Source organism: Streptomyces sp. CNZ287 (assembly GCF_007827615.1).
The window spans coordinates 1-56,505 of the sequence record NZ_VISV01000001.1 but is presented as its reverse complement, the minus strand read 5'-3'; the positions used below and the strand labels follow the sequence as shown (position 1 = coordinate 56,505).

Here is a 56,505-nt window from a genome sequence, read left to right as displayed (position 1 = left end):
TCGCCCGGCTGCTGGGACGGTTCAACGAACTGCACGCGGGCGGAGGCGGCGGCGGGCGGTGGTAGGGGGCCTCTTCCCGCCTCGGCGCCGCGCCGTCCCGGGGTACAGCCTTAGGTGCGCTGTCGCGGGTCGCTTCGGCCATCCCGGGCGGCCTGGCGCTCCAGGCCCCCGTCAGCCGTGTGCCGCCAGGTTCGCCGACATCTTCCGCAGCAGCGCCTTCGCCTCCTCCTGCTCCTCCGCCGTCAGCCCCATCGCCTCGTCCAGCGACGGCACCACGACATTCGCCCTCCGGCGCAGCTCCGTGCCCTCCGGTGTGAGCGACACCTCCACCAGCCGCTCGTCGTCTGCGCGGCGCTCCCGCGTCACCAGGCCGTTCGCCTCCAGCCGCTTCAGCAGCGGGGTCAGCGTCCCGTAGTCCAGGTGCAGGGCGGCGCCGAGGCTCTTCACCAGCGACGGGCCGTTCTCGTAGAGCGCGACCAGCACCAGGTACTGCGGGTAGGTCACGCCGAGCTTGTCGAGTAGCGGGCGGTACGCGTTCATGACCGCGCGCTGCGCGGAGTACAGGGCGAAGCACAAGAACTCGTCCAGCTTGCGGAACTCGTCCTCGGTCCCCGGCGCCTCGGCCGCGGTGTCGGTGGTCGCCATACGGGCCCCTCTCTCTGCGCGTACCGTCATCGTACCCACCGGGGAGGCTCAAAGTTAATAAGGAGCGATTGGCTTGTGTACAAGGTAATCGTGCCCTAGTGTTATGGGGTATCGAGAGGTCCGACCCCCGGAGGAGCACCCGCCATGTCCGAGAACCGGAAGCCCGCCGCGTACACCCCCGCCGCTCCCGTCCTGGAGCCCGCCGCCGCGGCCTTCGCCGGGGCCACCGCCAACCCGCCCTACCTCTTCGACCTCGGCCCCGCCGAGGGCCGCAAGACCGTCGACGAGGTGCAGTCGGGCGAGATCGAGAAGCCCGAGGTCGCCGAGGAGTGGGTCACCGTGCAGGGCGGTCCGACCGGTTCCGTGCGGACCCGGATCGTCCGGCCCGCGGACGCCGCGGGGGCGTTGCCCGTGATCCTCTACCTGCACGGCGCCGGCTGGGTCTTCGGCAACGCCCACACCCACGACCGGCTCGTGCGCGAGCTGGCGGTGGGCGCGCGGGCCGCCGTGGTCTTCCCCGAGTACGACCTGTCGCCCGAGGCCCGCTACCCCGTCGCCATCGAGCAGAACTACGCGGTCGCCCGCTGGATCGTCACCGACGGCGCCGCCAGCGGCCTCGACCCCGCGCGGATCGCCGTCGCGGGCGACTCGGTCGGCGGCAACATGTCGGCCGCCCTGACGCTCCAGGCCAAGGAGCGCGGGGACGTACCGCTGGTGCAGCAGGTGCTGTTCTACCCGGTCACGGACGCGAGTTTCGACACCGGTTCGTACCGCCGGTTCGCCGAGGGCTACTTCCTGCGGCGCGACGCGATGCAGTGGTTCTGGGACCAGTACACGACCGACGAGGCGCAGCGCGCCGAGATCACCGCCTCGCCGCTGCGGGCGAGCACCGAGCAGCTCGCGGGCCTGCCGCCGGCGCTCGTGATCACCGCGGAGGCCGACGTCCTGCGGGACGAGGGCGAGGCGTACGCGAACAAGCTCCGCCAGGCCGGGGTGCCGGTCACCGCCGCCCGCTACCAGGGCGTGATCCACGACTTCGTGATGCTCAACGCCCTGCGCGAGACCCACGCCGCGGACGCCGCCATCGGGCAGGCCGTCGCCGTCCTGCGCCGGGCGTTCGGCACCGACTGAGTCCGTACCGCCCCTCCCCGCCGCTCCGTTCGGCCCGGGCAACTCCCCCAGCCGCCCGGGCCGCGGGCCGTCCGAACTCCCCCGCAATCTGGCATCTGTCGTCATCTGTCATCTGTCAGTCGGCGCTCGTCACTCGTCACTCATCGCTCGTCACAGCTCCACCAGCACCGCCGACGCGTCATCGTGCACCTTCCCCCTGCGGTACCGGCTGCGGTCCGCGTCCGCCGCCTCCGCCGCCCGTACCTCCGCCACCACGCCCCGCGGCCCCGCTTTCCGCACCCGCTGGAGCAGCGCCGTCCAGTCGCCGAAGCCGAACACCTCGGTCCAGCGCGTCACCCCGTCCGTCAGCGCCGTCAGCGCCGCCACCTCCGTACGCGGCACGCTGCCCACCACCGCCCGCGCGGCGACCTCCGGGTCGGCGGCGGCGGTGAAGAAGCCGCCCTCGACGTTGCGCATCTCCTCCGCGGGACGGCTGCGCGGCACCTGCGACAGCCGCAGGTCGAGCACCGGCCGCACCGCCCCGTCCGGCCCCTCCAGCAGCAGCGCCGCGTCGCACAGCACCAGGTGCTCCACCCTCTCACCGTCCCACCGCGCCGCCGCCACCGTGGCCTGCGGCGTCCGCCGGTGGGTGAGGTCGCAGGCCGGGCCGTGCGCCGCAGCGGTGCGGCGGATGGCCGCCGCCAGGCAGTCCGTGAGCGGAGTCTCCCGGGTGCCGGCCAGCTCCAGGAACGCGCCGCCGAGCCGCGCCACGAACCACGGCACGCCGTGGACGCAGCCGGTGTCCCCGTCCCGCGGCGGCGTCACACCGTCCAGCACCACCACCGCCCCGCCCGTGCCGGACGCGGGCAGGGCCACGGCGGCGTAGTCCTCGTTCGGGGCGGGGGGTGCGGCGGGGTCGCTGGCCAGTTCGATGCGCATGATCCCAGTCTGCCCGTACGGACCGCACGGCCCGTGACGCCCGGCGGAAGGACCGGCGGCACCCCGGCAACACATGTTCGCTCGTTCGAGTGAGCGCCGGGGCAAAGTCCGCCTGCATAGGACACCTGCTGCCAAGGTCGACCCGCGGGCCGAGGCGCAACCGGACTCAGCCACCAACAGTCCGAAATGCAAGGACATGGCGCCGCGGGACAAAGAGTCGAAGGAGAGCCATTGCGGACCCCCGTGCAGCCGGATCGGCAGGAGGGCAGGGGCGCCGGACGCCGTCGCGGTGCGCACCCCGCGCCGCGCACCTCGCCGCGCGCCAAGGCGGCGTACCTCGTCGTCGGCGCCGCGGTGCTCGCGGCGGGCGCGCCCGGCCTGGTCGGCGCGCTCCGCGGCGTCAGCGGCGCGGACCCAGAGGAGCGGGCGCAGGCGGCGAGCGCGCTGCAAGTGCACGGTGCGCTGCTGGCGTTGTGCGCGGTGCTGGCGGTGGGCGTCGTCGTGTACGCGGCCCGCGGCATGCAGGCAGCCGACGGCGCCGACACCGAGGACGCCGCGGAGAAGGCGGCGGAACTCGCCGCTGTACGCGCGGAGCTGGCGGCCGCAAGGGAGAACCACGTCGTCGAGCGCGACTCGCTGCTGCGCGAGCGGGCGGCGCTCGCGGAGCGCATCGGCGGGCTCCAGGCCAGCGTCCAGGGCACGTTCGTCGGGCTGTCGCGCCGCACGCTGGGGCTGGTCGAGCGCCAACTGTCGTTCATCGACGAGCTGGAGGCGCACGAGCAGGAGCCCGGCACGCTGGAGACCCTCTTCCGGCTCGACCACCTCGCGGCCTGCATGCGCAGGCACAGCGAGAACCTGCTGGTGCTCGCGGGCGCCGACCACCGCGGCACGCGGCGCGCGAACGTCCCGCTGATCGACGTGCTGCGCGCGGCGGTCGGCGAGATCGAGTCGTACCAGCGGGTGGTGCTCTCCCCGGACGTGCCGCAGGTGCACGTCACGGGCTTCGCCTCCGGCGACGCGAGCCACCTGCTGGCGGAGCTGCTGGAGAACGCCACGTCGTGCTCCCCGCCGGAGTCCGAAGTGCTGCTGACCGGGCGGCTGCTGGGGACGGGCGATCTGCTGCTCGTCGTACGGGACGAGGGCATCGGCATCAGCCCGGCGGCCCGGGTCGACGACCTCAACGCCCGGCTCGCCGACACCGATCCGGGCCCGGCGCCGCGGGAGGCGCTGGGGCTGGGGCTGTACGTGGTCGCGCGGCTGGCGGCGCGGCACGGGGTGGGCGTGGAGCTGCGGCTGCGGGACCGGGGGGTGGACGCGGAGGTCCGGCTGCCGGGGCGGCTGCTGGTGGGCGGCGCGGCGGACGGTACGGACGATGACGCGGGGCTCGCGGGAGCCTCCGCCGCGGTCGGCGGCGACGCCGCGGGATTCGCGGGAGCGGGAGCGGCGGGCGGCGGTGCCGGGCCGGGCGGTGGTGCCGCGGGGCTCGCGGGAGTCGGCGCGGCCGGCGGCGGCGCCGGGTTCGCCGGCAGCGCGGCCGGGGCGGTGGGCGTTGCCGGCAGTGTTGGTGCGGGTGGCGTTGCCGGTGGCGGGGGTGCCGCGGCGGCCGGTGGTGCGGGGCGTGCCGTGCCGGTGCCCGCGGCCCGCGGCGCCCGGCCGGAGCCGGGTCCGCGCACGGACGCCGAGAGCCGGGGCGTACGGGACGGGGGTGCGGCGCCCGTACGGGTCGGTCCGCAGCGCTCCGGCCCGCCGCCCGACGGCGGCGTACGTCCGGCGCCGCCGCCGTTCGCGTCGGCCCGGCCCGCCGCCGCACCGCGGACCGGCGGATGGGTGCGCGCCGAGGCGGGGATGCTGCCGCGGCGCCGGCCCGGCGGCACGGTCTCCGGGGGCGCGGTGGCGCCGCCGCGGCACGGTACGGCGACGGGCACCCCCGTGCCCGCCGGCGCCGGGGCGGCCGCCGGTGCGGCGGTGCCCGGTGAGGCACCCGCCCGCGCGGTCCCCGCCCGACCCGCGCCCGCCCGCGAGGCGCCCGCCCACGCGGCGGCAGGTCAACCGGCGCCCGTCACCGCGTCCGCAGGCCACCCGCCCGCCGAGCACCTGGCGACCGGCCAAGCCGCGCCCGGCCACCCGGCGTTCGAGCACCCCGCCCCCGGCCACCCCGCCCCCGGCCACCCCGCCCCCGGCCACCCAGCAACCGGCCCTGCGGCGCTCAGCCCCGTACCGGCCGGGCGGGCCGCCGCCCCCGGTCCTGCCGCCGGTGCCCCGCCCGCCCGTGCCGTCGCCCCGCAGCGCGGCGCCGAGTCGCCCGGCGGGTGGCCCGCGGCACCGGTGCGGGCCGTGGTCGCCGTGCCCGCGCAGGCCGCGCGGCGGGGTGCGGACGCGCGGGAGGTGCGCCGGTTGCTCGGGGGGTTGCAGCAGGGGTCTCGGGACGGGCGGCGGGCCGCCGCCGCGGAGGCCGCGACATGGGACGCGAAGGAGCAGGGAGCCAGTACGTGAACAGCACACAGGAACACCGGGACACCATCAGCAGCCTGCGGTGGATGCTCGACAACTTCACCGCGGAGGTGCCCGGCGTACGGTCCGTGGTCGTCGTCTCGGTCGACGGGCTGCCCCTCCTCGCCGCCCCGCCGCAGTCCGCGTCGGCCGGGGAGCAACTGGCCACCGTGGTCTCCGGCATCGGCGGGCTCACCAACGGGGCCGCGGACGTCATGGACGGCGGCAGGGTGAAGCAGACGATGGTGGCGATGGAGGACGGCTGCCTGGTGGTGATGGAGGCGGGGGACGGCTCGCTGCTCGGCGTGCTGACCGAGCCGGACTGCGACCTGAGCGTGGCCGCGTACCACATGGAGCTGTTCGTCGGCCGCGTCGGCCACGTCCTCACCCCGGGGCTGCGCGGCGAGCTGACCGGCTGAGCGCGCCGCCGTCAGCCGGGGCGCACGGCGCCGCGCAGGGGGCGGATGGTGACGGGGACGACCCGTACCCGCTGGCCCGTGCGCGGTGCCTCCACCACCCGGCCGTGCCCCAGGTAGAGCGCGACGTGCGAGGCGTCGCGGTGGTACACCACGATGTCCCCCGGCCGCATCGCGGTGAGCGGCACCCGGCGCAGCTCCCGCCACTGCCCCCGCGCGGTACGGGGGATGCGGACGCCCGCCTCGCGCCAGGCCCGCTGCGTGAGCCCGGAGGAGTCGTAGGCCCGCGGCCCGCCGGCGCCCGCGCGGTACGGCTTGCCGGCCTGGTCGAGGGCGTACGAGACGGCCCGCCGGCCGGCGCGCGACGGCTCCCGCTCAGCGGCGCCCCACGTACCCGGCCGCCGCGTCCGGTCCGTACCGCCGGAAGCTTCCGGGCGGGCCCCGCCCGGCTTGCCGTCCACCGCCGCGTCCGGGCCGCCGCCGTCCGCCCCGTCCGGGGCCATCAGCTCCCGCCGGTCCTCCTCCGCTCCCCGTACCTCCAGCCGGTCGAGAGCCGCCAGCTTCGCGGGTGTCAGCTCCGCGAGTGCGTCGGCCACCTCCGTCAGCCGGTCGTCCACGCGGTCCCGGCGCCGCTTGCGTTCGCCCGTCAGCTCCCGCTGCCGGTCGAGCGCCTTCCGCGAGGAGGCGGTCAGCGCACCGAGCCGCTTGGCGCCGGACTCCAGCCGGGTCACGACGGCGGCCTGGTTGCCGATGGCGCGGCTGATGACCTGCTTGCGGTCGAGCGCGGTCTCGGTGTCGCGGGCGACGAGGAGTTGCAGGTACGGGGCGAGCCCGGGGCCCCGGTACTGCGCGCGGGCGAGGAGTCCGGCGCGGCGGCGTGCGGTGGCCAGGTCGGCGCGGGTGTCGGCGAGGTCGCCGGTGAGCCTGGCGGTCTCGGCGCGGGCGTCCTTCAGGTCCTCGGCGGTCGCGTGGTACGCCTCGGTGGCGCGCTCGGCCTGCCCGTGGAGGGTCTGGAGCCGGGTGAGCAGTTCGCCGGGCGGGGCGTCGGCGGCCGGTTCACCGCCGTCCGCCGCCGGTGCCGCGGGATCCGAGGCGGGGCCGGCGGGGCCGGCGGCGTCGGCTGCATCTGCCGCTTTCGGTACGTCCAGTACGTCCGGTACGTCCGGCACGGGCGCCGCGTCGGCGGGCAGGGCCAGCACGGCGGCGAGGAGGACGGCGGAGGCGGCGGTGAGGGCGGGGCGGGGGGTGCGCGACATGTAGGCAAGGCTTCCCCCGCGACCGCCGCGTTCCCGTCGGCACTGGGCGAAACCGCGTAATACCATCACCCGTGAGGGTTGACGGCCCGTCAGCGCGCCCAGGGCCACTTGCGCCGCTCGGGCACGCCCTCCGGGTCGTACGTGTACACCCATCCCCGCGGCAGCTTCAGCCGCGGGCTGAGGTTCGCCGGCTCCAGCCGGTAGACGTGCACGGCCGGGGGGCCGCCCCCGGGGTCGGGCACCGGCACCTCGTACACCTTCGGCGGCCGGCCCGTCGCGCCGACGTGCACGGCGAGCGTGCGGCCGTCCAGCGGGCCGCCGACGAACGCGGTGTCCTCCGTGCGCACGGCGGTCAGTCCTCGCCGAGCAGGTGGCCGGCGTCGGGCAGGAACGGCGCGATGCGGCGGACGAGGTCGCCCGCGGGTCCTTCCGCGGTCTCCAGCTCCAGCGCCCGGCGCAGCACCCGGCCGCACTCCTCGTCACCCGCGGCGGTGGCGACCAGCAGCGCGATGAAGTGGTCCACGAGCCAGCCGCGCAGCTCGGGCAGCGGCGGCTGCTTCCCCTCGTCCAGCCAGATCAGCGAGGCGCCCTCGACCGCCGTGATCCACGTGCGGATCATGGTCAGCAGCCGGTGTCCCGGCTCGGGCACGCCGATGTGCAGCAGGATCTGCTCGGCGGCGGAGCGGCGTACCTCGTCCACGATGGCGGTGGTGCGGCTGGTCTGGACGACGCTGCCGCCCTGGAGGAGGGCCTTGAAGCCGGCGTCGTGCTCGTCGACGAAGCCGAGGTAGCTGTCGAGGGCGCGGGTGAGGCGGCGGGTGAGCGGGCCCTGCTGGGGCTGGCGGAAGCACAGCTCCAGTTCGTCGGCGGCGCTGCGCAGGGCGGCTTCGTAGAGCTGCTGCTTGCCGCCGGGAAAGTAGCGGTAGACCAGCGGGCGGGAGACCTCGGCGGCGGCGGCGACGTCGTCGAGCGAGACGTCCTCGGGGGCGCGGTGGGCGAAGAGGCCGAGCGCGGCGGCGAGCAACTGGCTGCGGCGCTGGGAGACGCTCAGCCTGCGGTACGCGACCGCCGGCGGGGGCGCGGCGGGGCGGGCTCCCCGGTCGGACGCAGTGCTCATGTCCGGCAGCGTAGCCCGCCGGGCCGGAATCGGCGGGCCCGGCCCGTTCAGGCCAGCAGGCCGGAGCTGCGCCACAGCCTGCGTCCGACGCCCCGGAGCACTCCGATGTCGTCGAGGAAGTCCGTCAGCCGCTTCGCGCCCGTCTGCATCACCTCGCGCCGGTGCGGGCTGGCCTTCACCTGCGCGACCGCCTCGGCCCGGTTCAGGCCCGCGTCCGTGTAGACCTGCGGGTTGACGAAGGAGACGGAGAAGACCCGGGCCGCCTCACCGGAGGTGAGCCGGGTGACGTTCCGTTCCCAGCGGGGCGCGGTGAGCATCTGCCGGCGCAGCTCCTCGCGCGCGTACCGGACGTGCCGTGCCTCCTCCACGACGTGGATCCGGGTCACGCCGCGCACCAGCGTCTGGACCCGCTCGTCGGGGAAGACCAGCCGCTGCATCCAGTCGAGGATCTCCTCGCCGAGGAGGGTGGCGGTGAAGGAACCGGGGGTGGTGGAGACGGTCTTGAGGACGCGCGCGAGGTTGTGGTGGAAGCGGCTGACGGGGTAGGGCTCCGCGCCGCCCTTGGTGATCATCCGGGCGAACATCATGGAGTGCCGGCACTCGTCGGCTATCTCGGTGAGGGCGTAGCGCACGTGGTTGCTGGTGACAGGCTTGTCGTAGATGTGCCGGACGAGCAACTGCATGAGGATGATCTCGAACCAGATGCCCAGCGAGGCCAGCGACGCCGCCTCCAGCCGGGCCAGCTCCCTCCGCTGCTCCTCGGACATCCGCCGCCACATGGGGGTGTCGTAGAGGGAGACCAGTTCGGGCGGCCAGAACCACTTGCCCTCTTCGACCGGGGCGTCCCAGTCCAGTTCCCTGTCCGGGTCGAAGGAGTGCTTCTCCGACGCCGCGAGGAGCCGTTCCGCGACCTTCTCGCGGTCCTTGAGCGGGCCGAGCGCGTCCGTCAGCGCGAGGTGCCCCGTCGTCGTGGTCATCGCGTCTCCTGGGAGAGTTACCGGCGGTCACCTCTTATGAGACAGCTTGTCAGCAAGCCCGTCAATGCCCCCGACGCGTCCGGTTGACGCGTGAGTAAGGTGCCCACGGGCGGGCGGCGGGCGTCACTCGACGGTGACGATGCACGTGACCCGGCCGTTCGAGCGCTCGGCCTGCTGCTCGCACTCCTCCCGGTTCTCCTCGCTGCCGGAGGCCAGGAGCCAGAAGACGGCGCCGCCGGCGATGAGGAGGATCAGGCCGATGACGATGCCGATCAGGATGTCCTTCACGGCGTCGATCGTAGAAGCCGCGTCCGGGGAGCCCTCCCGGCTGCGCGACGGCAGAAGAGCCCCGCCGCGCCGAGGGGTTCAGCGCAGCGCCGCCCGCATCACCCCGCGCGCGACCGGCGCCGCGCTGCCGCCGCCGTTGATGTCCGCGCGGTCCGCCTCCGCGTCCTCCACGACCACCGCCACCGCCACCCCCGGCACCGCCGTCCCCGGCCGCTGCGCCCAGGAGAGGAACCAGGCGTACGGGTTCTCGGAGTTGTCCACCCCGTGCTGCGCCGTGCCCGTCTTGCCGCCGACCGTCAGCCCGTCGATCGCCGCCGGCCCGCCGGTGCCGTCGCTGACCGCGTCGATCATCATCTGCCGCAGCAGCGCCGCCGTCCCCGGGGTCATCACCGTCTCCTCGTGCGCGGGACGGGTCCGCGCCACCGTCTCGCCGCCGGCGTCCGCGAGCCGGTCCACCAGGTACGGGCGCATCGACCGGCCGCCGTTGGCGACCGTCGCCGCGACCCTCGCCATCTGCAGCGGCGTCGCCCTGGTGTCGTACTGGCCGATGGCCGAGAGCGCGACCTGCGCCGGGTCCATCCGCGTGTCGACGTGGCTCGGCAGCACGGGCGAGGGGAGGGAGAGGCCGCCGTCGTTGAAGCCGAACGCCTCCGCGGTCTCCACGATCCGCCGGGTGCCGACCGTCGCGCCGAGCTTCGCGAACACCGTGTTGCACGACTCCGCGAACGCCTCCCGCAGCGGCGCGTCGGCGCAGCCGCTCGCCTCGTTGCGCAGGAGCGTGGTGCTGCCGATGAGGCGGTACGGGTTCGGGGTGCGGGTCGGCGCGTCGATGTCGGTGACGCTGCCGGACTCCAGCGCCGCCACCGCTGTGATCACCTTGAACGTGGAGCCGGGCGGATACGTCTGCCGGATCGCCCGGTTGAGGAGCGGCTGGTCGGGGTCGCCGGTGAGCCGGTCCCAGGCCAGCGCGGTGGCGGGGGAGTTGCCGGAGAGCAGCGCGGGGTCGTAGCCGGGGCTGCTGACGAGGGCGAGGACGCGGCCGGTGGCGGGTTCGAGGGCGACGACGGCGCCCTTGCGGCCGCGCAGCCCGCGGAACGCGGCCTTCTGTACGGCCGGTACGACGGTGGTGTGCACCTGGCCGCCGGGCCGGCGGCTGCGGGTGAGGTCGCCCCAGAGCGGCAGCGGGGCGAGCCGGCCGTCGGTGCCGGCGAGGACGCCGTCCTCGGTGTCTTCGAGGAGGGTGGCGCCGTAGAGCTGGGAGGCGAAGCCGGTGACGGGGGCGTAGAGGCGGCCGTCGGTGTACGAGCGCTCGTAGCGCAGGCCCTGGCGGGTGTCCTCGGAGCCGGTGAGGCGGCGGCCCGCGGCGTAGATGTCGCCGCGGGGCTGGGCGTAGCGCTCCAGGGCGTGCCGGCGGTTGGCCGGGTTGGCGTCGTACTCGGGGGCGTTGAGCACCTGGACGCGGGCGGCGCCGACGAGGAGGCCGAGGAAGAGCAGCAGGCTGCAGGCGGCGGCGATGCGGGTGTTGCGGATCACCGGGTGCCGTCCGCGGGGCGCGCCTCGTCGATGACGGGGACGACGAGGGGGACGGTGGCGGGGGCCGTCGCGGCGGCGGGTTCCGGTTCCGGCCGCGCGGGTGCGGCCTCCGGCGCGGGGCGCTCCTCCGGCGGCGTACGGGCCTCGTCGCTGAGCCGTACGAGCAGCGCGACGATCACCCAGTTCGTCACCACGGAGGACCCGCCCTGCGCCAGGAACGGCGTGACCATCCCGGTGAGCGGGACCAGCCCCAACACCCCGCCGGCGATCACCACCACCTGCAGCGTGATGATCGCGGCCAGGCCCGCGGCGAGCAGCGCGCCGAACGGCTCGCCGATGGCGATGGCCGTGCGGTAGCCGCGGGCGACGAAGAGGGCGTAGAGCAGGAAGAGCGCGGTCAGTCCCGCGATCCCCAGTTCCTCGCCCGCGGTGGCCAGGATGAAGTCCGACTTGCCGGCGAAGCCGATCAGCAGCGAGTGGCCCTGCCCGAGCCCCGCGCCCAGCGCGCCGCCCGCCGCGAACGCGAACAGCGACTGCGCCAACTGCCCGGGCCCGTGCCCCTCCTCGATGGCGCGGAACGGCGACAGCCAGTCTTCCACCCGTGTGTGCACGTGCGGCTCCAGCGCGCCGACGGCCGCCGCCCCCGCCGCGGCCAGCAGCAGCCCGACGGCCAGCCAGCCGAGCCGCCCGGTGGCCACGTACAGCATCGCCACGAAGAGGCTGAAGAACAGCAGCGAGGCGCCGATGTCCCGCTCCAGGATCAGCAGCACCAGGCTGATGCCCCAGACCGCGACGATCGGACCGAGCACGCGCCGCGGCGGCAGCAGCAGGCGGCGGATGCGCGGGCCGCTGGTGAAGGTGAGGGCGTGGCGGTTGGCGGCGAGGTAGGAGGCGAAGAAGACCGCGAGCAGCACCTTGGCGAACTCGCTGGGCTGGAGGGAGAGACCGCCGATCCGGATCCAGATCCTGGCGCCGTTGACGGCGGGGAAGAGGATCGGCGCGGCCATCAGGCACAGGGCGGTGAACGCGTACTTCGCGGCGCGGGGGCGCAGGTCGCGGTGGTCGCGGAGGACGAGGAGGACGCCGGCGAAGAGGGCGACGCCCACGGCGGACCAGAGGAGTTGGGTGGGCGCGGCGCGGTCGCCGGGGGTGTCCTGGTCGAGGCGGTGGATGAGGACCAGGCCGAGACCGTTGAGCAGCAGCGCCACCGGCAGCAGCACGGGGTCCGCGCGGGGGGCGCGGAAGCGGACGACGAGGTGGGCGGCGAGGGCGAGCCCGGCGAGGCCGCCGAGGTGGGTGGCCAGGCCGGCGGGGAGCGCGCCGGAGGTGGCGTAGCCGACGTTGGCGTAGCCGTAGGCGATGACGCCGACGGCGCAGACCAGGAGCCCGAGTTCGGCGCCGCGGCGGCGGGGGCGGGGCACGGGGGGCGGCGGCGTGGCCAGCCGCCGGGCACGGCCCGGCGGGCGGAGGGCCTGGGCCGGGTCGGTGGCGGTGGTCATGCGGGCAACGTAACAAGCGGTGGCCGATTTGCCGGGTATGCCGGGGGCGGGGTGGGTCGCGCGGACGGCGGGCCCCGGGCGCGGGTGCCCTCTCCGGCTGTACGGGGCGGGCGCCGGACCGCCGCGGGTCAGCCCTCGGCCCGTACCGCCTGCGCGAAGCGGTGCGCGACCTGCTGCCAGACCTGCGCCGACTCCCGCTCGTCGCGGTCCGCCCCGGTGCGCAGCCGGACCGGGTCGAAGCCGCGGGCGCGGATGGACTCGTCGCTCCATGCGTGCACGCGGTCGGCGCCGGCCTCCGGGTGGAACTGCACGCCCCACGCCCGGGCGCCGTAGCGGAACGCCTGGTGCGGGCAGCGCTCGCTCTCCGCCAGCCACACCGCGCCCGCGGGCAGCTCCGTGATGGCGTCGACGTGCCGCTGGACGGCGGTCACCCGCGGCGGGAGCCCGGCGAAGAGCGCGTCCTCCGCGGCCTCCGGGCGCAGCGTGATCGGCGTGCTGCCCAGCTCCGGCTCGCCGTGCGAGGCGGTGACCCGGCCGCCGGCGACGTGGGCGAGGAGCTGGCCGCCCTGGCAGACGCCGAAGACCGGGACGTCCCGCTCCAGCGCCTCGGCGACCAGCTCGCGCACCGCCGCCAGCCACGGCATCGCCACGTCGTCGTCGGGCATGGGGCTGCCGCCGAGCGGCAGGATCGCGGCGTGGTCGAGGCGGCGGGGGAGGGGCGCGCCCGCGTAGGCGTGCACGACGTCGAGGGTGACGCCTTCCTGCTCCAGCCACGCGCCGAAGCGGCGGGGGCCGCCGCCGCGGCCGTTCTGCACCACGAGAACCTTCGTCATGCGTGCGATTCTCGGTCAGCTACGCGCGCGGGGCATCGGCGGGGGTGGGGGCGGCCTGCGGCGGGACCGCGTCGGCCGGCTCGGCGTCGGCGGGCTCCGCGTCGTTGGGCTCCGCGTCGTTGGGCTCCGCGCCGGCCGGTACGGCATCGGAAGGCACCGCGTCCGCCGGCTCCTCCGCCGGCTTCGCCGCCTCCCCGAGGGCGATGACGACCTTGCCCGACGTGAGGTCTATCGGCCCGCGGTGCGGATCGCCCGAGCCCACGTCGTCCACGACGAGCTCCATCCGCTCGCGCGCCCGCCGGGCGTGGGCATGGCTGGGCGCGAACAGCTCCGCAACGATGTTCATCCCCGCGCCTCCCGCGACTCGGCTCGTCCGAAGAACGCCGCGGCCCGCGGAACCGTTCCCGCCGCGCCGCCTCAGGCCGTCAGCCAGCCGCCCGAGACGTCCACGTCCGTGCCCACGACCGGCGCCGCCGCGGACGAGCCCAGCCACATCATCACCGCGGCCATCTCCTCGGCCCGCACGATGCGCCGGATCGGGTAGTCCCGCGCGATCTCCTCGTACGTCAGGTCGAACGCCTCCGCCGCCCGCCGCAGCATCGGGGTGTCCACCGCCCCCGGGGCGAACGCCGTCACGCGCACGCCCTCCGGCGCGTACTCCAGCGCGGCGACCTTGGTGAGCGAGGCCACCGCGTGCTTGCTGGCGTTGTACGGGGAGATGGTCGCGAAGCCGACCTCGGCCGAGATCGACGCCGTGTTGACGACGACCCCGCCGCCCTGCTCCAGCATCTGCGGGATCTCGTACTTCATGCAGAGGAACGTCCCGGCGGCGTTGGTGCGCCACACGTCCTCCATGTCCGCGAGCGTCTGCTCGTGCAGCCGCACCGCGCGCGGGCTCTCGACGCCCGCGTTGTTGTACGCGACGTCGACGCGCCCGTACCGCCGCACGCAGCCGTGCACGAAGTCCCGTACCTGGCCCTCGTGGCGCACGTCCGCGCGCATGTACGTGGCCTCGCCGCCCGCGCGGCGGATGTCCGCCTCGATCTCGCGGCCGAGCCGGGCCCGCCGGCCGCAGAAGAACACCTTCGCGCCGCGGCCCGCCAGCGCGCGGGCGGCGGCCTCGCCCATGCCGGACGTGGCGCCGGTGACGAGCACCACCTTGCCGTCGAACTCACCGCCCCCGGCGCTCTTCGCCCCGGCGGCGGCCGGGGCGGCGGCCCGCGCGGTGCCGGTCCCGGCGGCGCCCGCAGCCAGCCCCGCGGTCAGGCCGGCGGCGCCGGTCCTGAGCAGGGCGCGTCTGGACGCGGGTATGCCGGCGGCGCGTTCGGAAGTGGGGCGTTCGGAGGCGGGGCGTTCGGAGGCGGGGTGTGAAGCCGCGGGCCGGGCGTCGCCGGTCTCGTGTGCGGGCATGGGCGGGCTCCTCTCCGCGGTACGGGCGGGGCCGTGCGGCCCTGCCCGTACCGGTTCGTGTCCGGGTCGGGACCACCGAAACACCGGAGTTCCGTGCCGGTCCAATGCCTGCACCCATACGCTTCCGGCATGGATGAGCAGCCGGCCGCCGAGGTTCCCGCGGCGGACGTCGACACGCGCGTGCTGCGCTACTTCCTCGCCGTGGCCGCGCGGTTGAGTTTCACGGAAGCCGCGCGCGAGCTGTACGTCACCCAGCCCTCGCTGAGCCGGCAGATCCGCCGGCTGGAGGCCGACCTGGGCGCCGAGCTGTTCGAACGCGCCGGGCGCGAGGTGCGGTTGACGGCGGCCGGCGAGGCGCTGGTGCCCGCGGCCCGCCGGGTCACCGGCGAGTGGGCGGCGGCGGTACGCGAGGTCCGTACCGCCGCGGCGGCGGCCCGCGACGTGCTGCGGCTCGGCTTCGTCGCCACCGGCGCGGGGCCGCTGGGGCTGCGGGCGCGGGCGGCGTTCGCCGCGCGGCGGCCCGGCACGGTGCTGGAACCCAAGCGGTTCGACTGGGGCGGCGAGGCCGAGGGCCTGCGCCGCGGCCTGGCCGACGTGGCGTTCGTCTGGCTGCCCGCCGACCTGACGGGGCTGCACGCGCGCACCGTCGCCACCGAGCGCCGCTGGGTCGCCCTCCCGCGCGCGCACGCGCTCGCCGCGCGGCCGGACGTGGGCATCGCGGACCTCGGCGACCAGCAACTGATGTGGACGCGCAGGGCGCCGAAGGCGTGGGTCGACTGGTGGGCGGTCAACCCGCGCCCCGACGGCTCCGAGCCGCTGTGGGGGCCGGAGAACGACAACGTCGAGGAGATGCTGGAACAGGTGGCGGCGGGCGGGGCGGTGTGCTTCGCCGCGGAGTCGATGACCACGTACTACACGCACCCCGAGCTGGTCTGGCGGCCGGTGCGCGACATCGAGCCGCTGCGGATCGCGGTGGCCTGGCCGCGGGAGCGGACGAGCCCGCAGGTCGCGGACTTCCTGGCGGCGGTACGGGAGTGCGTCCGCGACCCCGAAGCCCACGCGTGAGCCCTCAGCCCTCCGGCGCCGCCGCCCCCGGCTCCTGCTTCTCGTAGCGCTCGCGGGCCGCGTGCACCTCCTCGATGTGCTCCTCCGCCCAGTCCTTCACGGCGGTGAGGAGCCCGGCGAGGCTGCGGCCGAGCGGCGTCAGCTCGTAGTCGACGCGGACCGGGACGGAGGGCGTGACGGCGCGGGTGAGGATGCCGTCGCGCTCCAGGGTGCGCAGGGTCTGGGTGAGCATCTTCGGGCTGACGCCGGCGATCTTCCGGCGCAGGTCGCTGTAGCGCCGCGGGCCGCCGGAGAGGGCGGCGACGACGAGGCCGACCCACTTGTCGCTGAGGCGGCCGAGGAGCTGGTTGGTGGGGCAGTCGCGCATGAACGCGTCGTACGCGAAGCGCTCCTGCTCGCGCCGCTGGGCCGCCGTCATGGTCGCCATGGCTCTCCTCCGGGTGGCCTAGGCACTCTCAGGTAACTACTTACTGAAAGATACCAGCTATTCCTAGGGTTGCGGCAGCGGAACCGATACCGATCAGGGAGAGACAGGTCATGCGTGCTGCAGTGGTAACGGAGTTCGGCGGCCCCGAGGCCGTCACGATCGCCGACGTGGAGGTGGTCGAGCCGGGCGCGGGGCAGGTGCGGATCAAGGTGGCCGCGGCGGCGGTCAACCCCGTGGACGCCGGCACGCGCGCCGGTGTCTTCGGCGCCGCGCCGGGCGGGGCGTACACGGGACTCGGCTGGGACGTCGCGGGGACGGTGGACGTGGCGGGCGCCGGATTCGCCGCGGGCGAGGCGGTCGTCGCGCTCGTGCACGGGGTGGCGAAGCCGCTGGGCTCGCACGCCGAGTACGTGGTCGTGGACGGCGCCGCGGCGGCCCCGGCACCGGCGACGGCGGACGCCGTGCACGCCGCGACGCTGCCGCTCAACGCGCTCGCCGCCGACCAGGCGCTGGGCCTGCTGGACCTCACGCCGGGCACTTCGCTGCTGGTCACGGGTGCGGCCGGGGCGCTCGGCGGGTACGCGATCCAGCTCGCCGCCGCCCGCGGCGTCGCGGTGACGGGGCTGGCCCGGGAGACGGACGAGGAGCTGGTCCGCGGCCTCGGCGCGGCGTTCACGACGGCCCCGGCCGCCGCCGGCTACGACGCCGTGCTCGACGCGGCGGTGCTCGGCGGCGAGCGGGCCCTGCCCTGGACCCGCGACGGCGGCGCGTTCGCCGCGGTCATCCCGAACACCGCACCGCCCCCGGTCCGCGGCATCCGCACCGCGGCCCTCGACGTCCGCGCCGACGGCCCGCGGCTGGCGGAGCTGGCCCGGCTCGTCGACGACGGCGTGCTGACACTCCGGGTCGCCGGGACGTACGACCTGGCCGACGCCCCGAAGGCGCACGCCCGGCTCGCGGAGGGCGGGATACGGGGGCGGCTGGTGCTGGTGCCGTAAGAAGGGCGCGCTGCCGTAAGGGGCAGGGCACCAGGAACGAGCCCCTTACCCCACATGCGTTGCCCGCCCCCGGCGGGACCCCGGCGCCCCCGCTCAGCCCGCGGCCCCGAGCCGCACGGTGATGCCGTCGCGGAGCGCCGCCGTCCGCTGATCGCCGTAGCCGGCGAGCAGGACGAGCGCCGTCTCCCAGTGGCCGCGCGCCCCGGCCGGATCGTCGGACCGCACCGCCGCGGCGAGGCCGTCGAGCGCGACGGCCTCGTGCCAGGGGTCGCCCAGCTCGTGAAAGCGGGCGGCGGCCCGGCGGTGGCAGGCGGCGGCCTCGTCGGCGCGGGCGAGCGCCCGGCAGGTCTCACCGGTCCCGTGCCAGGCGAGCGCCTCCCGGCCGCCGTCACCGATGCGGCGGTGCAGGGCGGCCGCCCGGTCGTACGTGGCAAGGGCCTCGTCGAACAGCCCGTTGGCCTGCTGCGCCGTTCCGGACATCTCGGAGCGGGTGGCGCCCGAGAGGTCGCCCTGACCCTCCGCCGGGCGCGTCACGGCAGGGCGAGGACGCAGAACTCGTGGTCCTCCGGATCGGTCAGGCAGGTCCACGGGGCGTCGCCCTGGCCGACGTCGAGGTCGCGGGCGCCGAGGGCGCGCAGCCGGGCCACCTCCGCCTCCTTGTCGTCGCCGGGGTACGGCAGCAGGTCGAGGTGGACCCGGTCGGGGGCGGTCTTCGGGTTCGGGACGCGGAGGAGTTCGAGGTACGGGCCCGTGCCCGCGGCGGCGCGGAGCACCCCGTGCTCGTCGCTCACCTCGTGCACCTTCCAGTCCGTCGCCCCGCCCCAGAAGCGGGCCATGGCCCGCGGGTCCGCGCAGTCGACGACCACCGCGGCGACCGGCCCGGTGTCCCGGTAGACGTCCCGCGGCTCCAGCACGCAGAACTCGTTGCCCTCCGGGTCGGCGAGCACCGTCCAGGGCACCTCCGCCTGGCCCACGTCCACGGGGGCCGCGCCGAGCGCACGGAGGCGTTCGACTAACTCCTCCTGGTGGGCCGCCGAGAGGGTGGCGAGATCGAGGTGCACGCGGTTCTTCGCCGCCGTCTTGGGTTCCGGTACGGGCACGACGTCGATGCCGAGGACGGCCGGGTGCGGCCACCGGAGGCCGCCTGCGGGGGCGACGTAGGTGGTGGCGCCGGACGCCTGCACCTCCCAGCCGAGCGCCTCCGCCCAGAACCGGCCGACCGCCGGGTGGTCGACGGCCTTGATGTTCACCTGGACGGGTCGCAGAGGCATACCGGCGATCCTATGCACCCGTGTCGTGTGTGGCGGCTCGCTTCTGAAAATCGAACACACGTATGATAGTGAGTCGTGAGCGACTACGAGTTTCCGGAGGAGTTGCTGCGGGCGAAGCGGGAGTGGTTCGCCGTCGCGCAGCGGTTGGAGGAGTTTCCGCTGCGCCCGTACACGGACAGCGCGGGCGTCGAGCACCGGGCCGGCAGCAGATGGACGCCCGAGCTCGACCGGCAGGAGACGGTGCTGCGGAAGAGGTTCCGCGACCTGTCCATCGAGATATCCATCCACCCGTTCTGGGAGACGCTGAACGGGGGTACGGTCGCGGCGCGGATGGCGCTGCGCGAGGCGGCCCGGCCGCCGATCGGCTGAGGCCCGGGGCGGCGGGCCGGCCCCGGACAGCCGTCCGGGGCGGGCGGGAAGTCCGCCCGCCCCGGAGGTGGTGGGGCGGGGTGCGGGTTTGCGGGCGACGCGGACGGCCGCGCTCAGCCGCGTACCGGCTCCGGGGCGGGCGCCGTGCCGTCGCCGGTGGCGTCCGGTCCGGCGACGTCCGGCGCCTCGCCGTCCTGTGCCGGCTCCTGCGGCGCCGTGCCCGTGGGCGGGACGTGGTTCAGGAGGCGTACGGCCAGGACCGCCACCCCCGCGAGCAGCACCGCCGCGATGACCGCCGCCACGTGCATCCCGCTCACGTACGCCTCCCGCGCCGGCGCCAGCAGCGCCTCCGCCGTCCGCGCCGGCAGGTCCGCCGCCGCGGTGGCCGCGCCGGTGATGCCCTCCCGGGCGGCGTCCGCCGCCGGACCCGGGGTGCCGGCCGGCACGCCGTCCTCCATCTGCCCGCGGTAGACGATCGTGCCGATGCTGCCCAGGGTCGCGATGCCCAGCGCGTAGCCGAACTCGCCGCTGGTCTCGTTCATCGCCGCCGCCGAACCCGCCTTCTCCGGCGGCGCGGAGCTGACGACCAGGTCGGTGCCGAGGGTCACCAGCGGCCCCGCCCCCAGGTTGATGAGCGCGAACCCCGTGACGACGTACGGCAGTCCGCCGGACACGTCAGCCATGACGAGCAGCAGCAGGCCCACGACCGAGACGCAGAGCCCGCCGCCGATGAGCCGGGCGGGGCGGACGTAGCGGGCCGCGACGGGGGCGAGGCCGAAGCTGAACCCGGAGGCCGCCACCGCGGGCAGCATCCACAGGCCCGCCTTCAGCGGCGTGAGCCCCTGCACCATCTGCAGGTACTGCGTGATGAACAGCATCAGCGCGCCCATCAGGAACGTGCCGGCGAACATCCCGCCGAGGGCGGTGCAGAAGGCCCGGTTGCGGAAGAGCCGCAGGTCCATCAGCGGGTGCTCCAGCCGCTGCTGGCGGCGGACGAAGACGGTCCCGAACGCCCCGCCCGCCGCGAGGGCCGCCAGCGGCACCGGCGCCCAGCCGTCCTTCGCCAGCTCCTTCACCGCGTACACCAGCGGCAGCACCGCCGCCAGGGACAGCGCCACGCTCGCCAGGTCCAGCCGGCCCGCCCTGGTGTCGCGGTACTCGGGCAGCACGATCGGGCCCAGGACCAGCAGCAGCACCATCGCGGGCACCCCGAGCAGGAACGCCGAGCCCCACCAGAAGTGCTCCAGCATCGCCCCGCCGACCAGCGGGCCGATCGCCGCGCCGCCCATGAAGCACATGAACCAGACGCCGATGGCGGCCGACCGCTGCCGGGGGTCCTGGAACATGTTGGTGATCAGCGCCAGCGTCGACGGCGCCAGCGTCGCCCCCGCGATGCCGAGCAGCGCGCGGGAGGCGATCAGCATCTCCGGGCCGGTGGAGTACGCGGCGACGACGGAGGCGACGCTGAACGCCGCCGCGCCGGTGAGCAGCAGGCGGCGGCGCCCGATGCGGTCGCCGAGGGTGCCCATCGTGACGAGGAAGCCGGAGAGCATGAACCCGTAGATGTCCATGATCCAGAGCTGCTCGGTGCTGCTCGCCCCGAGATCGGCGCTGAGGTGGGGCAGGGCGAGCAGCAGGACGAAGACGTCGAGGGAGATGAGCAGGACGGGCAGCGCGAGCACCGCGAGCCCGATCCACTCCCGCCGCCCGGCCCGGTTCGCGATGTCGGTGGCCATGAGGTGTGCTCCTTGTCGGAAACGACCGTCCGGCGCCCCCTTCGGGCGCCTCTCACCCGTGCGTCGAGCGAGCGGGACGGATTTCGACAGCGGAGCGGCGGAAATCCCGAATGTGAGGTGGATCACATGGCGTGCCTCAGAGGCGGACCGCCGCGCCCGTCACGTGCACCCGCGGATCGCCCGCGCGCAGCTCCACCTCCAGCAGCGAAGGGCTGCCCATGTCGTGGCCCTGGTGGAGGGCGAGCCGGTCCTGCCCGGCGGCGAGGCCGAGTTCGCGGAGGTACGCGCCGAAGGCGGCCGCCGCCGCGCCGGTGGCCGCGTCCTCCACGACGCCGCCGACGGGGAACGGGTCGCGGACGTGGAAGACGGCGGGGGACTCGCGCCAGACGAGCTGGACGGTGGTCAGGTCCAGCTTCTCCATCAGGGTGCGCAGCCGGCCGAAGTCGTAGTCGAGGTCGGCGAGGCGGGCCCGGGTGGCGGCGGCGAGGACGAGGTGGTGCGCCCCGGCGAAGGCGATGCGCGGGGGCAGCGCGGGGTCCAGCTCGGCGGCGGACCAGCGCAGCGCCGCCAGCGCCTCGGCGACGTCGGCGGCCGGGGCCTCCCGTACGTGCGGCTCGACGCTGCTGAGCGTCGCCTTCAGCACCCCGTCCGCCTCGGTCACCGCCACCGGGACCCGGCCGGGCCGGGTGTGCAGCGCGAAGTCGCCGGCGCCCAGCCGCTCGGCGAGCGCGACGGCGGTCGCGACGGTGGCGTGGCCGCAGAAGGGGACCTCGGCGGCGGGGCTGAAGTAGCGGGCGGTGAACGACCGGCCGGCACCGGCCTCGTCCGCGGGGCCCGGGGTGAGGAAGGCGGTTTCCGAGTAGCCCACGTCGGCCGCGATGGCGGCCATCCGCTCGTCGGAGAGGCCGGCGGCGTCGAGGACGACGCCGGCCCGGTTGCCGCCGGCGGGGTCGGTGCTGAAGGCGGTGTAACGCAGTACGTCGGTCATGAAGGGGCAACCCGCGGCGGTGCGCCCGGTGTTCCCGCAGGTACGCGGCGGTGCGGGGCGGACGCCGGGGGCGGCCGGGGCGGCGGGATCCGGGTCACCAGCTCGCGAGCACCGGCGGGCCCGGTTCGTACCGCCGCCAGGCTTCGTTGAGGCGGCCCAGCCGGGCCGGGTCGGCGATGCCGCGCACCAGCGCGATCCTTCCCCCGGCGAGGTCGAACGTCACGGCGCCGAAGACCTTGCCGCCGACCACGAAGAGGATGGCCGGGCCGCCGTTCACGTGCGCGGAGTGGACGGCGGGTATCCCGCCGGCGAAGCGCCGCTTCGTGGGCGAGGCCGCGAAGCCGGCCCGGGCGATGGCGGCGATCCGCTGCGGGGTGTCGTACTGCAGCATCGTCCCGGTCAGGCCGGCGCCGTCGGAGATCGCCGTCGCGTCGTCGGTGAGCAGCTCCACCAGCCGTTCCGTACGGCCCGAGGCGGCGGCGGTGAAGAACTCCTCGGCGATCCGCAGGGCGGCCGCCCGGTCGGCCTCGCCGCCGCGGTGGCGCGTGGCGGTGACGCGGCGGCGGGCCCGGTGCAGGTGCTGCTGGCTGGCGGACTCGGAGATGCCGAGGATCCCGGCGATCTCGGCGTGGCCGTAGGAGAAGGTCACGTGCAGCAGGTAGACGGCCCGCTGCACGGGTGACAGGCGTTCCATGAGGGTGAGCACGGCGAGCGACACCGACTCGCGCTGCTCGAAGGTGTCGGCGGGGCCGAGTACCGGGTCGCCGTCGAGGACCGGTTCGGGCAGCCAGGCGCCGACGCTGCGTTCGCGGCGGGCGCGGGCCGAACGGAGCCGGTCGATGCAGAGGTTGGTGAGCACCTTGGTCAGCCACGCCTCCGGCACCTCGATCCGCCGCCGGTCGGCGGCCTGCCAGCGCAGGTACGCGTCCTGCACGGCGTCCTCGGCGTCGGCGACGGACCCCAGCATCCGGTAGGCCAGCGACACCAGCCGGGCCCGGCCGTCCTCGAACCGCCCGGTGTCGAAGCGGTCGGTCGCGGTGCCGTCCATGCGCTCCACCCTAGATCCTCCCTCTCCCGTGGCCGGTGCCGCGCTCGCGGCCGGCGGCCCGCCGGCCGGACGCCGCGGCCCTCCGGCCGCTCTTGACCTCATGCCGGCATGAAGTCGCAGCATGGCGTCCATGTCCACGAACCAGGAAGCGGTGGCACTGCACCGCGACACCGAAAACCTGCTGGCCGTCATCGACGCCGCGGACCGGATGCCGGGCGCGACCCGGCTGCGGGACCGCTCCTACGAACTGCTCTCCCCCGTCCCGGGCTCGACCGTCGTCGACGTCGGCTGCGGCGCCGGCCGGGCCGTCGCCGAGCTGACCGACCGCGGCGTCCACGCGGTGGGGGTGGACCCCAGCACGCGGATGCTCGCCGCGGCGCGGGAGCGGTGGCCGGAGGCCGAGTTCCGGGCGGCCGGGGCGGAGGAGCTGCCGTTCGCCGACGGAAGCGTCCACGGTTACCGCGCCGACAAGGTCTTCCACGTCCTCCGGGAGCCGGCGCGGGCGGTGGCGGAGGCGCGGCGGGTCCTCCGCCCGGGCGGCCGGATCGTCCTCGTCGGGCAGGACTGGGACGCCCTCATGATCGACTCGGACGACGCCGCGCTCACCCGCACGATCGTGCACGCCCGCGCCGACCTCCTGGGCGCGCCCCGCGCCGGCCGCCAGTACCGCGGCCTGCTCCTGGCCGGGGGCTTCGCCGACGTCACGGTCGAGGTGCACACCAGCGTCTTCACCGACCCCGCGATGCTGCCCCTGCTCGCGAGGCTCGCGGGTCCTGCCTGCGAGAGCGGCGCCGTCGCCCGGGACCGGGCGGACGCGTGGCTCGCGGAACAGCGCAGGCGGGCCGAGGCCGGCCGGTTCCTCGTCGCCGTGCCCGTCTTCGTGGCCGCCGCTTCCGCCTGAGTTGCCGCCCGGCCGCCCGGATCCCGGGCCGTGCGGGATCCGCGCGGAACCGGCGGCCGCCGTACGCCCCATCTAGGCGGCCACGGAGGGGATCTCGCCGGTCGCGTCCCACGAGGGGTCCGGCGCGGTCTCGGTGGCGGTCCCCGCCGCGGCGGCAAGGCGGCGCCGCCGCTTGGGCAGGCCGTACGTCGGGTGCAGGGTGCCCCACAGCGAGCCGCGGACGATGGCCGCCTTGACCCGCGCGGCCGTCCGCCCGGCCACGTACCCCGGCCTGGCCTCCGCCGCGTCGTCGACGGGCTGCAGGATCCCGTCCCGCCGCCCGAGGCTGATGTGGTTGAACGTGTGGACCAGCTTCGTGTACGCGACCTCGCGCCCGGTGAGGTGGCCCACGATCGCGCCGATCGCCTGCCTGCCGGTGTAGCCGGCGGAACCGCAGGACATCGGCAGCGGCCGGCCGTTGTCGCCGACGGCGCAGACGCTGTCGCCGACGCCGTAGACGTCGGGGTGCGAGACCGACCGCATGGTGCGGTCGACGGCCAACTGCCCGGTGCCCGTGACCTCGAGACCGGCGGCGGCTGCCAGCGGGTCGACCGCGAACCCCCCGGTCCACACCGTGGCGTCGGACGCCACGGCGGTGCCGTCCGCGCACCGCACCCCCGCCGCCTCCACGGACTCGACCCGGGTGTGCTCACGGACGGCGATGCCCAGCCGGTCGCAGGCCCGGCGCAGGTGGGCGCGGGCACCGGGGGAGAGCCGGGCGCCCAGCTCGCCGCGGGCGACGAGGGTCACCGACAGTCCCGGCCTGGCCTCGGCGATCTCGGTGGCGGTCTCGATGCCGGTCAGCCCGTCGCCGACGAGCAGTACGGCGCCGCCCTCGCCCTTCCTGTCCAAACCGTCCAGCCGGTCGCGCAGGCGCAGCGCCGCGGGCCTGGCGGTGACGTGGAAGGCGTGCTCGGCCACCCCGGGCACGCCGCGGTGGGCGACGCGGCTGCCCAGGGCGTAGACGAGCGTGTCGTAGTGCAGCAGGCCGCCGCCGTCGGCGTCGGCCACGGCGACGATCCGGCTCTCCGGGGCGAGGGCGGTGACGCGGGCCACCCGCAGCCGTATCCCCGTGCCCGCGAAGACGTCGGCCAGCCGCGGCGCCGCGATCTCCCCGCCGGCTGCGAGCCGGTGCAGCCGCAGCCGCTGGACGAACTCCGGCACCGCGTTGACCACGGTGATCCCGGTGTCCGCGGGAGACAGCCGGCGGGCCAGGTTCCCGGCGGTGTAGGCGCCGGCGTAGCCGGCGCCGAGGACGACGATGCGGTGCTTCATGTGCGGCTCCCTCTCGGTCGCTTGCTCCGTGACCTGAGCGGGGCAGCGCCGCGATTCCTGACAGGTACGGCACGTGACGTGGATCACAGCGCTACGGGAGCGGTGCGCGCCCGGGTCCGCAGCCGGGTGATCTTCAGTTCGTATCGCTGACGTGTGCGCGTCACTTCCCTCTCATCTCGCCGCCTGAGACTCTCCCCACGTCGCACCCCCCGAACGGAGAGGTGTCCCATGCCCGAGCTCCCCTTCACCCGCCGCCGCGCCCTCGGCACCGCGGCCGCCGCCCTCGCCCCGACCGTCGCCGGGTTCACCGAGGCGCGGGCCGACAGCCGCGCGAGCGGCGACGGCGAGGACGAACTGCACGTCATGAGCTTCAACCTCCGCTACGCCTCCGCCACCCCGCCCAACTCCTGGCCCGAGCGCCGCCCCGTGATGCGCGCGCTGCTGCGCGCCGAGGAACCGCACCTCGTCGGCACCCAGGAAGGGCTGTACCCGCAACTGCTCGACATCGCCGCCGATCTCGGCCGCCACCACGCCTGGATCGGCACCGGCCGGAAGGGCGGCAGCAAGGACGAGTTCATGGCGGTGTTCTACGACATCCGCCGACTGGCCCCGGTCGCGTTCGACCACTACTGGCTCTCCGACGAGCCCTACCTGATCGGCTCCAACACCTGGGGCAACGCCGTGCTGCGGATGGTCACCTGGATCCGCTTCCGCGACCTGGTCACGGGCGGCGAGTTCTACCACGTCAACACCCACCTCGACCACGTCAACCAGCAGGCGCGCGAGCTCTCCGCCGACCTCATCACCAGCCGCTTCGCGGAGTTCGACGCCTCGCTGCCGCGGGTCGTCACCGGCGACTTCAACGTCCCCGCCCACCGCAACCCCGTCTACGACGCGATGCTCGTGGGCGGCGGCCTGGTGGACACCTGGGACGCGGCGGAGCGGCGCAGCGACGCGTACGCCACGTTCCACGGCTACCGGCCGCTGGTGCCGGACGGCGACCGCATCGACTGGATCCTCGTCACGCCGGGCGTGCGGACGAGATACGCCAAGATCAACACGTACGAGCGCGGCGGCCAGTTCCCCAGCGACCACCTGCCGGTGCAGGCGTTCCTGCGCTTCTGACGCCCCGGGCGCCGGCGGCCCGCACGGCCGCCGGCGCCCCCGCCTCCCGGTCGGACGGGCCCGGCAGCGGTCCGGTTCGGTGAGGTGACCGGGCGGGGCCGGGGTCACCGCTGCGCGCACGTGGGCGGTACCCCCGGGTCGCCGGACCGGCCCTAGCCCTCGGCGCCGTCCCGTTCCGCGCGGCCGCGGAGGCGTTCCAGTTCGCGGCGGTCCCGCTTCGTCGGCCGGCCCGTGCCGCGGTCGCGGCGGGCGACCGGGGCGGCCATCTCGCGCGGCGGCGGGGGCGGGCTGTGGTCCGCGTAGCACTCGACGGCCACCGGGGCGCCGACGCGCTTGCGCAGCAGCCGCTTGACCACGACGATCCGCTCCCGCCCGGCCAGCCGCACCCGCACCTCGTCGCCGACCCGCAGCGCCTGGGCCGGCTTCACGCGGTCGCCGTTGACGCGGACGTGCCCCGCCTTGCAGGCGGTGGCAGCCGCGGAGCGGGTCTTGGTGAGCCGTACGGACCAGATCCAGCTGTCGACCCGTACGCTCCCGTCCTCTCCAGCCATGTCATCGACTCTACGGGGCGCGCTTCCGGAATAATCCCGTCCGACCCGACCTTGGAGGGGAGCATGAAGGCGATCATCACGGACAGTTACGGCGGAGTCGAGAACCTGCGACTCGACGAGGTGCCGAAGCCCAAAGTCGGTCCCGACCAGGTGCTGGTGCGGGTGAAGGCGGCCGGGGTGAACCCCGTGGACTGGAAGGTCGCGAAGGGCTGGCTCGATCCCATGATGTACGTCCGCTTCCCGCTGATCCCCGGCTGGGACGCGGCCGGCGTTGTGGAGGAACTGGGCGCGGACACCCCGGAGTTCGCCGTCGGCGACGAGGTGCTGGGGTACGTGCGCCGGGACGAGGTCGGGCAGGGCACCTACGCGGAGTACGTCGCCGCGCCCGTACGGACCCTCACCCACAAGCCCGCCGCGCTCGGCTGGCAGCAGGCCGCGGCGCTGCCGCTGGCCGGGCTCACCGCGCTGCGCTCGCTGGACCGGGTGGGCGCGGGGGACCGCGAGACGGTGCTCGTCCACGGCGGCGCGGGCGGCGTCGGCTCGCTGGGCGTGCAGCTCGCGGTCCTCCGCGGGGCGCGCGTGATCGCCACCGCGAGCGAGCGCAACCACGACTTCCTCCGCTCGCTGGGCGCCGAGCCCGTGACGTACGGCGAAGGACTCGCCGACCGGGTGCGGGAGCTGGCCCCCGGCGGGGTGGACGCGGCGGTGGACTTCGCAGGCGGCGGGGCGGTGCAGGTCTCGCACGACGTGCTCAAGGACCCGGCGCGCTCCGCGTCGGTCGCGGACGGCGAGGTGAAGAAGCTGGGCGGGCAGGTGGTGTGGGTCCGCCCGGACGCGGAGGGCCTGGCGCATCTGGCGGGACTGGCGGCGGCGGGCACGCTGACGGTGCACGTCGACGCCCTGCCGCTGGCGGAGGCGGCGGAGGCGTTCCGGCGCAGCGAGTCGGGCCGTACGAGGGGCAAGCTGGTCCTGGACGTGCCGTAGACCGGCGGCTCCCGGGGGCCGGCCCGCACCGGGCCGCTGCCCCCGCGCCACCCGCGAGGTGACCCCGTGCAGGCCGTCACGGGGTCACCCCGGCACCGTGCTCCGCGCTACCGCAGCTCCGCCCGGTGCGTCGCGCCGCGGGAGCCTTCCGTCCGTACCGTCACCCGGCCCCGCCTGCCCGGTGTCACCTCCACCGTCGGATCCGCGCTCGTCACCGCGCGGACGGGCAGCGGGAGTTCGAGGCGGATCTCCGCCGCCGTGTGACCGGGGTCGGAGACCGCCAGGGAGATCGTGTCGTCGCGGTGCCGCAGCAGCACCGTGGCCGGTCCTTCGCTGCGGATGCCCGCCGCCGTGGCCGCCGTCCAGAAGTGGGCCGCCGTCAGGCCCAGATGGCGGATCTCGACCGCCTGCGCCGCCGCGTCGTTCGCCGCCACCCGCACGGGGCCGCTCGCCGACCACGCCGCCGTCGCCACCCGGCTCGCCGTGGGCAGCAGCGCGTACGCGTAGCGCGCCCCGGCCGGCGACGTGCCGTGGTCCAGCCAGAGCGTCAGGTAGCGCCGGGTGTGCGGGGTGGTGGAGCCGCCCGTGTCGGCGCCGGTGTTGATGTCCCGCCACGCGCCCGTACGGTCCTCGCGCAGCGCCCGCAGCCGGGAGCCTCCGTCCGCGTCGAGGAAGACGTACCCGCCGACCCCCTCCAGGTGCGCCCACCGCGCCCCGTCGAAGCCCCGTTCCCGGCCGGGCTCTTCCGGCTGCCGGCGCCCGTCCACCACGAACGCCGGCGCGCCGTCCCCGCGCAGGGCGCGGTTCTCGACCGTCGTCTCGATCACCCTGCCGTCGCCCGCCGCGATGTCCGCGCCCAGTGCGACCACCGCGTCGTCCAGGAAGAACCACGTCTTCCTGGCCCGCAGCGAGCTGCCGTCCGCCCGCAGCTCGAACGCCGCCGCCCCGTACCGCCCGTGCAGCACCGCGCCGCCCGACACCTCGTTCGCCGGGCGGAACTCCGTCCACACGGTGCCCAGGCCGGCGCGCGGGCGGGTGTCGACCGTCGTGCCGGGCAGCCGGTACGCGTTCACCGTGGGCCAGAAGGCGTCGCCGAACTGCCCCTGGTCGCCCGGGAGGTAGAGGTAGCCCATGCCGTCGCCGGTGTACCAGCCGTGGCCGTTCTCGCCGTTGCCCGCCTCGTACGCGGCGACGCGCTTCGACGACAGCGACAGTGCGTACGACCAGCCGGGCCGCCGGTGCACGACGCGCTCCATGGCGGCGAAACAGTGGTGTCCCGTGAGCGGCGGTGCCGCCGGCACCGCGGGGTCGGCGAGCACGGCCTTGGCCCGCTGGACGTGCGGGAGGCCGACGAGCGAGAGGTACGGGTACGCCGACTGCCGCTCGATCCAGCCCTTCGCCGCCGCGTGCCACCGCGCGGCCTGCTCCGCGGGCGCGGCCTCCGCCAACTGCAGGACGTAGGAGACGGCGAGCGCGCCGTCCACGTGGTCCGGCGCCCGCTCGCGCGAGATCGCCCGGCCGCGTACCGCATCCATCATCAGCCCGTCGGTGATCACCGGCGCGAACGACCGCTCGACGGCGTCGAAGAGCACGGTCGTCGCGGGGTCGGTGACCGCCCACGGCGATCCGGCGAGCAGCGCCATCAACTGCCCCGCGGCGGCCAGGAGCACCGCGCCGTACGTGCCGGTGTAGGCGACGGAGCCGTGCTGGATGAACGAGCCGTCGCGGTAGAAGCCGTCGCCGGAGGTCACGTACTGGAAGAGGCTGTTGCGCCCGCCGTCACGCACGTCGGACAGGCCGTCGCGGGCCAGTGCGGTCTTCTCCGGGCTGCGGCCCAGCAGCCCGCGCAGCGCGACGATGACGCACTTGTCGGCGCGGTTGGCGCCGGTCTCGGAGAGCGTCGGTGCGCCCGTGCGGCGGTCGGGGTCGGGGACGAAGCGGTCGACGGTGGCGAGGTACGCGGCGAGGTCGGCGGCGGGCAGCGCGGCGCGCAGCAGGACGCAGCAGTCGAGCAGGGCGCGCGGGGCGCCGATCTCCCAGAACCACCAGTTGCCGGTCGGGGTACGGGCCGGGTGGTACGCCGCGTCGTGGAGGAAGCGCAGCGCGTCGACGAGCGCGGCGGCGACGTCGGCGCGGCCGGTGAAGGAGGTGCCGGGGGCGGTCCAGGCGATGGCGAGGGTGCGCAGCCGCGGGTAGCACTGGCCGAAGTTGCCGGCGTCGGCGACGGGGGCGAGGTCGGGCCAGAGCGCGGTGCGGCCCGCCGACCGGTCCAGGGTGTCCCACCAGCGGCGGGTCTCGGCCTCGAGGCCGGCGAGGGCGGCGGCGAAGTCGGGGTCCGCGGGGTCGTAGCCGTCGCCGGCGAGCATGCGGGCGGCGCGCTCCAGCAGGGCTTCCTCGTCGGCGGGGGCGGCGGCGGGGGCGGCGGGTGCGGTCGGCGGGCCGGGCGCGGCGCCGGGGGCCGCGGCGTACGCGGCGGTGGCGGACGCCGGGACGAGGAGCGTCCCGGCGCTCGCGGCGAGCAGGGTGCGGCGGGAGGGCAACGGCGGGCGGACGGGGCGCATCGGGCTCCCTCGGTTCGGAGGAAAGGGTCCGTACTCACCGGGGGATGAAAGCGCTTGCTCCCGAAGTCGGCAACCCCCGCCGCGGGAACGGGGGTTGCCGGCCGCGAACCCCTCAGCGCGAGGTGAGGTCCGCCGTCGCCTCCGGCGGCTGGGTGTCCTTCGCCCCCGCCTCCGTGCCGGGCGAGGCGTTCCCGGCCGCCGCGCCCTCCTCCGGGTCCGAGCCCAGCGAGTCGATCAGCGCGTCCTGCTCCGCCCCGCCCTCGGGCCGCAGCAGTCCGATGCCCACGTACAGCACCAGCGACGTCAGCAGCGGCAGCCCCACGAGCGCGGCCTGCGTGGTGCCGTCCAGCACCCAGTGCAGTACCGCCCACAGCCCCAGGCCGCCGGCCCACGACACGATGGCCGCCGTCGGCCCGCAGCGCCGGAACCACGGCAGCATGCCCAGCATCAGCGGGATCGAGATCGGCCCCATCGTCGCCGCCACCAGGTCCACGACCACGTCGAGCACGAAGCCCTCACCCCCGGTCGCGATCGCGATCACCATGCTCACCGAGACGAACGCCACCGTCGTCACCCGCGCGAACGTCAACTGCGCCCGGTCCGTCAACTGCCGTACCCGCGGCATCAGCACGGGCGCCATGTCCCGGGTGATGACCGCCGAGATCACGTTGGAGTCCGAGGCCACCATCGCCATCGTGTGGCAGAAGAACCCGGCCAGCACCAGCCCCGTCAGACCGGCCGGCATCAGCTCCTTCGCCAGCTCGATGTACGACTCCTCGCTGTTCTCCAGGCCCGGCACGATGAGCGGCGCCGCGAACATCGGCAGGAAGAGGATGAACGGCCACACCAGCCACAGCCCGCTGGAGAGCAGCGCCGAGCGCTTCGCGGCGGAGCCGGAGGGCGCGGCCATGTAGCGCTGCGCCAGGTTCCACATGCCGCCGTTGTACTCGAAGGTCTTCACCAGCAGGAACGCCAGGACGAGCGTCGTCGTCACCGGCCCGGTGACCGGGTCGTGGTGGCTGTCCGGCAGGTCGTCCCACATCGTCCACAGGGTGTCGATGCCGCCCAGCTCCGCCAGCACGGCCCAGAACATCACCACACCGGCCAGCAGTTGGATGAGGAACTGGCTGAAGTCCGTGAGCACGTCCGCCCACAGCCCGCCGACCGCCATGTACGCCATCGTGGCCACGCCGGTGAAGAGGATGCCCCACTCCAGCGGCACGTCCGCGAAGCCCTGGAGCAGCACCGAGATCGCCACCCACTTGGCCGCGATGTCGACGACCTTCAGCAGCGCGCCGCTGTACGCCAGCACCTGCTGCGTCGGCAGGTTGTACCGCTTCGCCAGGTACTCCAGCGGCGAGGCCACGTCGTGCTTCGCGCGCAGCCGCGCCCAGCGGGGCGCGAAGAGGAACGCGCCGATCCCGATGCCGAGGCCGATGGTGAGCGCCCACCACACGTACACCGTCAGCCCGTGGTCGTAGGCGACGGCGGCGAACGCGACGAACATCACCGCGCTGTAGCCGGACATGTGGTGCGAGATGCCGGACAGCCACCACGGTATGCGGCCGCCGGTGGTGAAGAAGTCCTTCACGGTGTGGATGCGGTTCTTCGACCACCAGCCGATGCCTACCATCACGCAGAAATAGGCCCCGACCATAATCCAGTCAGCGATGGACATCGCGGCTCCTGCCTGTGTCTTCTCCGAGGGGTGGGGGGAGGGGGTGGTGCGCGTGCCGCGTGCCGTGCGCTCACCAACGGGCCCGCGCGGGGGCGAAGCCGGGGTGGAAGCGGCGCATGTACGCGGTGTCGTCGCGGCGCCGGACGCCGCACCTCTCGTACTGCTCGTGCAGCACGGCCAGCGCGTCGCGGTCGAGTTCGACGCCGAGCCCGGGACCCGGCGGCAGCGGTACGGCGCCGCCGGCGAAGGCGAGGGCCCCGGGGGTGATCACGTCCTGGCCGTCCCGCACCGTCAGCCAGGGGGTGTGGGTGTCGCAGGAGTGGTCGAGGTTGGGGGTGGCGGCGGCCAGGTGCGTCATCGCGGCGAGGCTGATGCCGAGGTGCGAGTTGGAGTGCATGGACAGGCCGATGCCGAACGTCGCACAGAGCGCCGCCACCTGCGCGGACTTCAGCAGCCCGCCCCAGTAGTGGTGGTCGAGCAGCAGCACCCCGATGGCGCGGTGCGCGATCGCCGGCGGCAGATGGGCGTGCGTGACCACCGCCATGTTCGTGGCCAGCGGCATCGGCACCTTCGCCGCGACCTCGGCCATTCCCTCGATGCCGGGCGCCGGGTCCTCCAGGTACTCCAGGGCCCCGGCCAGCTCGGTGCCGACGCGCACGGAAGTCTCCGGCGTCCATGCGGCGTTGGGGTCGATGCGCAGCGGCAGCCCGGGAAAGGCGTCGGTGAGGGCGCGTACCGCCGCGATCTCCTCGCCGGGCGGGAAGACCCCGCCCTTGAGCTTCAGCGAGCGGAACCCGTACTCCCCGACGAGCAGCCGCGCCTGGGCCACGATGCCGTCCGGGTCGAGCGCCGCGCCGAAGCGGTCCTCCGGCGCGTCGGGGTGGCCGGCCCACTTGTAGAAGAGGTACGCGCTGTACGGCACGGCGTCGCGCACCGGCCCGCCGAGGAGGTCCGCCACGCGGCGCCCGGTGGCCTTACCGACGATGTCGAGGCAGGCGACCTCGAAGGGGGAGAAGACGGAGTCGACGGTCTTGCCGTTGCTGCCGGCGCCGGTGAGGCCGTGCTGGTCGGTGAAGACGCCGGTGCCGACGCTGGCGGCGACGCGGGCGTAGAGGTCGTGGTGGTGGCCGGCGTCGGCGCCGGTCAGAGCCTCGGCGGCGGCGCGCAGCCGGTCCAGGTGGGAGGCGTCGCCGTAGCTCTCGCCGAGGCCGCTGAGGCCGTCGTCGGTGACGACCTCGACGACGCTGCGCAGAGCCCACGGCTCGTGTACGCCGGCGGCGTTGAGCAGCGGCGGGTCGCGGAAGGCGACCGGGGTGACGGTGATCTCGCGTATCCGCATCATCGGTCCGCCCCCGCCAACTCCAGTCCCGCGGAGACGATCCGCTCCAGCTCGGCGAGGTGCTTGGGGTGCGGGTCGGCCAGCGGCGGCCGTACGCCGCCGGTGTCCAGACCGCGCATCCTGGCGCCGGCCTTCACCAGCGCTACGGCGTAGCCGGGGACTTCGTTGCGCAGGTGGACGAGGGGGATGAAGAAGCCGCTCAGCAGGCGGCGTACGCGAGCGTCGTCGCCCGCGGCCCGCGCCCGGTGGAAGGCGAGGGCCACCTCGGGGGCGAAGCAGAAGACGGCGGAGGAGTACAGCCGCGCGCCCACGGCGGCGTACGCGGCGGCTGAGACCTCGGCGGTGGGCAGGCCGTTGAAGAAGGTGAAGTCCTTCTTCGGCCCGTCGCCGCCGTCGAGCGCGGCATGTACGGCCGGGACGACGCGCTGCATCAGCTCGATGTCCCCGAGCCCGTCCTTGAAGCCGGTGACCGTGGGGATCAGGGCCAGCTCCGCGGCGCCCGCGGGGGTGAAGCGGGCGTTGTCGCGCTGGTAGACGACCAGCGGCAGGCCGGTCGCGGCGGCGACCTCGCGCACGTACGCGACGAGCCCCGCCTCCGGCGCGGCGACCAGGTACGGCGGCATCAGCAGCACCCCGTCCGCGCCTGCCTCCGCGGCGGCTCCGGCGCACGCGACGGCGTGCGGCAGCGGGCCGCCGGCCCCGGCGAACACCGGCACCCGGCCCGCCGCGGCCGCGACGGCGGTACGGACCACGCGCCGGTGCTCGGCGCCGTCGAGCGCGTGGAACTCGCCGGTGCCGCAGGCGGCGAAGACCGCGCCCGCGCCGTGCGCGACGCCGTCGGCGACGTGCCGGGCGAGCACGTTCTCGTGCACCGCGCCGGCGGCGTCGAAGGGGGTGAGGGGGAAGAACAGGATGCCGTCGAGCTGCACCGGAACCTCGATTCATCTATCTGAACGAAAGATATGAATCTGAATTGGTGCCGGAAACGTAGAGGTGGGGGCGACGGCCGTCAAGGGGGTGTGCGCGGGTTCCGGCCGCGGTTGCCGGGAGCCGGGGAGCGGCGAACGCGGGCCTCAGTGGGGCCAGATGGGCGGGTCGGTGCAGAACGGGCCGCCGAGGTTCGCCCGGTCCGGCGCGTCCGGCGCGTCGGGGCCCTGCTCGGCGAGGAGCTTGTCCGCGTACACCTCGGAGTCGTCCTGCGGCTCGTAGCCGAGCGCCCGCGCCGTGTTCAGGTCCCACCAGGCGCGGGTGTTGGCGGAGCTGCCGTAGACCACGGTGTGGCCGACGTCCGGTGCGCTCAGCGCGGCGTGGAAGAGGCGGGCGCCGTCCGCGGGGCTGAGCCAGAGGGAGAGCATGCGCACGCTCGTCGGCTCGGGGAAGCAGGAGCCGATGCGTACGGAGACGGTCTCGATCCCGTGCTTGTCCCAGTAGAGCTGTGCCAGGTCCTCGCCGAAGCACTTGGACAGGCCGTAGAAGGTGTCGGGGCGGTGCGCTGCGTCAGTGCCGATCAGCTCGGCGGCGGGCACGCGGCCGGCGCGGCGGGGGCGGGGGTGGAAGCCGACGGCGTGGTTGCTGGAGGCGAAGACGACCCGGCGGACGCCCTCTTCGCGGACGGCCTCGTAGAGGTGGTACGTGCCCTCGATGTTGGCCCGCAGCACCTTCTCGAACGTCGACTCCAGGGAAATCCCGGCGAGGTGGAGCACGGCGTCGACGCCGCGGACCGCCTCGCGCAGCGCGCCGCGGTCGGCGAGGTCGGCGGTGACGGCGCGCTCGGGCCCCGGGTCGACGGCGACCCGGTCGAGCAGGCGCAGCTCGTGGCCGTGGGCGGGGAGCAGGCCGCGCATCAGGGTGCCGATGCCGCCGGCGGCGCCGGTGAGCAGGACGGTGCGCGGGGGGCGGTGGGCTGACATCGTGACTCCTCGTGGTGCGGGGCGCCGGGTGGACGGGGCGGCGGGGAGGCGGTCTTGACGGTGTGTCGGGGCGGCCTTAGCGTGCCTGTTCACCAATATGGACGCCGGGCAGAAATGTGTACACCCTGATGATGACACCTCGTGCTTCGGTCTTTCTGTATCCGTGGGACGTCGTCGGCGACCCCGCGGCCGCGCGCCGGGTCGCGGAGCTGGGCGTACGGCAGGTAACGCTCGCCGCCGCCTACCACTCCGTACGCGCCGTGACCCCCCGCCACCCGCGCCACCGCATCGTCACCGCCCGGCACTCCGCGGTGCTCTACCCGCCGGACGCGCGCCGGTGGGCGGGCCGGGCGCTGCACCCGTACGAGCAGGACTGGGTGGCCGCCGCCGACCCGTTCGGCGAGGCGGCCGAGGCGCTGGCCGGCGCGGGTCTTGAGGTGCACAGTTGGGTGGTCCTCGCGCACAACTCCCGGCTGGGCGCGGAGCATCCGGAGACGTCGGTGGTGAACGCGCACGGCGACCGCTACCCCTGGGCGCCCTGCATCGGCCGCCCCGACGTGCGCGACTACCTCGTCCGGCTCGCGGCGGAGGCCGCCACCCGGCCGGGGGTGCGCGGCTGCGAGCTGGAGTCGTGCGGGTGGTACGGGCTGGCGCACCTGCACGCGCACGACAAGACCGGCGGGGTGGCCCTGGACGCGGCCGGGCGGTTGCTGATGTCTCTCTGCTTCTGCGACCGCTGCCGCGACGGCTACGCCGCGTACGGCGCCGAACCGGACGACCTGCGGTCGGCGGTCACCGCGGCGCTGCGCCCGTACTGGGACGGCACCGCCGCCGCGCCGCCGGCCGCGGCCGAGGCGGTGGAGGCGGCGGGCACCTGGGCCCGGATCGTGGGGCTGCTGGGCGCCGAGCGGGCGGCGGCGGTGCTCGGCTGGCGGCGCGCGGCGGCGACCCGGCTGCAGCGCGAGGCGGTCGAGGCGGTACGGGCCGAGGCCCCGGACTCCGCGTTCCGCGTCCTGCTGCACGCCACCCCGGAGCCGTACGCCTGCGGAGCGAACGCGGGGGTGGACCCGGCGGAGGTGCTGCAGTTCGCGGACGGCCTGGTCCTCCCCTGCACCGGCGGCCCCGCAGCCCGCACCGCCGCGCTGGACCCCTGCGCCCCGCACCGCCGCCCGCACACGACCCTGGCGGCGAATTTCACGGTGGTCTCGGGCATGGGCGGCACCCCGGCGACCCTGGCGGCGGACGCGGCCCACGCGGCGAAACTGGGCGCGGACGAACTGCGGCTGTACCACGGTGGCCTGGCATCGGCCGAGGACCTCACCCGCATCGCGGAGGCCCTGGGCGCCTGACCCGGCAGGGCCGTCACCCGCCGGCCCGCCCGTACTCTCCGGGCGCGGACGGCAGCGCGGGGCCGGTCGGGCCCGATCCTGCTGGTCTCGATGCCTATGCGCAGGCCCGGACGAGGAGGGTGCCGACGTCCTGTCCTTCAGGGGGTGAGACGACCTCGGCCTGGGGGTTCCCCGCAGGGCGGGCGGACCGTCCATGCCGGAACGCGACTATGCGCGTCCCCTCCGTAAAGAGCGCACGGCCGGGCGACCGCACGTCGGCCGAACCGCTGCGCGGGCGAGGGACGTACCTTCCGGGTCGCCCGCTCTCTGGCCTCCGATCCGCCCCTCCGTCCCGTGTCGACGAGCGGCACCGGTACGGAGGCGGTCGCGGTGCGTCCGGCGGGGGTGAGCCGGTCAGGGGGTGGCCGGGGTTACGTGGATCTTCGGGCCCGGGCCCGCGGTCGCCGGGCGGGTGCCGGACAGGGTGGCCGCCACGGCGTCCAGGCCGATCGTCGCCGCGATCAGCGGGCGCGGGTCCACCGAGCCGTCCGCGTACGCGTCGATCGTCTCCGCCAGGCCCGGGGAACCGCTCAGGATGCCCACCGCCGTGGCGTCCTTCAGGGCCAGGGCGCGGGTGTCCAGCAGGCTCGGGGTGCCCGCCAGGCCGATGTAGACCACCGTGCCGCCCGGCTCCACCCACTCCACCGCCCGCGCGGGCAGCGCGTCCGCGTTGGAGGCGTCGATCACCGCCTCGTACGGGACGGAAGGCAGCGACTCCGCCGTCCAGCAGCGGTCGAAGCCCAGGGACGAGGCGAACTCCAGCGTCGCCGGGTCGCGGCCCAGGAGGTGGACCTCCGCGCCCGCCCGGCGGGCGAACATCGCGGCCAGCAGCCCGATCGTGCCGGGCCCCGTGACCAGGACCCGGTCGCCCGGCGCGAGCCGCGCCGCGCGGGCCGCGCGCAGCGCGTTGCCGCCCGGTTCGACCAGGGCGCCCAGCGCGTCGTCGACCGTGTCCGGCAGGGCGTGCAACGACAAAGCCGGGACCGCCAGTTGCGCCGCCAGCGCGCCCGGGCGGCCGAGGATGCCCACCTCCTGGCGGTCGTCGCACAGGTGCTGTCTGCCGCCCCGGCAGCGGCGGCAGGCGCGGCAGCCCAGCATCGTGTCGCCCATCACCCGCCGCCCCACCCAGCCCGGGTCCACCTCCGCGCCGACCGCCGCGACCCGCCCGGACCACTCGTGCCCGGGGCGTACGGGGAACCGCGCGCGGCCGTCGCGGAGATACTGCAACTCGCCCGAGTACAGCTCCACATCCGTCCCGCACACCCCCACGCGCGCGACGTCCACCAGCGCCTCGCCCGGTCCGGCCACCGGCGGGTCGACGTCCACGACGCCCGCCCGCCGGGGGCCGTGCAGCACGAACGCCCTCAAGGCAGGGCCTCAGTGCGACTCACGGCTCACCTCGGAGCCCGAGGAGCCCACCAGGAAGTCCAGGTCCGCGCCGGTGTCCGCGCCTTGCACGTGGTCCACGTACAGCCGCTCCCACCCGCGCCGCGGCGCCGCGTAGCCCGCCACCGTCGCCGCGTTCGGCGTCCGCGCGGCCAGTTCGGCGTCCGGTACGTCCAGCGTGAGGCTGCGCCCCGGCACGTCCAGGCTGATGCAGTCGCCGCTGCGGACGAGCGCCAGCGGCCCGCCCGCCGCCGCCTCCGGCGCGACGTGCAGCACCACCGTCCCGTACGCCGTGCCGCTCATCCGCCCGTCGCAGACCCGCACCATGTCGCGTACGCCCTGCTCCGGCAGCTTGCGCGGCAGCGGCATGTTGGAGACCTCCGGCATGCCGGGACAGCCGCGCGGGCCGCAGCCGCGGAGCACGAGCACCGAGCCGGCGTCGACGTCGAGGTCCGGGGCGTCGATGCGGGCGTGCAAGTCCTCGATGCTGTCGAACTTGTCGCAGCCGCCGAGGAGCACCAGGCCGTCGACCGGGTAGGCGCGGAACATCTCCTCCGCGGCCATCGCCGCCATGTTGCGCCACAGCATCGCCGTGGGGCGCACCTGGGTCTCGCCGAGCGAGGCCACCGGGAGTTCGAGGGGGATGCCCCCGGCCTCGTGCACGCCGTCGCGTACGGAACGGGCGACCTCGGTGAGGTGGGAGTTGCAGGGGGTCAGGTCGGAGGCCGTGTTGGCGATCGCGATGTGGGGGCGGCCGGAGAACGCGTCGTGCGGCAGACCGCTCCACGCGCGGTGTATGTACGCGTTCCGGTCCGTATCCCCGTACCACTCGGCGCTCCGCAGCTCGGCAGCCATACACCGTCCTTCCGGTGGCAGGGGCGAACTCCCGCACCGTAAACGGTTGCTCGCGCCCTGCCTACCCGTCGTCTGCGGTGCGGCGGACGGGGATACTGGAGGGCACAGGAGAGGCGGCCGGCGGAGGGGGCACATTCATGGCGCAAGGACAGGACCGGGACGAGGCGATCGGCCTGGCGGCTGCCCTCGGAGCGATCCGGCGGGAACTGGCGCAGGCGATGAACACGGCCCGGACGGAGGGCGGTCCGGTGCGGCTCTCGGTCTCCTCGCTCGAACTCGAACTGCAGACCACGCTCAGCCGCTCCGGCGGCGTGAACGGCGGTATCAAGGTCCACGTGATCTCCGCGGGCGCCGAGCGCACCGAGGGCCGCAGCGACGTGCAGACGCTGCGGCTGCAACTCGACGCCAAGACGGCGCTCGACGACCGGCCCGTCCCCGCCGGCGACACGGTGGACCGACGGCCGAGGTGACGCCGTGGCGGACTTATCTCCGGAGCTGGCGCGGGTGGCGCGGGTGGTCGGCGACCTGCCCGGCGAGCCGGACCGCGCCCACCTCAGCAGCGGTTACCGCATCTCCGACCGGCTGATCCTCACCACCGCCCACGAGTTGGCGCACACGACCGCCCTGGCGGCCGACCTCGGCGGCGAGGGCACGTACCGACCGGTGACGTGCGTGTGGCGGGGTGGGACCATGGATCTTGCCCTGCTGCGGTTCGACACGGCGCCCGCGACCCGCGTCCCGCCCGTACGGCTGGGGAGCGTGCCCCGGGACCGGGAGGCGGAGGTCGCCGCGCGCGCCGTCGGCCATCCCCGGTGGGCGCAGGTCGACCGGCGTACGGCCGGCGAGCCGGACGCCGTGTGGCGGGGCCGGACCGGGGTGCGCTGCGCGATCCGTACCGCGGACGCCGAGGCGCCGGGCCTGCTGCGCGTCGGGGTCAAGGACGCGGCCCCGGCCCCGGCGCCGGCCGGCGAGAGCCCCTGGCAGGGCATGTCCGGCGCGGCGGTACGGACCGAGGAGTCGGGTCTCCTGGTCGGTGTGGTGACCGACCACGTTCCGGCGGCGGGCGTCGGCATGCTCCAGGTGACCGCCCTGGACTCCGTCGACGACGACGAGTGGCGGGCGCTGCTAGGCGACGAGGACGTGGATCCCCGGCCGCTGCCGGTGCTGCCCGACGGCTGGCGGCGCACCAGGGCAGTCCAGCAGCATCACGTGCGCATGGACCGGATACGCCGCACGCCCCAGCCGCTGGTCCCGGAGAAGCTGCCCTACGTCGACCCCGGCGGCGCCGCCGCGCCGGCCGCCGTCCTCGACCGCCTGGCAGGCATGGCGGCGAGCCCCGGCCTGCCCGCCGGGGTGCTCGTCGTCGGCGAACCCGGCGCGGGCAAGACCCGGTTGTGCCTGGAGACCGCCGCGCTCGCCGAGGACAGCCGGGAGTGGCTGGTCGTCCACGTCACCGCGGCGGCCCCGCTCACCGACGTGTGGGACAGCGTCGACGGCCAGGCCGACCGGGTGCTCGTGGTCGCCGACGACGTCGACCGGATCGCGTCGCCAGGAGAGAAGTACACCGAGGTCTTCAGGGAGGCCGCCGGAGCCGGCGTCCGGCTGGCCGTGCTGACGACCGTACGCCGCGCGCGGCTCGACGCGCTCAAGGACGACCCGCTGACCCCGTACCAGACCTTCGAGACCCTCGACATCCGCTGGGACCCGTCGTACCACCGCGCCATCTCCCGGGAGATGGTACGGAGCAGCCTGGCCTCCGAAGCCGGCAGGCAACTGGATGAGGACCGTCTGGTGGGGCTCTGCGCGGGGCCGCCCGCGGTGAGCCAACTGTGCGCCGTGTACTACGACAGCCTGGCCCGCGCGGGCAGCGACCTGACCGGCGTCCCGCCCCGCCCCGACCGCGAGTTCTCCATCTGGCTCCGCGACATCCTGCACGGCATGAAGCTGCCCGCGGTGCCGGCGGACGGCGACCCGGACCCCGCGACGACGGCCGTGGCGCAGCTCGTCGTGCACGCGCCCCGGCCCTTCAAGGAGGCCCTCGACATCTTCGCCCCCGGCCGCGACGATCCCCGCCGGACAGCGGGCGCGGAGACGATCGGCTCGCTCGTCACCGGCGGCCTCCTCTACGCGCAGGACGACGCGCTGCGGCCCGCGCACGACGTCTACGCCGACGGCCTGCTCGGCCACGCGGTGCTGACGGCCGGCCAGCGGACGGTGCACCCGCGGGGCCTGCGTCTGGTCCTGGAGACCGGCCTGGCGGACGGCCGCGCCCTGGTGCGGGTCGCGACGGCGGTGGACCGGCTGCGCGACACCCTCGACGTCGCGGCCGGCGACAAGCTGGCCGGCGTCGTGGGGGAGTGGGGCGACGACCGCCGCACCGCGCTGCGGGAGCTGGTCCTCGCGGACCCGAAGGGCCGGGAGCTGCGCGCCCTCCTTGCACTCCCTACCTGGCGCCCGGTGGCCGTCCGCAGGCTGGCCGAACCCTGGCTTGAGGAGCACCACACCGAGATCAGGGCCCGCGACACCGTGCTCACCGCGGCCCGTTACCTGCCCGCCGCGCTCGCGAACCGCTACCTCTTCGACTGGATCTACGACCACGCCCACCGCCCCCAGGCCGCGCTCGCCTTCCAGCAGGCCCTGGAGAACGACGACCTCGACCCCGCGGTCCTGGAGTGGACCACCGACCAGGTCTACGAGTGGCTCACGCAGAACGCGCCCCGCCTCAGCGCCTGCCGCCCGCTGCAACGCATCCTCGACACCAGCAGGAACGGCCTGCCCCCCGAAGACCCGCGCGTCGGCCAGGTGCTCACCTGGGCGCTGCGCTGGCTGCGCCGCTACGGCACCCGCCGCGAGGCGGGCTTCGTGGCCCGGCCGCTCGTCCTCCACCCGGAGCTGAAGGGCGCCGATCTCACCCGGACCGCCCGCCTGCTCCTGGACAGCGTCGCCCCCGACGACCCGCCGAGCGCCACCTTCGCCCTGGAGGCCGTGCTGGCGCGGCACCGGCTCCACCGGGACCTGGACCGGGGCGTGTACGAGCAGGCGGTGGCGGACTCCTTCGCCTGGCTGGCGGACGACGCCGGATACGGCCTGCGGCGCACGGCCGCGTACCTGCTCAAGGAGCTGGTCGTGCCCGGGCTGCCCGGCCGGGACGGCCTGGCGCGCGCCGTGCAGGCGGCCTGGATCTGGCTGGAGCCGAACGCCGGCCACCACGTCGAGATGGGCAAGGTGCTGCCCGGGCTGCTGAAGAACGCCGCCAAGTCCCGGCCCGGCCAGCACGCCGCCTTCGTCAGGGAGGAGCGCGAAGAACTCGGACGACTGGCCATGGACTGGCTCGAGGCCCACGAAGACTCCGGGCGGAACAGCGGCAGCGAGGTGCTCGGCGCGCTGCTCGGCACCCCACTGCCCGACGGCGACCCCGAACGGCTGCGCTGGCTCGTGGACGAGGCGCTGGTCATGCTGGGTGACCGCCCTGCGCCCAGCGTAGCCCGCTCCGTGCTGGCCCCCCTGCTGTACAAGCGGTACGCCGACAAGGACTTACGCGACCGGGTGGTGGCCGCGACGTACGCCCAACTGCCCCCGGCCGCACCGCCGAGCAGGCACATGGCATTCCCGCTCACGAAGCTCGTGGAGCGGACCGACCTCGGCGAGGCCGAGCACGAGCGGGCCATGACCGGGACGCTGGAGTGGCTGAACCGGTATCCGCGTGCCTCCGGCGCCCCGGCCCTGCTGGCGGAGGCGCTGCGCAGCCGGCGGACGACTCCCGGTGACCGCGTTCGGCTGGCCGCCCGCGCGGTCGGCATGCTGACGCCGCGCACGCTGCTCCCTGAGCGCAAGGGCAAGGAGCCCCGGCTGCCCCGGGCGCTGCTGACGTACCGCGCCGACACCCCCACCGAGTGGAACCGGTTCGTCGCCCGCGCCTGCGACCTGCTGACGGACGAGAAGCAGCCGCGCGAGGCGGTACGCGTCCTCCGTGTCCTGCTGGCGGGCGCCGACCGGCTCGACGGCCCGGTCCTGACAAGGCTGCACCGGACGTGCCTCGACTGGTGCGAGGTCCACGACCACACCGACCGCGCGTTCAGCCTGCTCATCCCCGCGCTCGACAACCGCGCGCTGCCCCCGGACGTCCGCCGCCGTGCCTCACGGCTGGCGGTACGCCGGCTCCGCCCCGGCGGCGAGCGCAACTCGGCGCACGGGAACCTGCTGGAGAGCCTGCTCCGCTCCGGCGAACTGCCCGATGCGGACGAGGTTGACCGGGTGCTGGAGGCGGCCCTCGACTGGCTGGAGGCGCACCGGAGCGACCACGCCGCCGTCGACCCGCTGCTGGTGCAGGTCGCGCGGTGGCTGGAGCGCCCGGCCGGCACGCATCGGACGGAGGCGCGGCTGCGGCGGGCGATGGTGCGTATCGGCACCTGGCTGGACGACCGGCAGGACGGCGCCCCCGAGCGGCGCGAGGCGCTCGACAACCACCGGCAGCGACTGGCCGCGCTGCTGGACAGGGGTGGTGAAGCCACCTGAGCCTCCCGGGCGTGGTGAAGATCCGGAAGGATGTTCGCCGCGCGGGGCGCCCGCGGTGCGACGTGCAGGTGAAGGGCCGCGGGACGGCAGAGAGACGATCAACGGGGCGGCGCGGACCGGCCCGTGGCCGTACGGGCGTCTCCGGGGCCGCGTACGGACCCTCAGATGTACTGCGCGACCCGCCGCTCGGCGGCGACCAGGTACTCGCTCAGCGCCTCGCGGGAGCGGTGGAGCGTGGTGATGTGGGCGTCGAGCCCGTCCAGCCGGTCGCGGAACTTGTCGATCAGCTCGGGGCAGGGCTCGAAGTCGGGTCCGGTGCCGGTGGCGCAGGGCAGCAGCCAGGCGATGTCCGGGGTGGACAGGCCGGCGTCGAGCAGCCGCCGGATCTGGGTGACGGTGAGCACGGCGTCGTCCGTGTACTCGCGGTAGCCGTTGCCGGAGCGCTCGGGCTTCAGCAGGCCCTGGGCCTCGTAGTAGCGCAACTGATGCGCGTTGACGCCGGTGCGCCGGCTCAGCTCCCCGATCCGCATGCGCGCTCCTCCCCGCCCTCCGGGCTTGACCTTCATACCGGTGTGAACGTTCACCATTCTTCCATGACGACCGACACACACGCCGGAACCGCCGCCCCCGCCCCCGTCGCCGTCCTCGGCCTCGGGCTGATGGGGCACGCCCTCGCCGCAGCCCTGCTGCGCGCCGGCCACCCCACCACCGTCTGGAACCGCACCGCCGCCAAGGCCGACGACCTCGTCGCCGCGGGCGCCGTACGCGCGGAAACCCCCGCCGCGGCCGTCGCCGCCGCCCCGCTCGTGATCGCCTGCGTCACCGACTACGACGCGCTGCACGCCTTCCTCGACCCCGTCTACCCGGACGCCCTGCGCGGCCGGACCCTGGTGAACCTCACCAGTGGCTCCTCGGCGCAGGCCCGCGACACCGCGGCGTGGGCCGGCGGGCGCGGGCTGACGTACCTCGACGGCGCCATCATGGCCAACCCGTCGGCCATCGGAACCGGGGAGGCGACCATTGTCGTCAGCGGTCCGCGCGCGGAGTTCGACCGCTACGCGCCCGCGCTGCGGGCCCTGGCGGGCGACATCCCGTACCTGGGCGCGGACCGGGGGCTGACCGCGTTGCACGAGATGGCGGTGGTGAGTCTGATGTGGAGCCTCCTCAATGGCTGGCTGCACGGCGCCGCGCTGGTCGGCACGGCGGGGGTGTCCGCCGTGGAGTACGCCGCCGTCGCGGAGAAGGGCATGCGGGCTGTCCTCGGCTGGCTCCCGGGCTATGCCGAGCAGATCGACACCGGCACCTTCCCGACGGACGACGCCACGCTGGACACCCACCGGGCCGCGATGGCACACCTCGTCCAGGAGAGCGAATCCCTCGGCGTGAACGCGGAGTTCCCGGCGCTGATCAAGTCCCTCGCGGACCGCGCCGCCGCGGCGGGGCACGGCGGCGAGGGATACCCGGTGATGATCGAGGAGTTCCGCCGCCCGGCGGCGCGGCCCGCATGATCCCGCCGCCGGAATACCACCGACAGACCAGGACTTGGCAACGGACATGACCACGACCCCGTACGACCCCCGCGCGCTGCTGGCGGAGAGCCGGCTCGGCGTGCTCGCCACGATCAAGAAGGACGGCCGCCCGCAGCTCTCGCCCGTCATGCCCTTCTACGACCGGGACACCGGCGTCCTGTACGTCTCGATGACCGAAGGCCGGGCGAAGACCGCGAACCTGCGCCGCGACGCCCGCGCCGCGCTGGAGGTCACCGCCCGCGACGGCCGCTCCTGGGCCACGGCCGAGGGCACCGCGACCCTCGTCGGACCCGGCACCGACCCGCGGGGCCCCGAGGTCGAGGCGCTGGTGGACTACTACCGCGCCGCGGCGGGGGAGCACCCCGACTGGGACGAGTACCGCGCGGTGATGGTCTCCGACCGCCGGGTGCTGATGAAGATGGCCGTGGACCACGTCTACGGCGAACGGCTCGGCTGACCCGGGCGCGTGCACCGGGGTGACGGGCGGCCGCCCGTCACCCCGTCCGTGTCCGCGGGCGTCATCCCCGCGGCGGAGGGGGAGCGGCGGCGTACTCGCTTTTCAGTACGGAGAAGTGCCGTACGGGCGACGACGACGGCGCGGGGTCCCCGCGGAACGCTGGAGGGGTTCTTCGAGACCCCAGAAGCGGAGACCCCCTCCCATGGCGACCTTCCTGTACCGGCTCGGCCGGTTCGCCTTCCGCCGGCGCCTGCCCGTGGCGCTGCTGTGGGCGGCCGTCCTCGGCGCCGCGTTCCTCGGTGCGACGAGCGCCGGCGACCCGCCCGACGACTCCTCCTCGATGCCCGGGATCGAGGCGCAGCACGCGTACGACCTCATCGACGAGCGCTTCCCCGGCGCCGCGGCCGACGGGGCGGACGCCCGGGTCGTCTTCGTCGCGCCCGGGGGCGAGAAGATCACCGGGGGTACGGGCCGCGCGGCGGTCGGCGCCTTCGTCGCGGACGTGACCGGCGCCCCGCAGGTCGCCGCGGTGGCAAGCCCCTTCGACGGGCAGGGCGTCAGCGACGACGGGACGACCGCGTACGCCACCGTCACCTACGAGGTCGCGGAGGACGACGTCAGCGAGGCCGCCAGGGCGGCGCTCGACGACGCCGTCGAGGAGGCGCGCGACGCGGGGCTGACCGTCGAGGCGGGCGGCAGCGCGGTGGAGTCCGAGGAGGCGGCGGGCCTCGGGGAGGTCGTCGGCATCGCCGTGGCCGCGGTGGTGCTGCTCGTCACCTTCGGCTCGCTGGCCGCCGCCGGGCTGCCGCTGATCACCGCGGTCGTCGGGATCGGCGTCAGCATGTGCGCGATCCTGGCCCTGGGCAGCGCGCTCGGGCTGTCCTCGACGGTCGGCGAGCTGGCGATGATGCTCGGGATCGCGGTCGGCATCGACTACTCGCTCTTCGTCGTCTCCCGCTACCGCGAGGAACGGGCCGCGGGACACGAGCCGCGCGAGGCGGCCGGGCGGGCGACGGGCACGGCGGGGTCCGCGGTGGTGTTCGCCGGGCTGACGGTGGTCATCGCGCTGGCCGGGCTGTCGGTCGTCGGGGTGCCGATGCTGACGAAGATGGGGCTGGGCGCGGCGGGGGCGGTGCTGGTGGGGGTGCTGGTCGCGCTGACGCTGGTGCCGGCGCTGCTGGGGTGGTGGCCGAACGCGGTGCTGGCCCGCGGCGCCCGCGGACCCGGCACCGGTGGCGGCTCCGGTGCGGGCCGGCGCGGACGGTGGCGCCTCGGCGGGCGCGGAAGCGCGGAACGTACGAGCCCTCCGGGCCGCACGACCGCCCCGGGGCGGATGAGCGCGCCGGACGGCACGGGCTCCCCGTACGGTGCGGGCCCGGCGGGTTCCGCAGCGCCCGCCACCCCCGCCGTCCGCTGGGCCCGGTTCGTCCTGCGCCGGCCCGTCCCCGTCCTCCTCGCCACCGTCGCCGGGCTCGGCCTCCTCGCCGTACCCGCCGCCGATCTGCGCCTCGGCATGCCGGGCGACGAGGCCAAGCCGGCCTCCACCACCGAGCGCCGCGCCTACGACGCCCTCGCCGCCGGCTTCGGCCCCGGCTTCAACGGCCCGCTCACCGTCGTCGTCGACGCCCGCGGTGCCGCCGACCCGCGGGCCGCCGTCGCCGGGGTGGCCGCGGCGCTCGACGCCACCGACGGCGTCGTCTCCGTCTCTCCGCCGCGCTTCGACGAGCCCGGCGAGACCGCCGTACTCTCCGCCACCCCCGCCACGGCGCCCACCAGCGAACGCACCAGGGACCTCGTCCACGACATCCGCGGGCAGCGCGCCGCGACCGAGGCCGCCACCGGCGCCACGTACGAGGTCACCGGCGCCACCGCGCTCAACATCGACGTCGGGCAGAAGCTCCAGGACGCCCTGATCCCGTATCTGGCGACCATCATCGGCCTGGCGTTCTTCCTGCTCCTGCTGGTCTTCCGCTCCGTGCTCGTGCCGCTGAAGGCCGCGCTCGGGTTCCTGCTGTCGGTGCTCGCCGCGCTCGGCGCCGTCGTCACCGTCTTCCAGAAGGGGCATCTGGCGGGCCTGTTCGGCATCGAGCAGACCGGGCCGATCATGAGCATGATGCCGATCTTCCTGGTGGGCATCGTCTTCGGACTGGCCATGGACTACCAGGTCTTCCTCGTCTCCCGGATGCGCGAGGCGTACGTGCACGGGGAGGACGCCCGCGCGGCCGTCGTCAGCGGCTTCGGGCACAGCGCCCGGGTGGTCGCGGTGGCCGCGGTGATCATGATGGCGGTCTTCGCCGGGTTCATGACCGGTGGCGAGCAGGTCATCAGGATGATCGGCTTCGGGCTCGCCGTCGCCGTCCTCTTCGACGCCGTCGTCGTCCGCATGGCGTTCGTACCCGCCGTGCTGGCCCTGCTCGGCAAGCGCGCCTGGTGGCTGCCCGGCTGGCTGGACCGGCTGCTGCCGCGCGTGGACGTGGAGGGGGAGGCGCTGGGCCGCGGGGCGCCGGGACCGCGGCCGGTCCCGGACGACGAGGCGGGCCACGGCCTGACGCGCGTCTGACGCGCCGCGCCGTAGGGTCGGCTGCCCGCACCGCGGGCGCGGCGGCCGGCCCCGGCGCGTACGACCACGAGCCGGTCCACCCGAGGGGAGAAGACCGTGTTCCCCACCTGGTCGCGGTTCACCGACCGCCACCCCCGCCTCGTCGAGGCGGCCCTGCTCCTGCTGGTGGCGGCCGTCACCAGCCGGCAGCACGCCGGCGCCGCCCACGGCTGGGCCGCCGGGCAGCCGCTGGTGGCCGCGGCGCTGGTCCCGCTGCTGTGGCGGCGCCGCCACCCGGGCCCGGTCGTCGTCGTCACCGCCGTGTGCGGGGCCGCGTCCGCGGGCCTGGGCTATCCGCTCTCGCTGCCGCTGCTGGCGCCGTCGGTCCTCGCGCTGTACGAGCTGGCCGTACGCGCTTCGCAGCGGACCGTCTACACCCACTACGCCGTCGTCCTCGCCATGGTCGTCCCCGTCGCGCTGCTCGCCGAGAACGAGGATCAGGACTGGGCAGAGGAGTCGGTCGGGCCGGTCTTCTGGCTGCTGCTGCCGGTGCTCGCGGGCATCGCCGTCCAGGCGCGGCGGGCGTACCTCGACGCCGTGCACCTGCGCGCCGAGCACGCCGAGCGCACCCGCGAGGAGGAGGCGCGCCGCCGGGTCGCGGAGGAGCGCGTACGCATCGCCCGCGAACTGCACGACGTCGTCGCCCACCACATGGCGCTCGCGCACGCCCAGGCCGGCACCGCCGCCCGGCTGGCGCGCAGCCGGCCGGACCAGGCCGGGGAGATCCTCGGCGAGCTGACCGGCACGACGTCGGCGGCGCTGCGCGAACTCCAGGCCACCGTGGGGCTGCTGCGCCAGCCCGGCGACCCGGAGGGACCCGCGGGACCGGGCCCGCCCGGCGGCTCCGGGGAGCCGCTGGAGCCGGCGCCCGGCCTGGACCGGCTGCCGGAGCTGGCCGCCGCGTTCGCGTCCGCCGGGCTGCCCGTCAGCGTCGCGGCCGAGGGCGCGGAGCGGCCGCTGCCGCCGGGGCTCGACCTCACCGCGTACCGGATCGTGCAGGAGGCGCTGACGAACGTCGCCAAGCACGCGGGCGCGGGCGCGGCCCGGGTGCGGCTCGCGTACGCGCAGGACCTGCTCACCGTCAGCGTCAGCGACGACGGCGGCGCGGGCCGGCCGCCACCGCGGCCGGGCGGCGGCTTCGGGCTGATCGGCATGCGCGAGCGCGCCCGCGCCGCGGGCGGCAGCCTGCGCGCGGGCCCGCGGCCGGACGGCGGCTTCACGGTGACCGCGGAACTGCCCCTGCCCGTACGGCAGGAGACCCCCGTCCCCCCGGCGCCCGGGCAGGCTCCCGTCCCGCAGGCCCCCGTCCCGCAGACCGACGAGCCCTCCGGAGAGCCCCGATGACCGTCCGAGTCCTCCTCGCCGACGACCAGGCCCTGCTGCGGGCGACGTTCCGGATGCTCATCGACTCGTACCCGGACCTCGAGGTCGTCGCCGAGGCCGCCGAGGGCGGCGAGGCCGTCGAACTCACCCGCGCGCACCGCCCCGACGTCGTCGTCATGGACATCCGCATGCCCGGCACCGACGGCCTCGCCGCGACCGAGGCGATCTGCGCGGACCCGGAGCTGGCGGAGGTGCGCGTGCTCGTCCTCACCACGTTCCAGACCGACGAGCACGTGGCCCGCGCGCTGCGCGCCGGCGCCGCCGGCTTCCTCGGCAAGGACGCCTCCGCGGACGAACTCGTCGACGGCATCCGCACGGTCGCCGCCGGCGACGCGCTGCTCTCGTCGGCCGCCACCCGCGCGCTCATCGCCCGCTTCCTCGCCGCTCCCGTGCCCGGCACCTCCCGGGCCGTACCGGAGGACCTGGCGGTGCTCACCGCGCGGGAGCGCGAGGTGACGGCGCTGGTCGCGCAGGGGAGGTCCAACGCCGAGATCGCCGCGGAGCTGGTCGTCAGCCCGCTGACCGTACGCACCCACGTGCAGCGCGCGAAGACCAAGCTGGCCGCCCGCGACCGCGCCCAGCTCGTCGTCCTCGCCTACCAGTCGGGGCTGGTGCGGGCCCCGGAGTGAGCGGGCCGGACGCGGCGCGGAGCCGGGCGGCGCGGCGGGGGACGGGAGAAGAAGAAGCGGCCCGGGCAGGAACTCCCCGGGCCGCTTCGGTATTTCGGACACTGTGCGGATGTCCGAGCACGCCAGGAGATCGCGATGCGGCGATCTCACGCACCACCGCCCGGGCGCGGCCGCCAGTCGAGCGCGGGCGCATGGTTGAGGATCTCGTTCTCCAGGTGCTGCAGCGCGGGCCGGGGATCGATCCCCAGCTCCTCCGCCAGCCTGCGCTGGTTGGTGCGCAGCACGGCGAGGGCGTCGGCCTGCCGGCCGGCCCGGTAGAGCGCCAGGCTCAGCAGCTCGCAGCCGTACTCACGCAGCGGGTGCGCCTGCGTGAACGCCTCCAGCTCCGCGACGGCCATCTCGTGCGCGCCCACCGCGAGCAGCGCGGCGCACCGCCCCTCGATGACCGACAGCCGCAGCTCCTCCAGCCGGGCGACCTCGGGCCGTACGTAGGTGGTGTCGGCCACCTCCGCGTACGCCTGACCCCGCCACAGCATGAGACCGGCTTCTAATTCACGCAGCGCCTCCTGGGGCTTGCCCCTGTCCAGGGCCTCCCAGCCGGCGCCGGCGCGCTCGCTGAACCGGTGCACGTCGACCTCGACGACGTGGTTGTCCAGCAGATAGCCGCGACCGTAGGTGCGGAGCACGGTCGCGGGGGTGCGCGGGGCGCGGTTGGGTTCCAGGACGCGGCGCAGGTTGGCCACGTACGCCTGCAGTGACGTGATCGCCGAGGGAGGCGGATTGCCGGTCCACAGCTCTTCGACGATGACGTCGACCGCCACCGGCTGGCCGACCTTGCTCACCAGCAGGGCGAGTAGCGCGCGTTGCTTCGGGGCGCCCAGGTCGAGCAGCCGGCCGTCGACGACGGCCTCGATGGGGCCGAGCGCCCGGAACTCCGCCATCGGCCTGGACGGGTCCGGGGTCATGGCCGGCTGCGCGGCGCCCCAGCGGATCGGGCGCGACGGCGCCGGGGGTGCGGCCGGCGGCGCCTCCGGCAGGGTCGGACCGCTGGGCGCTCCGACGACGAGGGCGGACGGAGTGGATTCGAGTTCGAGATCGAGTTCCTTGGCGAAATACACCTTCAATATCTCGTTGGCGCGGCGGAGTTCCTGAACCTCACGCTCCAGCTCCGCGATGCGCCGCGCATCTCCGGTGCCCGTTCCCATACGCTGCCCGCCCTCCGAATGGGACTGGCAGCTTCCACCCGATCCAGCGCCGATAACCATCGTGTCGACGTTGGTTCTGTCGTTCGTCATCTCTGAACTCCCAACATCTCACCGCCTTTTCCGGGGCGCCTGGCCAGGGCCGGGTGTCGGCCTGGCCGGCTGCCGGCCGTACCGCCAAGCAGGATCCGGTCACCGTACGTTCCGTGCGGTGTACGCGAGTGGTGCTGCGCGGCGCTCCGAGGAGCGCTCCCGCACCGCGGCATGACAGCGGACCGCCCGTGGGGCGGCGCGGGGGGTGTGCGCTGCCGGGTCACGAGGCGGTCCGCAGAGACGACGTGCGCCGCGTCGGAGAGCATAGGCGCCGAAAGGATTTGCTGCCGAAAAGCAGCAATCTCAACTGGAGATTCGCGAAATTCGAGCTTTGCTGGATGCGGCGGCCAGGAGTTCTCAAGCTGGCCGCGTGGCCAGTGGCCTGGATCCGGACCTGCGTCGATCATTAGCATTTCTGCTGCCCCCGTGTTTGTTGTCCAGTCCCCCGAGACTGGCCGGGGGTCAGCGTAGCCGTGAACGCTAATCCAGTCAAGGCCCGGCAATGCCGACCACCGTTTTACGCGGCCGATACACAACGCAATGGATCAACGGCCGCCGGACACCGAGAGCAACGATCGATGTGGGGGCTTCGACGCTTTTCTCCCCGGCTATTCGATCTCAACATCGCTATGGGGGGTTGTCAACACGGTTCCCGCGCCGGTGACGCCTTCCCGGGCCCGTATCCAGGTGTTCCCGCACGTCGAAGGTCTGATCGATTACCGCGCCCGGTCTCGAGCGGCAAGGTCCTGCCATCCGTGGGGGTGTAGCAGGAAGTTGCTACCCGGTGTCTTGCCGGGACGTTTTTGCAAGATCGACCAGACCTCTGCCCTGACCCCGCGGAGAGGTTACTTCCCAGGTGGGCCGGGGTGTCGAGGGCGAGAAAAATGCGGAACTCTCGGCTCCGTTTCTGATCTCCTCACGCCCCGGCCGTAGACCTCGTGTCAACACTGCCGGACCCGGACTGGCGCGTAGCAGAGCGTGACGGCGGATCTTGGTGTACGGGCCCTCCGCGGGCAGGTTCCCGCGGGTGGCAAGTCCGGCAAAGTCGGCAATGAAATTTCATCCCGGCCCGCCGCGAACGAACGGATACCGCTCCCGGGCCGGTCACGGGCCCGTCCGGATGCGGACCCTCACCTTTCCCGTGCCGGGTTCAGGCGATTATCCCGGCGAAATAATCCGCCGTTCGCCGGCCCGTCACCGGCGCCGCGGAGCAGACCCCGGCGCGCGACGCGTCACCGGACGTTCTCCCGTCGTTTTCCGATTTCCCGGTGTGGTGAATTAGGTCTTCCGTGCCGGGCCCACGGGGCGGCCGGTCCTTTGCAATGAGAGCGAAAGCGGAATCGGTCCCGGGGACACCGGCGGCCGCGGCCCGGGGGGCGCCGCGGGCCGGGCCGGGGACGGTGGGCCGCCGGTGCCGGCGCGGGCCGTGGGGGAGTGGCCGCGCGTACGGGGTGCATCCGGGGGCCGTACCGCGAGGTGCCGCGGCGCCGAGTGGGGCGGGAGATGGCGCGGATTGTCCATCTTTTCCCTTCTCGGGTCGGGGGCAGCAGCGATCCTCAATCACTTGACAGGCGGCGGCGGCGAAATGTGACCGACGATCAAGAACTTCTTTCCCCGGCGCTGGTCGGCGGGCCTGTCCCGCCGTCGCCGCCAAGCCGGCGCCAACCCGGTCGATAGTGCCAGCCAAATCGCCGGGCCGATGCTGAGTCCACGCAGCATCGGTAGAGAGACGTCGGCATGACGGTGTCGAGGAGGCTCATCCGGAAGCTCTGCTTCCTGATCGTGGGGATGACGACAGCGCTCGGTCTCGGTTGCCGCTTCCTGCGGTTCGGCGGCGGGCGGGGACTGCCCGGGATCCCCCGATGTCCTGCCTGAGCCGTCACCTCATGGAAGGCCGAGCATGGAAGCCATCGAAGTTCCGGTTCTGATCGTGGGCGGCGGCGGTTGCGGCCTGTCCGCCTCCATCTTCTTGTCCGGCCAGGGTGTCGAGCACCTGCTGGTCGAGCGGCACACGGACACGTCGAGGCTGCCGCGCGCCCACTACCTCAACCAGCGCACCATGGACATCTTCCGCCAGCACGGTCTCGTGGACTCCGTCCACGAACTGTCGGCGCCGCCCGAGGTGTTCGGCAGGGTGCGCTGGCAGACCTCCCTCGCCGGGGACGACCCGCTGGACGGGCAGGTCATTTACGAGATGGACGCCTTCGGGGGCGGTGCCCTCACCGAGGTGTACGCGGAGCACGGCCCCGTCCTGCCCGCCAAGCTCCCGCAGTTGCGGCTGGAGCCGATGCTGCGCCGCCGCGCCGAGCGGGACAATCCCGGCCGGGTGCTCTTCGGCCACGAGCTGACCACCTTCTCCGACAAGGGCGACCGCGTCGTCGCCGAGATCCGCGACATCGCCACCGGCGAGACGACCACGGTCACCGCGCAGTACGTCATCGCCGCCGACGGCGGCCGCACCATCGGCGCCGAGCTGGGCGTGGAGATGCAGGGCGTGCCCAGCATGCTGAACGTCACCACCGCGTACCTCACCGCCGACCTCTCCCCGTGGTGGCACGACGGCACGATCATCACCTGGTTCGTCAACCCCTTCCGCCCCGACCTCTCCAGCACGCTGATGGAGATGGGTCCCACCTGGGGCAAGCACTGCGAGGAGTGGGCGCTGCACTTCAACCCCGGCGACGCCGACCGCGACGACCCGGAGGCGATGACAGCCCGGATCCGCGAGGTCCTCGGCGTGCCGGACCTGGAGCTGACCCTGCACCGGATCAGCCAGTGGACCGTCGAGGGCGTGCTCGCCGACCGCTACCGCCAGGGTCGCGTCCTCATCGTCGGCGACGCCGCGCACCGCCAGCCGCCCACCACCGGTCTCGGCCTCAACGGCGGCGTCCAGGACGTGCACAACCTGGCGTGGAAGCTGGCCGCCGTGGTCGCCGGCCACGCCGACGACAGCCTCCTCGACTCCTACGAGACCGAGCGCCGCGCCGTCGGCAAGCGGAATGTCGACTGGGGCCTGTCGACGTGGTTCCACCACAAGGTGGTGACCGAGGCCGCGATCGGGCTCGGCGCCCACATCCCGGTCGAGCGCCGGTCGGCGGTGTTCTCCGCCTACTTCGACCCCTCCCCGGTCGGCACGGCCGTACGGGCCCGGGCCGCGGAGATCTTCCAGACCCACCGCTCCGAGTGCCAGGCGCACGACCTGGAGGTGGGCTTCGCGTACGAGGACGGCGCGCTCGTCCCGGACGGCACCGCGCCCCCGGCCCGCGCGCCCCTCGGCAACACCTACCACCCCACCACCCGGCCCGGGCACATGCTCCCGCACGCCTGGATCGAGCGGGACGGCGAGCGCCTGTCCACCCACGATCTGGTCGGCCGCGGCGGCGGCTTCGTGCTGATCGCAGGCCCCGAGGGGAAGGCGTGGTGCGACGCGGCGGCGGAGGCGGCCGAGAAGTTCTCGATCCCGCTCACGGCGGTGCGCATCGGCGAGGGCGCCGAGTACGCCGCCGCGGACGGCCGGTGGGCGGCGGTCCGCGAGATCACCGACGAGGGCGCCATCCTGGTACGCCCGGACCACCACGTGGCCTGGCGGAGCACGTCCGCCGGAGCCGATCCGGCGGCCGCGCTCGCCGACGTGCTCTCGCGCGTCCTCGCCCACGGCGGCACCCGGCACGGCTAGCAGGATCGCCGCACGGCAGCACCGCAGTACGGCTGTACCGCAACACGGCAGCACGGCACGACAACAGCACGACGGGGAGGTGGAGGCGGCTCCGGACACGATGCCCACCGGACGCCGCCGCCCCCTCGCCGGGCGCCCCGCCGGACCGACCGCGGCCCCGGCGCCGCGCCCCCCAGCCCGTACAGAATGTCCGGCTCGGCCTCGGGTCACATTCCCCTCGCCGCCCCTGTCATGAGGGTTGAGGACGGACGTCCGTCACACGCGACAAGGAGAAGATCGTGGCAACACAGAGCGCGGACGCTGCTGCCGGGCCCGGCCCGGGAGCTGCCGGAGCGGCGGAGCCCGACCCCAAGCGGTGGCTGATCCTCGTCGTCATCTGCGTGGCACAGCTCATGGTCGTCCTGGACGCGACCATCATGAACCTGGCCCTGCCGTCGGCGCAGGAGGACCTCGGGTTCTCGCTCGCCAACAGGCAGTGGATCGTGACCGCGTACGCCGTGGCGTTCGGCAGCCTGCTGCTCTTCTGCGGCCGGCTCGTCCTGCTCTTCGGCCTCAAGCGGAGCTTCCTCGTCGGCCTGGCCGGCTTCGCCGGCGCCTCCGCCGTCGGCGGCGCCGCGAACAGCTTCGAGATGCTCGTCTCCGCCCGCGTCGGCCAGGGCGTCTTCGCCGCGCTGCTCGCGCCCGCCACCCTGACGCTGCTGACCACGACCTTCACCGACCCCAAGGAGAAGGGGAAGGCGTTCGGCGCCTACGGCGCGGTCGCGGCCAGCGGCGCGGGCCTCGGCCTGATCATCGGCGGCGCGCTCACCTCCGGCCTCTCCTGGCGCTGGTGCATGTACGTGAACCTGCTCTTCGCCGGCGTCGCGCTGCTGGGCGCCGGGCTGCCGTTCGGCCGCAACGCGGCCGTCAGGAGCATGCGCACGAAGCTCGACTTCCCCGGCGTCATCCTGGTCTCCGCCGCGATGTTCTGCATCGTCTACGGCTTCTCCAACGCCGCGAACGAGGACTGGAGCACCCCCCAGACGTGGGGCTTCCTCGTCGCCGGCGGCGTGCTGCTCGTCGCCTTCGCGGCCTGGCAGACACGCGCGGCGCACCCGCTGCTGCCGCCGCGCGTCGTCCTCGACCGCAACCGCTCCGGCGCGTATCTGCTGATGCTGCTCGTCGGCGCCGGCATCTTCGGCTTCTTCCTCTTCCTCATCTACTACATGCAGACCACGCTGGACTACTCGGCGATCGCCTCGGGCGTCGCCCTGCTGCCGATGGTCGTGTTCACCGCCGTGGCGGTGAACATCGGCAACATCAAGATCATGCCGAAGTACGGTCCCAAGCCGCTGGTCATCGCGGGCCTGACGCTCAACGCCGGCGCCCTGGTCTGGCTCACCAGGGTGGAGGTCGACTCCGGCTACGCCGCCGCGCTCCTCGGCCCGATCCTCGTCCTCGGCTTCGGCATGGGCTTCATCTTCGCCGCGGCGCTGCAGACCGGCACCACCGGCGTGGAGCCGCAGGACGCGGGCATCGCCTCGGCGAGCATCCAGGTCGGCCAGCAGCTCGGCGGCTCCCTCGGCACGGCCCTGCTCAACACCATCGCGGCGAGCGCCATCACGGACTACGTGAAGGAGCACGCGCAGGGACGGCCGCCGACCGAGGAACTGCTCCAACTGGCCGCGGTCGACAGCTACGTCACCGTGTTCTGGTGGTGCGCCGGCCTCTTCGCGGCGGGCGCGGTCATCTGCGGTCTGCTCATCCGCTCCGGCCCGCTGCCCGCACCGGCCTTCGGCGCGAAGCCGGTGGACAAGGCGGAGAAAGCGCCCTCCTGACAGCCCGCCGCCAAGTGGACGCCAAGTCGTTGCTGTGTGGCGGCCAAGTGGGGTGGCGGATCCTGAGTGGGCGTGAGCTCGGGGTGGTGTATTGCGCGTGTCTGTCGGGAGTTTCGGCGCTGGTTGGGGTGGTGACCTGGTGAGCGTGAGTCCGGTGCACAAGCGTGGTTTGTATCTGGGTGTGCTTGCGCAGCGTGC

Annotated in this window: 49 protein-coding genes (1 of these 49 only partly in view); 20 read left to right on the top strand and 29 right to left on the bottom strand. The window is 74.8% G+C overall.

The window, feature by feature from the left end; translation table 11 throughout:
- Nucleotides 1-65, top strand: partial view of a MarR family winged helix-turn-helix transcriptional regulator gene (locus tag FB457_RS00240; protein WP_253911414.1) — the 3' end only. 436 nt of this gene lie to the left of the window's left edge; 65 of the gene's 501 nt are visible here — the last part of the coding sequence; the start codon falls outside the window, past its left edge; it ends in the stop codon at nt 63-65.
- Nucleotides 66-171: 106 nt separating this feature from the next.
- On the opposite strand, the gene FB457_RS00235 is transcribed toward FB457_RS00240, so the two are convergent.
- A complete protein-coding gene (locus FB457_RS00235) occupies nt 172-645 on the bottom strand; it encodes a MarR family winged helix-turn-helix transcriptional regulator (protein WP_047018015.1) in 474 nt (157 codons plus the stop codon).
- A 144-nt stretch (nt 646-789) separates the two neighbouring features.
- Between FB457_RS00235 and FB457_RS00230 the strand changes: the two genes are divergently transcribed.
- Nucleotides 790-1,776: an alpha/beta hydrolase gene (locus FB457_RS00230; protein ID WP_145780390.1), complete on the top strand. Its 987-nt coding sequence runs from the start codon at nt 790-792 to the stop codon at nt 1,774-1,776.
- A gap of 150 nt (nt 1,777-1,926) precedes the next feature.
- Here FB457_RS00230 and FB457_RS00225 read toward each other — a convergent pair whose 3' ends face one another.
- A complete protein-coding gene (locus FB457_RS00225) occupies nt 1,927-2,694 on the bottom strand; it encodes a protein phosphatase 2C domain-containing protein (RefSeq protein ID WP_047018017.1) in 768 nt (255 codons plus the stop codon).
- Between the two features lie 231 nt (nt 2,695-2,925).
- On the opposite strand from FB457_RS00225, the gene FB457_RS00220 reads away from it, so the two are divergent.
- Together FB457_RS00220 and FB457_RS00215 are read left to right on the top strand one after the other, a co-directional pair.
- Nucleotides 2,926-5,187 (top strand): ATP-binding protein, encoded by a 2,262-nt coding sequence (locus tag FB457_RS00220; RefSeq protein ID WP_145780388.1) that lies wholly within the window; start codon nt 2,926-2,928, stop codon nt 5,185-5,187.
- Nucleotides 5,184-5,603, top strand: coding sequence for a roadblock/LC7 domain-containing protein (locus FB457_RS00215; protein WP_047018019.1), 420 nt, complete (start codon nt 5,184-5,186; stop codon nt 5,601-5,603). The genes FB457_RS00220 and FB457_RS00215 overlap by 4 nt, the downstream gene beginning before the upstream one ends.
- 11 nt (nt 5,604-5,614) lie before the next feature.
- Here FB457_RS00215 and FB457_RS00210 read toward each other — a convergent pair whose 3' ends face one another.
- From FB457_RS00210 to FB457_RS00170, 10 genes are all read right to left on the bottom strand, one after another.
- Complete coding sequence (locus FB457_RS00210; protein WP_145780386.1) at nt 5,615-6,856, bottom strand: C40 family peptidase; 1,242 nt, start codon at nt 6,854-6,856, stop codon at nt 5,615-5,617.
- 89 nt (nt 6,857-6,945) lie between these two features.
- Nucleotides 6,946-7,203, bottom strand: coding sequence for a hypothetical protein (locus FB457_RS00205; protein WP_047018021.1), 258 nt, complete (start codon nt 7,201-7,203; stop codon nt 6,946-6,948).
- 5 nt (nt 7,204-7,208) lie between these two features.
- Nucleotides 7,209-7,973 (bottom strand): TetR/AcrR family transcriptional regulator, encoded by a 765-nt coding sequence (locus FB457_RS00200; protein WP_047018022.1) that lies wholly within the window; start codon nt 7,971-7,973, stop codon nt 7,209-7,211.
- A gap of 47 nt (nt 7,974-8,020) precedes the next feature.
- Complete coding sequence (locus FB457_RS00195) at nt 8,021-8,950, bottom strand: AurF N-oxygenase family protein (protein WP_047018023.1); 930 nt, start codon at nt 8,948-8,950, stop codon at nt 8,021-8,023.
- 123 nt (nt 8,951-9,073) lie between these two features.
- Complete coding sequence (locus FB457_RS35055) at nt 9,074-9,238, bottom strand: hypothetical protein (RefSeq protein WP_164492581.1); 165 nt, start codon at nt 9,236-9,238, stop codon at nt 9,074-9,076.
- Between the two features lie 78 nt (nt 9,239-9,316).
- Complete coding sequence (locus FB457_RS00190; RefSeq protein ID WP_145780385.1) at nt 9,317-10,771, bottom strand: penicillin-binding transpeptidase domain-containing protein; 1,455 nt, start codon at nt 10,769-10,771, stop codon at nt 9,317-9,319.
- The gene (locus tag FB457_RS00185; RefSeq protein WP_145780383.1) at nt 10,768-12,270 is read right to left on the bottom strand and encodes an FtsW/RodA/SpoVE family cell cycle protein; all 1,503 of its coding nucleotides are present in this window, start codon (nt 12,268-12,270) and stop codon (nt 10,768-10,770) included. Before FB457_RS00185 ends, FB457_RS00190 begins: the two co-directional genes overlap by 4 nt.
- Before the next feature lie 128 nt (nt 12,271-12,398).
- Nucleotides 12,399-13,103 (bottom strand): type 1 glutamine amidotransferase, encoded by a 705-nt coding sequence (locus FB457_RS00180; RefSeq protein ID WP_047018026.1) that lies wholly within the window; start codon nt 13,101-13,103, stop codon nt 12,399-12,401.
- 19 nt (nt 13,104-13,122) lie between these two features.
- A complete protein-coding gene (locus tag FB457_RS00175; protein ID WP_145780382.1) occupies nt 13,123-13,449 on the bottom strand; it encodes a DUF6191 domain-containing protein in 327 nt (108 codons plus the stop codon).
- A gap of 71 nt (nt 13,450-13,520) precedes the next feature.
- Nucleotides 13,521-14,513 (bottom strand): SDR family NAD(P)-dependent oxidoreductase, encoded by a 993-nt coding sequence (locus FB457_RS00170; protein ID WP_145780380.1) that lies wholly within the window; start codon nt 14,511-14,513, stop codon nt 13,521-13,523.
- A 129-nt stretch (nt 14,514-14,642) separates the two neighbouring features.
- Between FB457_RS00170 and FB457_RS00165 the strand changes: the two genes are divergently transcribed.
- Nucleotides 14,643-15,578: a LysR family transcriptional regulator gene (locus FB457_RS00165; protein WP_047018027.1), complete on the top strand. Its 936-nt coding sequence runs from the start codon at nt 14,643-14,645 to the stop codon at nt 15,576-15,578.
- A 4-nt stretch (nt 15,579-15,582) separates the two neighbouring features.
- Here FB457_RS00165 and FB457_RS00160 read toward each other — a convergent pair whose 3' ends face one another.
- A complete protein-coding gene (locus FB457_RS00160; protein WP_047018028.1) occupies nt 15,583-16,005 on the bottom strand; it encodes a winged helix-turn-helix transcriptional regulator in 423 nt (140 codons plus the stop codon).
- Between the two features lie 110 nt (nt 16,006-16,115).
- Here FB457_RS00160 and FB457_RS00155 point away from each other — a divergent pair, with 110 nt between their 5' ends.
- Entirely contained in the window at nt 16,116-17,003 is an 888-nt protein-coding gene (locus tag FB457_RS00155; RefSeq protein ID WP_047018029.1) for a zinc-binding dehydrogenase, read from the top strand.
- 93 nt (nt 17,004-17,096) lie between these two features.
- Here FB457_RS00155 and FB457_RS00150 read toward each other — a convergent pair whose 3' ends face one another.
- A complete protein-coding gene (locus tag FB457_RS00150; RefSeq protein WP_145780378.1) occupies nt 17,097-17,483 on the bottom strand; it encodes a tetratricopeptide repeat protein in 387 nt (128 codons plus the stop codon).
- A gap of 50 nt (nt 17,484-17,533) precedes the next feature.
- Nucleotides 17,534-18,274, bottom strand: a complete 741-nt coding sequence (locus FB457_RS00145) for a VOC family protein (RefSeq protein WP_145780376.1) — start codon at nt 18,272-18,274, stop codon at nt 17,534-17,536.
- 75 nt (nt 18,275-18,349) lie between these two features.
- On the opposite strand from FB457_RS00145, the gene FB457_RS00140 reads away from it, so the two are divergent.
- Nucleotides 18,350-18,643, top strand: coding sequence for a hypothetical protein (locus FB457_RS00140; RefSeq protein ID WP_047018032.1), 294 nt, complete (start codon nt 18,350-18,352; stop codon nt 18,641-18,643).
- Nucleotides 18,644-18,756: 113 nt separating this feature from the next.
- On the opposite strand, the gene FB457_RS00135 is transcribed toward FB457_RS00140, so the two are convergent.
- The 3 genes from FB457_RS00135 to FB457_RS00125 form a co-directional block, all read right to left on the bottom strand.
- Nucleotides 18,757-20,379 carry an MFS transporter gene (locus tag FB457_RS00135; protein ID WP_145780374.1) on the bottom strand — a complete coding sequence of 541 codons (1,623 nt, stop codon included), beginning with the start codon at nt 20,377-20,379 and terminating at the stop codon, nt 18,757-18,759.
- A 136-nt stretch (nt 20,380-20,515) separates the two neighbouring features.
- Nucleotides 20,516-21,367 (bottom strand): PhzF family phenazine biosynthesis isomerase, encoded by an 852-nt coding sequence (locus tag FB457_RS00130; protein WP_047018034.1) that lies wholly within the window; start codon nt 21,365-21,367, stop codon nt 20,516-20,518.
- Nucleotides 21,368-21,461: 94 nt separating this feature from the next.
- On the bottom strand, nt 21,462-22,415 hold the full coding sequence (locus tag FB457_RS00125) for a sigma-70 family RNA polymerase sigma factor (RefSeq protein ID WP_186461909.1): 954 nt from the start codon (nt 22,413-22,415) through the stop codon (nt 21,462-21,464).
- A 130-nt stretch (nt 22,416-22,545) separates the two neighbouring features.
- Between FB457_RS00125 and FB457_RS00120 the strand changes: the two genes are divergently transcribed.
- A complete protein-coding gene (locus FB457_RS00120) occupies nt 22,546-23,316 on the top strand; it encodes a methyltransferase domain-containing protein (RefSeq protein WP_047020369.1) in 771 nt (256 codons plus the stop codon).
- 72 nt (nt 23,317-23,388) lie between these two features.
- On the opposite strand, the gene FB457_RS00115 is transcribed toward FB457_RS00120, so the two are convergent.
- Complete coding sequence (locus FB457_RS00115; RefSeq protein ID WP_145780370.1) at nt 23,389-24,630, bottom strand: FAD-dependent oxidoreductase; 1,242 nt, start codon at nt 24,628-24,630, stop codon at nt 23,389-23,391.
- A 228-nt stretch (nt 24,631-24,858) separates the two neighbouring features.
- Between FB457_RS00115 and FB457_RS00110 the strand changes: the two genes are divergently transcribed.
- Entirely contained in the window at nt 24,859-25,755 is an 897-nt protein-coding gene (locus tag FB457_RS00110; protein ID WP_145780368.1) for an endonuclease/exonuclease/phosphatase family protein, read from the top strand.
- A gap of 152 nt (nt 25,756-25,907) precedes the next feature.
- Here the strand turns inward: FB457_RS00110 and FB457_RS00105 are convergent, their stop codons facing one another.
- Nucleotides 25,908-26,306, bottom strand: coding sequence for an RNA-binding S4 domain-containing protein (locus FB457_RS00105; protein WP_047018038.1), 399 nt, complete (start codon nt 26,304-26,306; stop codon nt 25,908-25,910).
- 63 nt (nt 26,307-26,369) lie between these two features.
- On the opposite strand from FB457_RS00105, the gene FB457_RS00100 reads away from it, so the two are divergent.
- Nucleotides 26,370-27,290 carry an alcohol dehydrogenase catalytic domain-containing protein gene (locus tag FB457_RS00100; RefSeq protein ID WP_145780366.1) on the top strand — a complete coding sequence of 307 codons (921 nt, stop codon included), beginning with the start codon at nt 26,370-26,372 and terminating at the stop codon, nt 27,288-27,290.
- A gap of 107 nt (nt 27,291-27,397) precedes the next feature.
- Here the strand turns inward: FB457_RS00100 and FB457_RS00095 are convergent, their stop codons facing one another.
- The 5 genes from FB457_RS00095 to FB457_RS00075 all read right to left on the bottom strand — a co-directional run bounded on the left by FB457_RS00095 (nt 27,398) and on the right by FB457_RS00075 (nt 34,778).
- A complete protein-coding gene (locus FB457_RS00095) occupies nt 27,398-29,851 on the bottom strand; it encodes a polysaccharide lyase 8 family protein (protein ID WP_047018040.1) in 2,454 nt (817 codons plus the stop codon).
- A 112-nt stretch (nt 29,852-29,963) separates the two neighbouring features.
- Entirely contained in the window at nt 29,964-31,529 is a 1,566-nt protein-coding gene (locus tag FB457_RS00090) for a sodium:solute symporter family protein (protein ID WP_047018041.1), read from the bottom strand.
- Nucleotides 31,530-31,599: 70 nt separating this feature from the next.
- Nucleotides 31,600-32,868 (bottom strand): enolase C-terminal domain-like protein, encoded by a 1,269-nt coding sequence (locus FB457_RS00085; protein WP_145780831.1) that lies wholly within the window; start codon nt 32,866-32,868, stop codon nt 31,600-31,602.
- Nucleotides 32,868-33,797, bottom strand: a complete 930-nt coding sequence (locus tag FB457_RS00080) for a 5-dehydro-4-deoxyglucarate dehydratase (RefSeq protein WP_047018043.1) — start codon at nt 33,795-33,797, stop codon at nt 32,868-32,870. Before FB457_RS00080 ends, FB457_RS00085 begins: the two co-directional genes overlap by 1 nt.
- A 144-nt stretch (nt 33,798-33,941) precedes the next feature.
- A complete protein-coding gene (locus FB457_RS00075) occupies nt 33,942-34,778 on the bottom strand; it encodes an NAD-dependent epimerase/dehydratase family protein (protein ID WP_047018044.1) in 837 nt (278 codons plus the stop codon).
- A gap of 128 nt (nt 34,779-34,906) precedes the next feature.
- Here FB457_RS00075 and FB457_RS00070 point away from each other — a divergent pair, with 128 nt between their 5' ends.
- The gene (locus FB457_RS00070) at nt 34,907-36,127 is read left to right on the top strand and encodes a hypothetical protein (RefSeq protein WP_186461908.1); all 1,221 of its coding nucleotides are present in this window, start codon (nt 34,907-34,909) and stop codon (nt 36,125-36,127) included.
- 393 nt (nt 36,128-36,520) lie between these two features.
- Here the strand turns inward: FB457_RS00070 and FB457_RS00065 are convergent, their stop codons facing one another.
- Together FB457_RS00065 and FB457_RS00060 are read right to left on the bottom strand one after the other, a co-directional pair.
- Nucleotides 36,521-37,534: an alcohol dehydrogenase catalytic domain-containing protein gene (locus FB457_RS00065; protein WP_145780362.1), complete on the bottom strand. Its 1,014-nt coding sequence runs from the start codon at nt 37,532-37,534 to the stop codon at nt 36,521-36,523.
- A 9-nt stretch (nt 37,535-37,543) separates the two neighbouring features.
- A complete protein-coding gene (locus FB457_RS00060; RefSeq protein WP_145780361.1) occupies nt 37,544-38,407 on the bottom strand; it encodes a dihydroxy-acid dehydratase domain-containing protein in 864 nt (287 codons plus the stop codon).
- A 137-nt stretch (nt 38,408-38,544) separates the two neighbouring features.
- On the opposite strand from FB457_RS00060, the gene FB457_RS00055 reads away from it, so the two are divergent.
- Both FB457_RS00055 and FB457_RS00050 read left to right on the top strand, forming a co-directional pair.
- Nucleotides 38,545-38,877 (top strand): trypco2 family protein, encoded by a 333-nt coding sequence (locus FB457_RS00055; RefSeq protein WP_222439480.1) that lies wholly within the window; start codon nt 38,545-38,547, stop codon nt 38,875-38,877.
- 4 nt (nt 38,878-38,881) lie between these two features.
- Entirely contained in the window at nt 38,882-42,922 is a 4,041-nt protein-coding gene (locus FB457_RS00050) for a trypsin-like peptidase domain-containing protein (protein ID WP_078898441.1), read from the top strand.
- Between the two features lie 161 nt (nt 42,923-43,083).
- Here FB457_RS00050 and FB457_RS00045 read toward each other — a convergent pair whose 3' ends face one another.
- Nucleotides 43,084-43,452 carry a MerR family transcriptional regulator gene (locus tag FB457_RS00045; protein WP_047018049.1) on the bottom strand — a complete coding sequence of 123 codons (369 nt, stop codon included), beginning with the start codon at nt 43,450-43,452 and terminating at the stop codon, nt 43,084-43,086.
- Nucleotides 43,453-43,515: 63 nt separating this feature from the next.
- Here FB457_RS00045 and FB457_RS00040 point away from each other — a divergent pair, with 63 nt between their 5' ends.
- From FB457_RS00040 to FB457_RS00020, 5 genes are all read left to right on the top strand, one after another.
- The gene (locus tag FB457_RS00040) at nt 43,516-44,430 is read left to right on the top strand and encodes an NAD(P)-dependent oxidoreductase (RefSeq protein ID WP_047018050.1); all 915 of its coding nucleotides are present in this window, start codon (nt 43,516-43,518) and stop codon (nt 44,428-44,430) included.
- 46 nt (nt 44,431-44,476) lie between these two features.
- Nucleotides 44,477-44,908 (top strand): PPOX class F420-dependent oxidoreductase, encoded by a 432-nt coding sequence (locus FB457_RS00035; protein WP_047018051.1) that lies wholly within the window; start codon nt 44,477-44,479, stop codon nt 44,906-44,908.
- Between the two features lie 202 nt (nt 44,909-45,110).
- Nucleotides 45,111-47,468, top strand: a complete 2,358-nt coding sequence (locus FB457_RS00030) for an MMPL family transporter (protein WP_145780359.1) — start codon at nt 45,111-45,113, stop codon at nt 47,466-47,468.
- A 96-nt stretch (nt 47,469-47,564) separates the two neighbouring features.
- Nucleotides 47,565-48,851, top strand: coding sequence for a histidine kinase (locus tag FB457_RS00025; RefSeq protein WP_145780357.1), 1,287 nt, complete (start codon nt 47,565-47,567; stop codon nt 48,849-48,851).
- Complete coding sequence (locus tag FB457_RS00020) at nt 48,848-49,519, top strand: response regulator transcription factor (RefSeq protein WP_047018054.1); 672 nt, start codon at nt 48,848-48,850, stop codon at nt 49,517-49,519. Before FB457_RS00025 ends, FB457_RS00020 begins: the two co-directional genes overlap by 4 nt.
- Nucleotides 49,520-49,665: 146 nt before the next feature.
- On the opposite strand, the gene FB457_RS00015 is transcribed toward FB457_RS00020, so the two are convergent.
- Nucleotides 49,666-50,724 (bottom strand): AfsR/SARP family transcriptional regulator, encoded by a 1,059-nt coding sequence (locus FB457_RS00015; protein ID WP_145780355.1) that lies wholly within the window; start codon nt 50,722-50,724, stop codon nt 49,666-49,668.
- Nucleotides 50,725-52,714: 1,990 nt separating this feature from the next.
- Between FB457_RS00015 and FB457_RS00010 the strand changes: the two genes are divergently transcribed.
- Together FB457_RS00010 and FB457_RS00005 are read left to right on the top strand one after the other, a co-directional pair.
- Entirely contained in the window at nt 52,715-54,490 is a 1,776-nt protein-coding gene (locus tag FB457_RS00010) for an FAD-dependent monooxygenase (RefSeq protein ID WP_047018056.1), read from the top strand.
- Nucleotides 54,491-54,768: 278 nt separating this feature from the next.
- Complete coding sequence (locus tag FB457_RS00005; protein WP_047018057.1) at nt 54,769-56,307, top strand: MFS transporter; 1,539 nt, start codon at nt 54,769-54,771, stop codon at nt 56,305-56,307.
- The last annotated feature ends 198 nt before the right edge of the window (nt 56,308-56,505 follow it).

What these genes read in the sequence shown, in the direction of transcription:
- FB457_RS00225 (WP_047018017.1), bottom strand. Translation starts at nt 2,694, where the DNA reads ATGCGCATCGAACTGGCCAGCGACCCCGCCGCACCCCCCGCCCCGAAC.
- FB457_RS00100 (WP_145780366.1), top strand. Translation starts at nt 26,370, where the DNA reads ATGAAGGCGATCATCACGGACAGTTACGGCGGAGTCGAGAACCTGCGA.
- FB457_RS00045 (WP_047018049.1), bottom strand. Translation starts at nt 43,452, where the DNA reads ATGCGGATCGGGGAGCTGAGCCGGCGCACCGGCGTCAACGCGCATCAG.
- FB457_RS00185 (WP_145780383.1), bottom strand. Translation starts at nt 12,270, where the DNA reads ATGACCACCGCCACCGACCCGGCCCAGGCCCTCCGCCCGCCGGGCCGT.
- FB457_RS00155 (WP_047018029.1), top strand. Translation starts at nt 16,116, where the DNA reads ATGCGTGCTGCAGTGGTAACGGAGTTCGGCGGCCCCGAGGCCGTCACG.
- FB457_RS00165 (WP_047018027.1), top strand. Translation starts at nt 14,643, where the DNA reads ATGGATGAGCAGCCGGCCGCCGAGGTTCCCGCGGCGGACGTCGACACG.
- FB457_RS00060 (WP_145780361.1), bottom strand. Translation starts at nt 38,407, where the DNA reads ATGGCTGCCGAGCTGCGGAGCGCCGAGTGGTACGGGGATACGGACCGG.
- FB457_RS00145 (WP_145780376.1), bottom strand. Translation starts at nt 18,274, where the DNA reads ATGCCTCTGCGACCCGTCCAGGTGAACATCAAGGCCGTCGACCACCCG.
- FB457_RS00085 (WP_145780831.1), bottom strand. Translation starts at nt 32,868, where the DNA reads ATGCGGATACGCGAGATCACCGTCACCCCGGTCGCCTTCCGCGACCCG.
- FB457_RS00235 (WP_047018015.1), bottom strand. Translation starts at nt 645, where the DNA reads ATGGCGACCACCGACACCGCGGCCGAGGCGCCGGGGACCGAGGACGAG.
- FB457_RS00195 (WP_047018023.1), bottom strand. Translation starts at nt 8,950, where the DNA reads ATGACCACGACGACGGGGCACCTCGCGCTGACGGACGCGCTCGGCCCG.
- FB457_RS00035 (WP_047018051.1), top strand. Translation starts at nt 44,477, where the DNA reads ATGACCACGACCCCGTACGACCCCCGCGCGCTGCTGGCGGAGAGCCGG.
- FB457_RS00105 (WP_047018038.1), bottom strand. Translation starts at nt 26,306, where the DNA reads ATGGCTGGAGAGGACGGGAGCGTACGGGTCGACAGCTGGATCTGGTCC.
- FB457_RS00015 (WP_145780355.1), bottom strand. Translation starts at nt 50,724, where the DNA reads ATGGGAACGGGCACCGGAGATGCGCGGCGCATCGCGGAGCTGGAGCGT.
- FB457_RS00075 (WP_047018044.1), bottom strand. Translation starts at nt 34,778, where the DNA reads ATGTCAGCCCACCGCCCCCCGCGCACCGTCCTGCTCACCGGCGCCGCC.
- FB457_RS00095 (WP_047018040.1), bottom strand. Translation starts at nt 29,851, where the DNA reads ATGCGCCCCGTCCGCCCGCCGTTGCCCTCCCGCCGCACCCTGCTCGCC.
- FB457_RS00150 (WP_145780378.1), bottom strand. Translation starts at nt 17,483, where the DNA reads ATGTCCGGAACGGCGCAGCAGGCCAACGGGCTGTTCGACGAGGCCCTT.
- FB457_RS00130 (WP_047018034.1), bottom strand. Translation starts at nt 21,367, where the DNA reads ATGACCGACGTACTGCGTTACACCGCCTTCAGCACCGACCCCGCCGGC.
- FB457_RS00125 (WP_186461909.1), bottom strand. Translation starts at nt 22,415, where the DNA reads ATGGACGGCACCGCGACCGACCGCTTCGACACCGGGCGGTTCGAGGAC.
- FB457_RS00175 (WP_145780382.1), bottom strand. Translation starts at nt 13,449, where the DNA reads ATGAACATCGTTGCGGAGCTGTTCGCGCCCAGCCATGCCCACGCCCGG.
- FB457_RS00120 (WP_047020369.1), top strand. Translation starts at nt 22,546, where the DNA reads ATGTCCACGAACCAGGAAGCGGTGGCACTGCACCGCGACACCGAAAAC.
- FB457_RS00055 (WP_222439480.1), top strand. Translation starts at nt 38,545, where the DNA reads ATGGCGCAAGGACAGGACCGGGACGAGGCGATCGGCCTGGCGGCTGCC.
- FB457_RS00200 (WP_047018022.1), bottom strand. Translation starts at nt 7,973, where the DNA reads ATGAGCACTGCGTCCGACCGGGGAGCCCGCCCCGCCGCGCCCCCGCCG.
- FB457_RS00115 (WP_145780370.1), bottom strand. Translation starts at nt 24,630, where the DNA reads ATGAAGCACCGCATCGTCGTCCTCGGCGCCGGCTACGCCGGCGCCTAC.
- FB457_RS00230 (WP_145780390.1), top strand. Translation starts at nt 790, where the DNA reads ATGTCCGAGAACCGGAAGCCCGCCGCGTACACCCCCGCCGCTCCCGTC.
- FB457_RS00010 (WP_047018056.1), top strand. Translation starts at nt 52,715, where the DNA reads ATGGAAGCCATCGAAGTTCCGGTTCTGATCGTGGGCGGCGGCGGTTGC.
- FB457_RS00110 (WP_145780368.1), top strand. Translation starts at nt 24,859, where the DNA reads ATGCCCGAGCTCCCCTTCACCCGCCGCCGCGCCCTCGGCACCGCGGCC.
- FB457_RS00020 (WP_047018054.1), top strand. Translation starts at nt 48,848, where the DNA reads ATGACCGTCCGAGTCCTCCTCGCCGACGACCAGGCCCTGCTGCGGGCG.
- FB457_RS00070 (WP_186461908.1), top strand. Translation starts at nt 34,907, where the DNA reads ATGATGACACCTCGTGCTTCGGTCTTTCTGTATCCGTGGGACGTCGTC.
- FB457_RS00090 (WP_047018041.1), bottom strand. Translation starts at nt 31,529, where the DNA reads ATGTCCATCGCTGACTGGATTATGGTCGGGGCCTATTTCTGCGTGATG.
- FB457_RS00160 (WP_047018028.1), bottom strand. Translation starts at nt 16,005, where the DNA reads ATGGCGACCATGACGGCGGCCCAGCGGCGCGAGCAGGAGCGCTTCGCG.
- FB457_RS00210 (WP_145780386.1), bottom strand. Translation starts at nt 6,856, where the DNA reads ATGTCGCGCACCCCCCGCCCCGCCCTCACCGCCGCCTCCGCCGTCCTC.
- FB457_RS00170 (WP_145780380.1), bottom strand. Translation starts at nt 14,513, where the DNA reads ATGCCCGCACACGAGACCGGCGACGCCCGGCCCGCGGCTTCACACCCC.
- FB457_RS00030 (WP_145780359.1), top strand. Translation starts at nt 45,111, where the DNA reads ATGGCGACCTTCCTGTACCGGCTCGGCCGGTTCGCCTTCCGCCGGCGC.
- FB457_RS00180 (WP_047018026.1), bottom strand. Translation starts at nt 13,103, where the DNA reads ATGACGAAGGTTCTCGTGGTGCAGAACGGCCGCGGCGGCGGCCCCCGC.
- FB457_RS00135 (WP_145780374.1), bottom strand. Translation starts at nt 20,379, where the DNA reads ATGGCCACCGACATCGCGAACCGGGCCGGGCGGCGGGAGTGGATCGGG.
- FB457_RS00040 (WP_047018050.1), top strand. Translation starts at nt 43,516, where the DNA reads ATGACGACCGACACACACGCCGGAACCGCCGCCCCCGCCCCCGTCGCC.